At 60.6% G+C, this 53,144-nt stretch carries 60 protein-coding genes, 2 tRNA genes and 1 riboswitch (1 of these 63 running past the window's edge); of the genes, 27 read left to right on the top strand and 35 right to left on the bottom strand.

All coding sequences use genetic code 11. The features are described 5' to 3' along the window. Window positions 1-93: the final stretch of a hypothetical protein gene (locus Q0478_RS03845; protein WP_298676384.1), read on the top strand. Its footprint begins 273 nt before the window's first position; 93 of the gene's 366 nt are visible here — the last part of the coding sequence; its start codon lies off the left edge, out of view; its stop codon occupies window positions 91-93. Here Q0478_RS03845 and Q0478_RS03840 read toward each other — a convergent pair. Beyond that, window positions 90-761 carry a COQ9 family protein gene (locus Q0478_RS03840; RefSeq protein ID WP_298676382.1) on the bottom strand — a complete coding sequence of 224 codons (672 nt, stop codon included), beginning with the start codon at window positions 759-761 and terminating at the stop codon, window positions 90-92. The two genes, Q0478_RS03845 and Q0478_RS03840, sit on opposite strands and share 4 nt — an antisense overlap. Window positions 762-864: 103 nt before the next feature. Between Q0478_RS03840 and rpsU the strand changes: the two genes are divergently transcribed. Next, on the top strand, window positions 865-1,071 hold the full coding sequence (gene rpsU / locus Q0478_RS03835) for a 30S ribosomal protein S21 (RefSeq protein WP_214567769.1): 207 nt from the start codon (window positions 865-867) through the stop codon (window positions 1,069-1,071). Between the two features lie 183 nt (window positions 1,072-1,254). Next, window positions 1,255-2,127 carry a glutathione-dependent disulfide-bond oxidoreductase gene (gene yghU, locus Q0478_RS03830; protein ID WP_298676377.1) on the top strand — a complete coding sequence of 291 codons (873 nt, stop codon included), beginning with the start codon at window positions 1,255-1,257 and terminating at the stop codon, window positions 2,125-2,127. A 181-nt stretch (window positions 2,128-2,308) separates the two neighbouring features. Here the strand turns inward: yghU and Q0478_RS03825 are convergent, their stop codons facing one another. The 3 genes from Q0478_RS03825 to Q0478_RS03815 all read right to left on the bottom strand — a co-directional run bounded on the left by Q0478_RS03825 (window position 2,309) and on the right by Q0478_RS03815 (window position 5,131). Further along, entirely contained in the window at window positions 2,309-3,889 is a 1,581-nt protein-coding gene (locus tag Q0478_RS03825; protein ID WP_298676376.1) for a GMC family oxidoreductase, read from the bottom strand. 44 nt (window positions 3,890-3,933) lie between these two features. Further along, on the bottom strand, window positions 3,934-4,548 hold the full coding sequence (locus Q0478_RS03820) for a Hint domain-containing protein (protein ID WP_298676374.1): 615 nt from the start codon (window positions 4,546-4,548) through the stop codon (window positions 3,934-3,936). 124 nt (window positions 4,549-4,672) lie between these two features. Beyond that, window positions 4,673-5,131, bottom strand: coding sequence for an Lrp/AsnC family transcriptional regulator (locus Q0478_RS03815; protein ID WP_298676373.1), 459 nt, complete (start codon window positions 5,129-5,131; stop codon window positions 4,673-4,675). 146 nt (window positions 5,132-5,277) lie between these two features. On the opposite strand from Q0478_RS03815, the gene ald reads away from it, so the two are divergent. After that, window positions 5,278-6,393 (top strand): alanine dehydrogenase, encoded by a 1,116-nt coding sequence (ald, locus tag Q0478_RS03810; RefSeq protein ID WP_298676371.1) that lies wholly within the window; start codon window positions 5,278-5,280, stop codon window positions 6,391-6,393. A 275-nt stretch (window positions 6,394-6,668) separates the two neighbouring features. Then, window positions 6,669-7,268, top strand: coding sequence for a ferric reductase-like transmembrane domain-containing protein (locus tag Q0478_RS03805; protein WP_298676369.1), 600 nt, complete (start codon window positions 6,669-6,671; stop codon window positions 7,266-7,268). A 120-nt stretch (window positions 7,269-7,388) separates the two neighbouring features. Here the strand turns inward: Q0478_RS03805 and Q0478_RS03800 are convergent. The 6 genes from Q0478_RS03800 to pheS form a co-directional block, all read right to left on the bottom strand. Further along, a tRNA-Met gene (locus tag Q0478_RS03800) sits at window positions 7,389-7,465 on the bottom strand. Between the two features lie 132 nt (window positions 7,466-7,597). Continuing rightward, window positions 7,598-8,032, bottom strand: coding sequence for a large conductance mechanosensitive channel protein MscL (gene mscL / locus Q0478_RS03795; protein WP_298676367.1), 435 nt, complete (start codon window positions 8,030-8,032; stop codon window positions 7,598-7,600). Window positions 8,033-8,145: 113 nt separating this feature from the next. Beyond that, window positions 8,146-8,589, bottom strand: a complete 444-nt coding sequence (locus tag Q0478_RS03790; RefSeq protein ID WP_298676365.1) for a YtoQ family protein — start codon at window positions 8,587-8,589, stop codon at window positions 8,146-8,148. Between the two features lie 10 nt (window positions 8,590-8,599). Beyond that, window positions 8,600-9,235 carry a class I SAM-dependent methyltransferase gene (locus tag Q0478_RS03785; protein ID WP_298676363.1) on the bottom strand — a complete coding sequence of 212 codons (636 nt, stop codon included), beginning with the start codon at window positions 9,233-9,235 and terminating at the stop codon, window positions 8,600-8,602. A 22-nt stretch (window positions 9,236-9,257) separates the two neighbouring features. After that, complete coding sequence (gene pheT / locus Q0478_RS03780; RefSeq protein ID WP_298676361.1) at window positions 9,258-11,657, bottom strand: phenylalanine--tRNA ligase subunit beta; 2,400 nt, start codon at window positions 11,655-11,657, stop codon at window positions 9,258-9,260. Window positions 11,658-11,799: 142 nt separating this feature from the next. Continuing rightward, complete coding sequence (gene pheS / locus Q0478_RS03775; protein ID WP_298676359.1) at window positions 11,800-12,873, bottom strand: phenylalanine--tRNA ligase subunit alpha; 1,074 nt, start codon at window positions 12,871-12,873, stop codon at window positions 11,800-11,802. A gap of 175 nt (window positions 12,874-13,048) precedes the next feature. Between pheS and Q0478_RS03770 the strand changes: the two genes are divergently transcribed. Then, a complete protein-coding gene (locus Q0478_RS03770) occupies window positions 13,049-13,288 on the top strand; it encodes a hypothetical protein (protein ID WP_298676357.1) in 240 nt (79 codons plus the stop codon). Between the two features lie 119 nt (window positions 13,289-13,407). Further along, window positions 13,408-13,854, top strand: a complete 447-nt coding sequence (locus Q0478_RS03765) for a VOC family protein (protein WP_298676355.1) — start codon at window positions 13,408-13,410, stop codon at window positions 13,852-13,854. A 189-nt stretch (window positions 13,855-14,043) separates the two neighbouring features. On the opposite strand, the gene rplT is transcribed toward Q0478_RS03765, so the two are convergent. From rplT to pyk, 4 genes are all read right to left on the bottom strand, one after another. After that, window positions 14,044-14,409: a 50S ribosomal protein L20 gene (gene rplT, locus Q0478_RS03760; protein ID WP_298676353.1), complete on the bottom strand. Its 366-nt coding sequence runs from the start codon at window positions 14,407-14,409 to the stop codon at window positions 14,044-14,046. Between the two features lie 12 nt (window positions 14,410-14,421). Further along, window positions 14,422-14,622, bottom strand: a complete 201-nt coding sequence (rpmI, locus tag Q0478_RS03755) for a 50S ribosomal protein L35 (RefSeq protein ID WP_298676351.1) — start codon at window positions 14,620-14,622, stop codon at window positions 14,422-14,424. Window positions 14,623-14,737: 115 nt separating this feature from the next. Beyond that, entirely contained in the window at window positions 14,738-14,962 is a 225-nt protein-coding gene (locus tag Q0478_RS03750) for a hypothetical protein (RefSeq protein ID WP_298676349.1), read from the bottom strand. Window positions 14,963-15,000: 38 nt separating this feature from the next. Further along, window positions 15,001-16,446, bottom strand: coding sequence for a pyruvate kinase (gene pyk / locus Q0478_RS03745; RefSeq protein ID WP_298676347.1), 1,446 nt, complete (start codon window positions 16,444-16,446; stop codon window positions 15,001-15,003). A gap of 107 nt (window positions 16,447-16,553) precedes the next feature. Between pyk and Q0478_RS03740 the strand changes: the two genes are divergently transcribed. Together Q0478_RS03740 and Q0478_RS03735 are read left to right on the top strand one after the other, a co-directional pair. Beyond that, a complete protein-coding gene (locus Q0478_RS03740) occupies window positions 16,554-17,303 on the top strand; it encodes an N-formylglutamate amidohydrolase (RefSeq protein ID WP_298676346.1) in 750 nt (249 codons plus the stop codon). 2 nt (window positions 17,304-17,305) lie between these two features. Beyond that, complete coding sequence (locus tag Q0478_RS03735) at window positions 17,306-17,626, top strand: DUF1244 domain-containing protein (RefSeq protein WP_298676344.1); 321 nt, start codon at window positions 17,306-17,308, stop codon at window positions 17,624-17,626. Window positions 17,627-17,744: 118 nt separating this feature from the next. On the opposite strand, the gene Q0478_RS03730 is transcribed toward Q0478_RS03735, so the two are convergent. From Q0478_RS03730 to dgcN, 3 genes are read right to left on the bottom strand one after another with little or no spacing between them, the layout of a single operon-like run. Further along, window positions 17,745-18,608 (bottom strand): D-amino-acid transaminase, encoded by an 864-nt coding sequence (locus Q0478_RS03730; protein WP_298676342.1) that lies wholly within the window; start codon window positions 18,606-18,608, stop codon window positions 17,745-17,747. Window positions 18,609-18,616: 8 nt separating this feature from the next. Then, entirely contained in the window at window positions 18,617-19,582 is a 966-nt protein-coding gene (gene dgcA, locus Q0478_RS03725) for an N-acetyl-D-Glu racemase DgcA (protein WP_298676340.1), read from the bottom strand. Window positions 19,583-19,591: 9 nt separating this feature from the next. Continuing rightward, window positions 19,592-20,596 (bottom strand): N-acetyltransferase DgcN, encoded by a 1,005-nt coding sequence (gene dgcN / locus Q0478_RS03720; RefSeq protein ID WP_298676338.1) that lies wholly within the window; start codon window positions 20,594-20,596, stop codon window positions 19,592-19,594. Window positions 20,597-20,867: 271 nt separating this feature from the next. On the opposite strand from dgcN, the gene Q0478_RS03715 reads away from it, so the two are divergent. Beyond that, window positions 20,868-21,827 (top strand): L-malyl-CoA/beta-methylmalyl-CoA lyase, encoded by a 960-nt coding sequence (locus tag Q0478_RS03715; protein ID WP_298676336.1) that lies wholly within the window; start codon window positions 20,868-20,870, stop codon window positions 21,825-21,827. Between the two features lie 282 nt (window positions 21,828-22,109). Beyond that, the gene (locus Q0478_RS03710; RefSeq protein ID WP_298676334.1) at window positions 22,110-22,505 is read left to right on the top strand and encodes a hypothetical protein; all 396 of its coding nucleotides are present in this window, start codon (window positions 22,110-22,112) and stop codon (window positions 22,503-22,505) included. On the opposite strand, the gene Q0478_RS03705 is transcribed toward Q0478_RS03710, so the two are convergent. The 4 genes from Q0478_RS03705 to Q0478_RS03690 all read right to left on the bottom strand — a co-directional run bounded on the left by Q0478_RS03705 (window position 22,476) and on the right by Q0478_RS03690 (window position 25,255). Beyond that, window positions 22,476-22,778, bottom strand: a complete 303-nt coding sequence (locus tag Q0478_RS03705) for a Rieske 2Fe-2S domain-containing protein (protein ID WP_298676474.1) — start codon at window positions 22,776-22,778, stop codon at window positions 22,476-22,478. The genes Q0478_RS03710 and Q0478_RS03705 overlap by 30 nt on opposite strands. Further along, the gene (locus Q0478_RS03700) at window positions 22,738-22,932 is read right to left on the bottom strand and encodes a hypothetical protein (protein WP_298676332.1); all 195 of its coding nucleotides are present in this window, start codon (window positions 22,930-22,932) and stop codon (window positions 22,738-22,740) included. The genes Q0478_RS03705 and Q0478_RS03700 overlap by 41 nt, the downstream gene beginning before the upstream one ends. A gap of 93 nt (window positions 22,933-23,025) precedes the next feature. After that, window positions 23,026-24,711 (bottom strand): urocanate hydratase, encoded by a 1,686-nt coding sequence (gene hutU, locus Q0478_RS03695; protein WP_298676330.1) that lies wholly within the window; start codon window positions 24,709-24,711, stop codon window positions 23,026-23,028. 91 nt (window positions 24,712-24,802) lie between these two features. Beyond that, window positions 24,803-25,255: an Lrp/AsnC family transcriptional regulator gene (locus tag Q0478_RS03690; protein WP_298676328.1), complete on the bottom strand. Its 453-nt coding sequence runs from the start codon at window positions 25,253-25,255 to the stop codon at window positions 24,803-24,805. 73 nt (window positions 25,256-25,328) lie between these two features. On the opposite strand from Q0478_RS03690, the gene Q0478_RS03685 reads away from it, so the two are divergent. The 3 genes from Q0478_RS03685 (at window position 25,329) to Q0478_RS03675 (ending at window position 27,488) form a co-directional block, all read left to right on the top strand. Further along, window positions 25,329-25,922, top strand: coding sequence for a LysE family translocator (locus Q0478_RS03685; protein ID WP_298676326.1), 594 nt, complete (start codon window positions 25,329-25,331; stop codon window positions 25,920-25,922). An 87-nt stretch (window positions 25,923-26,009) separates the two neighbouring features. Next, complete coding sequence (locus Q0478_RS03680) at window positions 26,010-26,417, top strand: hypothetical protein (RefSeq protein WP_298676325.1); 408 nt, start codon at window positions 26,010-26,012, stop codon at window positions 26,415-26,417. A gap of 108 nt (window positions 26,418-26,525) precedes the next feature. Further along, window positions 26,526-27,488: an acetyl-CoA carboxylase carboxyltransferase subunit alpha gene (locus Q0478_RS03675; RefSeq protein ID WP_298676323.1), complete on the top strand. Its 963-nt coding sequence runs from the start codon at window positions 26,526-26,528 to the stop codon at window positions 27,486-27,488. Window positions 27,489-27,704: 216 nt separating this feature from the next. Here Q0478_RS03675 and Q0478_RS03670 read toward each other — a convergent pair whose 3' ends face one another. After that, entirely contained in the window at window positions 27,705-28,358 is a 654-nt protein-coding gene (locus Q0478_RS03670; protein ID WP_298676321.1) for a GntR family transcriptional regulator, read from the bottom strand. Window positions 28,359-28,446: 88 nt separating this feature from the next. After that, window positions 28,447-29,151, bottom strand: a complete 705-nt coding sequence (locus tag Q0478_RS03665) for a M48 family metallopeptidase (RefSeq protein WP_298676319.1) — start codon at window positions 29,149-29,151, stop codon at window positions 28,447-28,449. 124 nt (window positions 29,152-29,275) lie between these two features. Here Q0478_RS03665 and Q0478_RS03660 point away from each other — a divergent pair, with 124 nt between their 5' ends. Continuing rightward, a complete protein-coding gene (locus tag Q0478_RS03660; protein ID WP_298676318.1) occupies window positions 29,276-29,605 on the top strand; it encodes a TIGR02300 family protein in 330 nt (109 codons plus the stop codon). Window positions 29,606-29,703: 98 nt separating this feature from the next. Further along, window positions 29,704-29,779: transfer RNA gene (locus Q0478_RS03655), tRNA-Ala, on the top strand. 133 nt (window positions 29,780-29,912) lie between these two features. Here the strand turns inward: Q0478_RS03655 and Q0478_RS03650 are convergent. Together Q0478_RS03650 and Q0478_RS03645 are read right to left on the bottom strand one after the other, a co-directional pair. Beyond that, window positions 29,913-31,427 carry a malonyl-CoA synthase gene (locus tag Q0478_RS03650; protein ID WP_298676316.1) on the bottom strand — a complete coding sequence of 505 codons (1,515 nt, stop codon included), beginning with the start codon at window positions 31,425-31,427 and terminating at the stop codon, window positions 29,913-29,915. Window positions 31,428-31,545: 118 nt separating this feature from the next. Continuing rightward, a complete protein-coding gene (locus Q0478_RS03645) occupies window positions 31,546-32,379 on the bottom strand; it encodes a tryptophan 2,3-dioxygenase family protein (protein WP_298676314.1) in 834 nt (277 codons plus the stop codon). A gap of 132 nt (window positions 32,380-32,511) precedes the next feature. On the opposite strand from Q0478_RS03645, the gene Q0478_RS03640 reads away from it, so the two are divergent. From Q0478_RS03640 to Q0478_RS03605, 8 genes are all read left to right on the top strand, one after another. Then, a complete protein-coding gene (locus Q0478_RS03640; RefSeq protein ID WP_298676312.1) occupies window positions 32,512-34,809 on the top strand; it encodes a bifunctional salicylyl-CoA 5-hydroxylase/oxidoreductase in 2,298 nt (765 codons plus the stop codon). Beyond that, window positions 34,806-35,525: an SDR family NAD(P)-dependent oxidoreductase gene (locus tag Q0478_RS03635; protein WP_298676310.1), complete on the top strand. Its 720-nt coding sequence runs from the start codon at window positions 34,806-34,808 to the stop codon at window positions 35,523-35,525. Before Q0478_RS03640 ends, Q0478_RS03635 begins: the two co-directional genes overlap by 4 nt. Further along, window positions 35,522-35,971, top strand: coding sequence for a MarR family transcriptional regulator (locus Q0478_RS03630; RefSeq protein ID WP_298676308.1), 450 nt, complete (start codon window positions 35,522-35,524; stop codon window positions 35,969-35,971). The genes Q0478_RS03635 and Q0478_RS03630 overlap by 4 nt, the downstream gene beginning before the upstream one ends. After that, on the top strand, window positions 35,968-36,768 hold the full coding sequence (locus Q0478_RS03625) for an enoyl-CoA hydratase family protein (protein WP_298676306.1): 801 nt from the start codon (window positions 35,968-35,970) through the stop codon (window positions 36,766-36,768). Before Q0478_RS03630 ends, Q0478_RS03625 begins: the two co-directional genes overlap by 4 nt. Window positions 36,769-36,834: 66 nt before the next feature. Further along, window positions 36,835-37,995: an acyl-CoA dehydrogenase family protein gene (locus Q0478_RS03620; RefSeq protein ID WP_298676304.1), complete on the top strand. Its 1,161-nt coding sequence runs from the start codon at window positions 36,835-36,837 to the stop codon at window positions 37,993-37,995. Then, the gene (locus Q0478_RS03615; protein WP_298676303.1) at window positions 37,995-39,623 is read left to right on the top strand and encodes a benzoate-CoA ligase family protein; all 1,629 of its coding nucleotides are present in this window, start codon (window positions 37,995-37,997) and stop codon (window positions 39,621-39,623) included. The genes Q0478_RS03620 and Q0478_RS03615 overlap by 1 nt, the downstream gene beginning before the upstream one ends. Then, window positions 39,616-40,017 carry a thioesterase family protein gene (locus Q0478_RS03610; RefSeq protein WP_298676301.1) on the top strand — a complete coding sequence of 134 codons (402 nt, stop codon included), beginning with the start codon at window positions 39,616-39,618 and terminating at the stop codon, window positions 40,015-40,017. The genes Q0478_RS03615 and Q0478_RS03610 overlap by 8 nt, the downstream gene beginning before the upstream one ends. After that, on the top strand, window positions 40,014-40,412 hold the full coding sequence (locus Q0478_RS03605; RefSeq protein WP_298676299.1) for a RidA family protein: 399 nt from the start codon (window positions 40,014-40,016) through the stop codon (window positions 40,410-40,412). The genes Q0478_RS03610 and Q0478_RS03605 overlap by 4 nt, the downstream gene beginning before the upstream one ends. On the opposite strand, the gene Q0478_RS03600 is transcribed toward Q0478_RS03605, so the two are convergent. Continuing rightward, on the bottom strand, window positions 40,402-41,016 hold the full coding sequence (locus Q0478_RS03600; RefSeq protein ID WP_298676297.1) for a TetR/AcrR family transcriptional regulator: 615 nt from the start codon (window positions 41,014-41,016) through the stop codon (window positions 40,402-40,404). The genes Q0478_RS03605 and Q0478_RS03600 overlap by 11 nt on opposite strands. A gap of 76 nt (window positions 41,017-41,092) precedes the next feature. Between Q0478_RS03600 and Q0478_RS03595 the strand changes: the two genes are divergently transcribed. The 3 genes from Q0478_RS03595 to Q0478_RS03585 are packed head-to-tail and all read left to right on the top strand — an operon-like array spanning window position 41,093 to window position 44,171. Beyond that, window positions 41,093-42,310 carry an HlyD family efflux transporter periplasmic adaptor subunit gene (locus tag Q0478_RS03595; RefSeq protein ID WP_298676295.1) on the top strand — a complete coding sequence of 406 codons (1,218 nt, stop codon included), beginning with the start codon at window positions 41,093-41,095 and terminating at the stop codon, window positions 42,308-42,310. Then, complete coding sequence (gene devC / locus Q0478_RS03590; RefSeq protein WP_298676293.1) at window positions 42,307-43,482, top strand: ABC transporter permease DevC; 1,176 nt, start codon at window positions 42,307-42,309, stop codon at window positions 43,480-43,482. Before Q0478_RS03595 ends, devC begins: the two co-directional genes overlap by 4 nt. Then, on the top strand, window positions 43,482-44,171 hold the full coding sequence (locus Q0478_RS03585) for an ATP-binding cassette domain-containing protein (protein ID WP_298676291.1): 690 nt from the start codon (window positions 43,482-43,484) through the stop codon (window positions 44,169-44,171). Before devC ends, Q0478_RS03585 begins: the two co-directional genes overlap by 1 nt. Here Q0478_RS03585 and Q0478_RS03580 read toward each other — a convergent pair. From Q0478_RS03580 to Q0478_RS03540, 9 genes are all read right to left on the bottom strand, one after another. Continuing rightward, the gene (locus Q0478_RS03580; protein WP_298676289.1) at window positions 44,168-45,022 is read right to left on the bottom strand and encodes a DUF6544 family protein; all 855 of its coding nucleotides are present in this window, start codon (window positions 45,020-45,022) and stop codon (window positions 44,168-44,170) included. The two genes, Q0478_RS03585 and Q0478_RS03580, sit on opposite strands and share 4 nt — an antisense overlap. 24 nt (window positions 45,023-45,046) lie before the next feature. Continuing rightward, window positions 45,047-45,541, bottom strand: a complete 495-nt coding sequence (locus tag Q0478_RS03575) for a cupin domain-containing protein (protein WP_298676287.1) — start codon at window positions 45,539-45,541, stop codon at window positions 45,047-45,049. Next, on the bottom strand, window positions 45,538-46,851 hold the full coding sequence (locus tag Q0478_RS03570) for a TRAP transporter large permease (RefSeq protein WP_298676285.1): 1,314 nt from the start codon (window positions 46,849-46,851) through the stop codon (window positions 45,538-45,540). Before Q0478_RS03570 ends, Q0478_RS03575 begins: the two co-directional genes overlap by 4 nt. Then, window positions 46,848-47,420: a TRAP transporter small permease gene (locus Q0478_RS03565; RefSeq protein ID WP_298676283.1), complete on the bottom strand. Its 573-nt coding sequence runs from the start codon at window positions 47,418-47,420 to the stop codon at window positions 46,848-46,850. The genes Q0478_RS03570 and Q0478_RS03565 overlap by 4 nt, the downstream gene beginning before the upstream one ends. 128 nt (window positions 47,421-47,548) lie before the next feature. Beyond that, the gene (locus tag Q0478_RS03560) at window positions 47,549-48,313 is read right to left on the bottom strand and encodes an ABC transporter ATP-binding protein (protein WP_298676281.1); all 765 of its coding nucleotides are present in this window, start codon (window positions 48,311-48,313) and stop codon (window positions 47,549-47,551) included. Next, a complete protein-coding gene (locus tag Q0478_RS03555; protein ID WP_298676280.1) occupies window positions 48,310-49,293 on the bottom strand; it encodes an iron ABC transporter permease in 984 nt (327 codons plus the stop codon). The genes Q0478_RS03560 and Q0478_RS03555 overlap by 4 nt, the downstream gene beginning before the upstream one ends. After that, window positions 49,290-50,159: an ABC transporter substrate-binding protein gene (locus tag Q0478_RS03550; RefSeq protein ID WP_298676278.1), complete on the bottom strand. Its 870-nt coding sequence runs from the start codon at window positions 50,157-50,159 to the stop codon at window positions 49,290-49,292. Before Q0478_RS03550 ends, Q0478_RS03555 begins: the two co-directional genes overlap by 4 nt. After that, the gene (locus tag Q0478_RS03545; protein WP_298676276.1) at window positions 50,110-51,918 is read right to left on the bottom strand and encodes a TonB-dependent siderophore receptor; all 1,809 of its coding nucleotides are present in this window, start codon (window positions 51,916-51,918) and stop codon (window positions 50,110-50,112) included. Before Q0478_RS03545 ends, Q0478_RS03550 begins: the two co-directional genes overlap by 50 nt. A 121-nt stretch (window positions 51,919-52,039) precedes the next feature. After that, a riboswitch (cobalamin riboswitch) is annotated at window positions 52,040-52,238 on the bottom strand. Window positions 52,239-52,401: 163 nt separating this feature from the next. Continuing rightward, window positions 52,402-53,097, bottom strand: coding sequence for an RraA family protein (locus tag Q0478_RS03540; RefSeq protein ID WP_298676275.1), 696 nt, complete (start codon window positions 53,095-53,097; stop codon window positions 52,402-52,404). Window positions 53,098-53,144: the final 47 nt, after the last annotated feature.

Raw genomic sequence — 53,144 nt, 5'->3', positions numbered from 1 at the left:
GGCAGCAGCGTTGTTGTGACAAATGGAGTTGTCGTTTTGGTTCATTCGACCACTTTGCTCACGCTCTACCTAAGCCGTCACACCGTGGCCTAAGCTTCGCGGCGCACACGCCCGCCCGGCATATCGCCCGCAGCTTTCGGTGCGCGCACGGCCCCTGTCACACGGCCCAGAATATCGCCAAATAGCTTGGTCTGCCCCAAAGCATGCTTGGCCTTCTCGATCTTCATCACATCATTGATTCGGCGGTCTAAAAAGGCCCAGGTCGCCTCATGGCCCTCGCTGCCATCACCCAGCCAATAAAGCACTGTAGAGGCATAAACCCCCGAAAGCGTCGCGCGCTTGCTATACCAATTGAGATCCTCGGATGTGTCGCCCAGAGCCTCCCAGACCGCATCACAGGTCTCCCAGATCAGCCGCGCACCATCGGGCGCATAGGCGGGCAGCGCAAAAAGCGTGCTGCCACGGCGCACCAGCTCCTTGTCCTCCACCGCTTCCAGACGGTAGCGCAGCGCAGCCGCAACACGCGCGGAGTAGCGCATCTCCCCCAGCTCTGCCTGCGCCAGTCGCGCGCGCATCCGCGCATCGCCGCGCTTGTGATAGGCCACGGCCAAATCCACCGCGCCGCGCGGGCAAAGCCCTTGCGCCAGCGCCGGCTCGAGTCCACTGTCCGCCACAGCGGCCTCAAAGCTCGCCGCGCTCCAGCCGTCAAAGGGCACATGCGGCAGCACCGCGTCCAGCAATCTGTCTTTCAAATCGGCCATATCCGCCTCCTCTCGCCAGTCTAGACAAAAGCAAGAGCCTTTGCTATACGCGAGCTTCCTGCAAATCCTTGCAACTTCAAACTAGAAAGGTGGTGAAAACCACATGCAGGTTAGTGTTCGCGACAACAATGTCGATCAGGCGCTCCGCGCCCTGAAGAAAAAGCTCCAGCGTGAGGGTGTTTTTCGCGAGATGAAGCTCAAGCAGCATTTCGAGAAACCGTCCGAGAAAAAAGCACGCGAGAAAGCTGAAGCGATCCGCCGTCAGCGCAAGCTGGCACGCAAAAAGCTCCAGCGCGAAGGTATGATGTAAATCATACATTCAGAGCTCTCTGACACGACAAAGACAATGCCCCCGTAGCCAACGCTGCGGGGGTTTTTGCTTTCTGCGCACCTCAAGGGTGCGGTCACGCACAGTCACCCGACAACTTTTACGCTGTTATTCCTGCGTCAAACGGCTACCTTCCCAGCCAAGCAAACAGCAAAGGCCAATGACATGAGCGACACATATGTTCCCCCGAAAGTCTGGACATGGGAAAAGGAAAGCGGCGGCACCTTTGCCGCCATCAACCGCCCCATCGCCGGCGCGACCCACGACAAAGAGCTGCCCGTGGGCAAGCACCCGCTCCAGCTCTATTCGCTGGCCACCCCCAACGGCGTGAAGGTCACGGTGCTGCTGGAAGAGCTGCTCGCCGCGGGCCACACAGATGCGGAGTATGACGCCTGGCTGATCAACATCGGCGAGGGCGACCAGTTCGGCTCCGGCTTTGTGGAGATCAACCCCAACTCCAAAATCCCCGCGCTGATGGATCACTCCGAATCGCCCCCCCGTCGCATGTTTGAAAGCGGCAGCATCCTTCTGCAACTGGCCGAAAAGTTTGATGCCTTCATTCCAAAAGACCCGGCCCTGCGCGGCGAATGCCTCAACTGGCTCTTCTGGCAGATGGGCAGCGCGCCTTACCTCGGCGGCGGCTTCGGCCACTTCTACGCCTATGCGCCCGAAAAATGGGAATACCCGATCAACCGCTTCGCCATGGAAGTCAAACGCCAGCTCGATGTGCTCGACCGCCGCCTGGCCAACAACACCTACCTCACGGGCGAAGACTACACGATCGCCGATATGGCCAACTGGGCGTGGTATGGCCAGCTCGTCTTGGGCCGGCAGTATAACGCCGCCGAGTTCCTCGATGTGACCTCCTACAAAAACGTGCTCCGCTGGGCCGAGGCGATTGATGCGCGCGCGCCGGTCAAGCGCGGCCGTATGGTCAACCGCGCCATGGGCGAGCTCTCAAGCCAGCTGCGCGAGCGCCACGACGCGTCTGATTTCGACACCAAAACCCAAGACAAAATCGAAGCGGCACAAAGCTAAACACACAAAAGACAGACGCATCACCTGTCTTTCTTATTGCCAAAAATATCCCAGGGGGTCTGGGGGACTGGTCCCCCAGTTAAAACCGTGGTCTGGGGGACTGGTCCCCCAGTTAAAACCGTGGTCTGGGGGACTGGTCCCCCAGGCGGTCGGATTGCACGCAGTGCAATTCGAAACCCGATCACCCCCTTAGCATCATCTCCGCCACCTTCTCGGCAATCATGATGGTCGGCGCATTGGTGTTCCCGCTCACAATCTTCGGCATCACGCTCGCGTCCACCACTCTGAGGTTGCCCATCGCCTTCATGCGGCAGGCGGCGTCGAGCGGGGCCGCATCTTCCGTGCCCATCCGCACCGTGCAGGTCGGATGAAAAATCGTCGTGCCAATCTCCCCCGCCGCCGCCACAAGCTCGCCGTCGCTACTGAGGTGTGCGCCGGGCTTCATCTCTTCGGGCTGATAACGCGCCATTGCGGGGGCCGCCATAATCGCGCGCGCCTGGCGGATTGCGGCCACAGCCACCGCGCGGTCACCCTCTGTGCTCAGGTAATTGGGCGCAATCTTCGGCGCGGCTTTCGCATCCGCACTGGCAATCTGCACGCTGCCGCGACTCTCCGGGCGCAGGTTGCACACGCTCGCCGTCATCGCCGGAAAGCTGTGCAAAGGCTGCCCGAAAGCCTCAAGGCTCAAAGGCTGCACATGATACTCAAGGTCCGCCGTCGCCAGATCGGGACGGCTCTTGGCAAAAGCACCCAGCTGGCTCGGGGCCATGCTCATCGGCCCGGAGCGTTTCAGCGCATATTCAAGGCCAATCTTGGCCTTCCCCCAGAGCGAATTGGCCAGCGTATTGAGCGTCTTCGCCCCCGTCAGCTTCCAGGCGCATCTGAGCTGCAAATGGTCTTGCAGGTTCGCGCCCACTTCGGGCAGATCAGCCAATACCTCAACGCCATGTTCCCGCAACAGCGCCGCTGGCCCCAGCCCCGAAAGCTGCAAGATCTGCGGGCTGCCAATCGCCCCCGCGCTCAGCACAACCTCGCCACCGCAACGCGCCACCTCGGTCACACCACCGCGCTCATATTCCACGCCCACACAGCAGCCCTCCTCCACAAGCAGCCGCCGCACATGTGCGCCCGTCACGGTCGCAATCCGCCCCTTGGGTGCGCCGCGCAAAAAGGCCTTGGCGGTGTTCATCCGCCAGCCGCCGCGCTGGTTCACCCGAAAATAGCCAACCCCCTCGTTGTCACCACGGTTGAAGTCCTCCACAGCGGGCAAGCCACGGCTCACCGCCGCATCGCGCCAGTGATCCAGCACCTCCCAGTGCAGCCGTTGCTCCTCCACCCTCCAGGGTCCGCCTGCACCGTGCATCTCGTCAGCCCCTGCGTAATGGTCTTCGGAGCGCTTGAAATAGGGCAAGACATCGTCCCAGCCCCAACCCGTGAGGCCCATCTGCCGCCAGCCGTCATAATCCGCCGCCTGCCCGCGCAGATAGAGCATCCCGTTGATCGAGGAACAGCCGCCCAACACCTTGCCGCGCGGGTAAAGCAGGCTGCGCCCGTTCAGCCCTGCCTCGGCCTCGGTGCGAAAGCACCAGTCCGTGCGCGGGTTGTTGATGCAATAGAGGTAGCCCATCGGGATATGCACCCAATGATAGGTGTCGCGCCCGCCCGCTTCGAGCAGCAAGACCTTGCGCCCCGCATCGGCCAGACGCCGCGCCATGACACAACCCGCGCTCCCCGCACCGATAACGATATGATCAAACTCCACCTGCCGCTGCTCCCCGCCTGCCTCTTGGGCCAGAGGCTAGCGCGTCACCCCGGCCGTGGCAAACCCGCGTTTGCAACCGCTCCGACCTTGCGCAGGTCAGCCATCAACAACACTGCGGCGGCATAGTCCAGCGCCAGATAGCTCCGCCGCTCCCGGGCCACGCGCGCGCCCCGGGCCGCACAGCGCGCGCCCTCGGCAAAAACAACAGCCTCACGCTGCAAGGTAAGCCTGATGTAACTCAAGTGCTTGCAAGGGCGCAGGCAGATGTCCTCGCCGTTCACAAGCGCCAGCGCCGGAACCATCAGGCAGGCCTGGCCACAATAGCTCTGCCCCGCAGGCAACTTCAAAAGCACAGGCTGGCTCTGCGCCACACGCAGCGGCTGCACATTGCCCAGCGCACCGGGGCTGAAAACAACTGGTGCCGCCGCACCGCGCCCCACGCCTTGCCACACATCAAACCCCAGGAGCAGCACAGCGCCCTCAGGGGTCAGAAGCCTGTCGTGGGGCCAAAGCGCATCAACCCGCACATCGCCCATCGCCGTGGCCACACGGGTGCCCGCCTCAAGCCAAGTTGCGCTCGCACCCTCTGGTGCGGGCGCGCGGCCTTGCGTCCAATGCCCGGCGCCCCAGCGCTTAGGCCTCTCAAGGCAAGTGATCATGGGGGCAGTCATAGGGCTTACAGCGCTCGCTTCAGGTGTCTTCGCCCAAGGCTACCGCCACGGCCCTAACAGCGCGTGAAGCCACCACCGCATTCTCATTCAAATTTTAGGCGCCGCGCGCGCTTCAGACAGGCAGGGCTGTTGTCTTGAAAACCGTGCGCAGTGCAAAGCTGCTCTGCATCTGCGCCACACCGGGCAGCCGGGCCAGATGCTGACGGTGAATGCGCGCAAAATCATCGGTGTTTTCCGCCACCACCTTGAGCAGGTAATCTGCCGTTCCCGCCATGAGGTGGCATTCCAGCACATCCGGAATACGCCCCACGGCCTTTTCAAAAGCGTCCAGCACCTCATCTGCCTGTGCCTGTAGGGTAATTTCAACAAAAACCGTGGTCGGAACCCCCATCTTGCGCGCATTGAGCAGCGCCACATAATCGCGTATGTAGCCCTCTTTTTCGAGCCTCTGCACCCGCCTGTGGCAGGCACTGGGGCTCAGGTTTGCGGCTTCGCTCAGGTCTGCATTGCTGATCCGCCCCTTGCGCTGAAGCACTTTCAGAATACGGCGATCGGTCTCATCAAGTGACATTTGTGCAAGTCTCTTCGAATATTTTTGCGTTTATCCGAAGTTTCTCCCGTTTTGTCCACAACAGACGCCTCATTTCTCAAAGCACTTGCGCACAACCTGCGACATTCTGACACAAAGACCTTCATAGCTCAGGGAGAAAGACGCTTATGAAAATCGGTTGCCCCACAGAAATCAAACCCCAAGAGTTCCGCGTCGGCATGACGCCCAACGCCGCAGGCGAAGCCGTCGCGCGCGGCCACGCCGTCGTGGTCCAGGCCGGCGCAGGCCTTGGCGCAGGGTTTTCTGATGAAGACTACACCGCCGCAGGCGCTGTCATCATCGACACAGCCGAAGAGATCTTCGCCACCGCCGATATGATCGTGAAGGTAAAAGAGCCTCAGGCAGGCGAGCGCAAAATGCTGCGCGAGGGCCAGCTGCTCTTTACCTATCTGCACCTCGCCCCCGACCCCGAGCAAACCCATGACTTGCTCGCCTCCGGCTGCACGGCCATCGCCTATGAAACCGTCACCGATGAGCGTGGCGGCCTGCCCCTGCTTGCGCCCATGTCCGAAGTGGCCGGTCGCCTCGCGCCGCAGGTTGGCGCCTGGACATTGCAAAAGGCCAATGGCGGCCGTGGTGTGCTCATGGGGGGCGTGCCCGGTGTTGGCCCGGCCAAGGTTGTCGTCATGGGGGGCGGCGTTGTCGGAACCCACGCCGCCAAGATCGCCGCAGGGATGGGCGCAGATGTCACCGTGCTTGACCGCTCCCTGCCGCGCCTCAAGTATCTTGATGATGTCTTCGGCGGCACGTTCAAAAACCAGTATTCTACCGCCGGTTCCACAGCCGAGCTGATCCGCGATGCCGATATGGTCATCGGCGCAGTGCTCATCCCCGGCGCTGCCGCGCCCAAGCTCATCAGCCGCGCCCAGCTTGGCGATATGAAGCCGGGTGCCGTGCTTGTCGATGTGGCGATCGATCAGGGCGGCTGCTTTGAAACCTCGCGCGCCACAACCCACGCCGACCCGATCTATGACGTGGACGGCATCATGCACTACTGCGTCGCCAACATGCCGGGTGCCGTGGCGCGCACCTCCACAATCGCCCTTGGCAACGCCACCATGCCCTTCATGCTGGCGCTGGCCGACAAGGGCTGGAAGCAGGCCTGCGCCGATGATGCGCATCTGCTCGCCGGCCTCAATGTGCACGCCGGCAAGCTCACCTACTACGCCGTTGGCGAAGCCCTCGGCCTGGATGTGATGTCCCCCCAGCTCGCCATCAAATGACCCTTTGGTGCGCATTCATTGCGCACCTCAATCTCCGTAGGGTGCGCATTCATTGCGCACCTTAGTCCCCGTAGGGTGCGCATTCACTGCGCACCTTAGTCCCCGTAGGGTGCGCATTCACTGCGCACCGCCCCCAACACCCAAGAGCCCGCCCCAGGGCTGTTGGGCGCGTTTCGCCTAAATGGAGTGCCGCACCCTTGCAGCCACCCTTTTAGTGCGACGGAAAGGCGGGAGCGCCCCGTATCAGTCTCGAAACTCAGACTGTGAGGTCCTCCATGTTCTCCCGCCTTTCCCCCTACTGGCTCTGGCTCCTGCTGAGCCTCCCTGCTCTCGCCATCCTCAACAATGTGCTCACCTCGGTTGATCCCAAAGCACTCCAACACGCATTGCACCCATCAGGCGAGTTTTCCGCGCGCTTCATGATTGTCTCGATGATGGCCACACCGCTGGCCATGCTGTTCAAAGGCAAAAGCTTCCCCAGCTGGCTCAAGAAAAACCGCCGCTCTTTCGGTGTGGCGGCTTTCGCCTATGCGGCCTTGCACCTGGGGGTCTATCTCGTCTCGCGTGGCAGCCTTGAGAAAATCCTCAGCCAGGCCACCCATTTCAACATCCTCACAGGCTGGCTTGCCTTTCTCATCTTCCTGCCGCTTGCGGCCACATCTTTTGACGCCGCCGTGCGCGCGCTCGGCCCCCGCTGGAAGACCATGCAGCGCGCCGTCTATGCTGCCGCAGTGCTCACACTGCTGCACTGGGCCGCCAAAGACGGCTGGGAAGGTCTGCCGCCCGCGCTGGTGAATTTCACACCGCTCATCCTGCTGGAAGGCTACCGGATCTGGTATTGGTATATCCGCCCGCGCCCGGCGCGCACGGCCTGAAACACCCAAAGCGCGCACCACGGGTCCAACACCCCGTAGGGTGCGCATTCACTGCGCACCACCCCATCACCAAACCAAAAAACCCCGCGCAATCGCACGGGGCTTTTTAAGGTCAGATTGTGGTAGCGTGAGGTGGACTTGAACCACCGACCCCAGCATTATGAGTGCTGTGCTCTAACCAACTGAGCTATCACGCCAGTCACAACCGGTGCAGGCGAATTAGCCAAGCCTTGCAGCGGAGTCAAACACAAAACTTCCCCAAATGTTCAAATTGCAAGGGGCCTGCTGCAAAAAGCCACCCCTTGCCGTTTGGACAGGCTCCTGTGCGCCTACTTCTTGGCGAGCGCATCGCGGATTTCCGCGAGCAGATCCAGCTCTGTCGGGCCCGCCGGAGCCGCCTCTGCGGGCGCCTCTTCTTCTGCCTTGGCCGCGTCTTTCACCTTGTTCACAGAACGAACCAGCATGAAGACCACAAAGGCAATGATCAGGAAATTGATCACCGCCATAATGAAGCTACCATAGGCAAAGACCGCCGCACCGCTTTCGCGCGCAGCCTCAAGCGAAGCGCCCTCAGCCACAGCGCCAGACAGCACCGCATACATGTTGCTAAAGTCGACACCACCCAAGGCAAGGCCGATAATCGGGTTGATAAGATCGGCCACCAAAGAGCTGACAATCGCCGTGAAGGCGGCGCCGATGATGATCCCGACGGCCATGTCCATCACATTGCCCTTGGCAATAAAGTCCTTAAATTCGTTTAGCATAGGTTTCACTCGTCCCTGATTTACTCTGTTCTCACGCTCATGGCGCAGCACATGTTAACACATTGTGCAAAAAACAGGCAGAATTTTATGGGAAAACAAGGGCCGGCTTCCCCTTAGCCCGGCAACGTGCCAGTGAGCACATAGCGCAGGATCTGCGCCACCTCTTCAGGCTTGCGCGCCACGGCCAGCGCGGCGGCGTCAACCTCTTTCAAGGCGTGGTCATGCTCAGGCTGCTGCAAGATGATCAGGCTCTTGCCCAGCGCGCTCGCATAGCCCGCATCAAAGGCCGCGTTCCACTGCTTGTATTGCGCCCCAAAGCGCACAACCACAACATCCGCCTCACCAATCGCCTTGCGCGTGCGGATGGCGTTCACACTTGCCCCCTTGCGGTCATGCCAAAACTTGTCTGCCTCCGCGCCCAGAATGGCCACACCACAATCGTCAGAGGCCGCATGGTCGGTCACAGGCGCGCTGAAGCGCACATCCAGCCCCTCACAGGCCGCAATGACCTGCTCGCGCCAATCGGTGTGAATTTCGCCGCTCAAATAAACTTTCATTTCGCTATCCTCACTCTAGTTTGCGCGCCACAACATAGCGCGAAATGGCGGGCCAGTTGCCGGCCTCAACCGTCTCAAAGCCCGCGCCGTCGATCAGCCGGTCCACATCCGCAATCCGCCACAGCCCCACCTGTGGCGCTTTGCCGATCCGCTTGAGCAAAGGCAAAATGGCCCGCACCAGAAACCGCTTCCAGCCAAAGGCGCGGTCCGCCAAGCAAGGCGTCTTGCTGATCATCAGCCCACCCGGCGCGAGCAGGGCAAAAATATCGCGCATTAGCCCCTCAGGGTCGGGGGTGAGGTGAAACAGGTTAAACCCCATCACCACATCAAAGCGCTCGTCCCGCTGGGTGCTTTCCTGCGCACTCAGAGCCAGAAAACTCAGGTTGGAAAGCCCCGCCTCTTCCGCCTTCTCGCGCGCAATACGGATCATCTCGCCCGACTGGTCCGTGCCGATATACTGCCCCACCAGCGGCGCAAGGCTCAGCGCGGTTGTCCCCGTGCCGCAGCCCAGCTCCAGCACCCGCATGTCGGGCGCAAGATAGCTCTTGGTGATGGCCAGCGTGTGCTCGTAGTCCTTGACACTGCGCATGGGGCTCTCGGCGTATTTCGGCGCCATCCGGTCCCAGAACTTTTTACTATCCACCATCACTTGCCCCTTCAGGCTTGGCCTAGCCGCGCAGGTTCCCGCCCGTCGCCTTGGTCACTTTCTCGACAATCTTGGCCGCGACAGCCTCGATGTCCTCGTCCTTCAGCGTCTTGTCGATGGGCTGCATCCGCACGGTGATGGCAAGGCTCTTCTTGCCCTCGCCAAGGCTGCCGCCGATAAACTCGTCAAAGACACGCACAGTCTCGATCAGCGCCTTGTCAGCACCAGCCGCCGCGTTGATCAGCGTCAGCGCCTCGACATTGGCATCCACAACAAAGGCAAAGTCCCGCTCCACCGCCTGCAAATCAGAAGCTTGCAGCGCGGGCCGCGTGGCGGACTTGTTGCGCGCTTCGGGCACTTCCTCTGGCCAGATGGTAAAGGCCACGGCTGGCCCCTTCACGCCCATCTCTTTCAGCACCTTGGGGTGCAGCTCGCCAAAAATACCCAAGACTTTCTTTGGCCCGAGGCAAATCTTGCCGTGACGTCCCGGATGCCACCACTGAGGACCATCGCGCAGGATCTGCACCTTGGCAGGCGCGCCGATCGCGCTCAAAACAGCCTCGGCATCGGCCTTGGCGTCAAACACATCCACGTTGCGGCTCTCGCCAAGCACATCCTTTGGCCCCGTCTTGCCCACCAGAAGGCCCGAGACCTGCAAAGCCTGCTCGCCCGGCTCACCGCCGTGGAACACGGGGCCAACCTCAAACAAGGCAAGGTCGGCAAAGCCGCGCGCCTGGTTGCGTGCTGCGGCCTGCAAGAGGCCCACAAGCAGATCGGGCCGCATATGGCTCATCTCGCTTGAAATCGGGTTCTCCAGCCGCGTGGCGTCTTCGCCGCCGCCAAACAATGCCGCGCTTTTCTGGTCCACAAACGAGTAAGTCACACATTCGTTGTAGCCCAGCCCCGCCGCCATACGCCGCGCCGCCTGCTCGCGCTTTTGCAGCGGCAAAAGGATCTGCTTGGGCACACCCGCATCGACCCGCTTCAAAGGCTTGCCGACAAGTTTGGTGAGGCTGGCAATCCGCGCCACCTCTTCCACCAAGTCCGCCTCGCCCAGAACATCAGGCCGCCAGCTCGGAACCTGCGCCATATTGCCCTCAAGCTTGAAGCCCAGCGCCGTCAGCGTCTGGCGCTGCTCGGTCTCGGGAATATCCATGCCCACAAGGCTCTGCACCCGCTTCGCATCAAGCTTGTAAGCGCGGCTCACATCAGGAACCTTGCCCGCAACGGTCACATTGCTCGGCTCGCCACCACAGAGCTCAAGGATCATTGCGGTGGCATCTTCGATCGCTTGCATGTTGTAACCCGGATCAATCCCGCGCTCGTTGCGATAGCGCGCATCCGAGTTGATCTTGAGCGCGCGCCCCGTCATCGCAATCTGCACATGGTCCCAGTAAGCGGCCTCAAGAAACACATCTGTCGTCTCCTCGGTGCAACCCGTTTCCAAGCCGCCCATCACACCGGCAATGCTCTCTATCCCCTTGTCATCCGAAATAACAACCTGCCCGCCGCTGAAGGTATATTCCTTCTCGTCCAAGCCAACGAGCGTGTCACCCGCCTTGGCACGATGCACCCGCAGGTTGCCGCTCACCTTGCCTGCGTCAAACACATGCAAGGGGCGGTTGCGGTCATAGGTGAAATAGTTGGTCACATCGACAAGCTTTGAAATCGGGCGCAGGCCAACCGCCTTCAGCCGCTTTTGCAGCCACTCGGGGCTGGGGCCGTTCTTCACCCCGCGAATGAGACGGCCCGCAAAGACAAAACAGCCGTTGTCCTTAGCATCTTCCTCAATCGTCACGGTGATGGGGCACGGGAACTGCCCGTCAAGGCTCGGGGTGTCCACAGGCTTGAGCTTGCCCAGCCCTCGCGCCGCAAGGTCGCGCGCAATCCCGCGCACGCCCAGCGCATCGGGGCGGTTCGGTGTGATGGCAATCTCGATCACAGGGTCCACCTTCTCAGGCGCGTTCTTCGCCAGCCAGTCGACAAACTTCTCGCCAATCTCGCCGCTGGGCAGCTCGATGATCCCGTCATGCTCGTCGCTAAGCTCAAGCTCGCGCTCGCTCGCCATCATCCCGTGGCTCTCCACCCCGCGGATCTTGCCCACGCTCAGCGTCACATCAATCCCCGGCACATAATCCCCCGGCTTGCACAGCACCACGGTGATGCCCGTGCGCGCATTGGGCGCACCACAAACGATCTGCTTGCTGCCCTCATCGGTCTGCACAGTGCAGACACGCAAACGGTCCGCATCAGGGTGCTGCTCGGCATGAGTCACCTTGGCGAGCGTAAACGCCTTGAGCCGCTCGGCAGGGTTCTCAACCCCTTCCACCTCAAGCCCAAGGTCGGTGAGCGCGTCGCAAATCTCCTCAACGCTGGCCTGCGTGTCGAGATGGTCTTTCAGCCAAGAGAGTGTGAATTTCATTTTTCCGTCCCTTTCGGGGTTATGTTTTTGTCAGGCCGTCTACGGCCAATTTTGCGGCGCGCCCGACACGGGGTGGGTGCGGAACGCGCCCGCCCATGGGGCGGGTCGGGCGCGGCGCGGAGTTGGCACTCCGCGCAATAGCCTAGCGGCTCAACCCCCCATGCAGCGTGGGCTGATCAAGGCTCGCAAAGCCGTAGTGCCTCAGCCAGCGCAGGTCAGAATCAAAGAACGCCCGCAAATCGGGGATGCCGTATTTCAACATGGCGATCCGGTCGATGCCCATGCCAAAGGCAAAGCCCTGCCACTCGTTGGGGTCAATCCCGCCCGCTTGCAGCACCTTGGGGTGCACCATGCCGGAGCCCAGAATCTCCAGCCAGTCGTCGCCTTCACCAACCTTCAAAGTGCCGCCTTCCCATGAGCAGCGAATGTCAACTTCCGCCGATGGCTCCGTGAACGGGAAATGTGACGCACGGAAGCGCAGCTCCACATCGTCCACCTCGAAAAACGCTTTCACAAACTCTTCCAGAACCCACTTGAGGTTGGCCATGGAGATGTCCTTGTCAATCGCCAGCCCCTCAACCTGATGGAACATCGGCGTATGCGTCTGGTCATAATCCGCGCGATACACACCGCCAGGGCAGATCACACGAATAGGCGCGCCGTGCTTTTCCATGGAGCGTATCTGCACAGGAGACGTATGCGTGCGCAACACATGCGGCGGGCGTTCGTCGCCTTCTGCGCGGTGCATATAAAACGTGTCCATCTCCGCACGCGCGGGGTGATGGCTCGGAATGTTCAGCGCATCAAAGTTATACCAATCGGTGTCAATCCGCGGCCCCTCGGCCACGGCAAAGCCCATATCGGCAAAAATCGCGGTGACTTCCTCGGTGACCTGCGAAATCGGGTGAATGCTGCCCTGCCCGCGCAAACGGCTCGGCAGCGTCACATCCAGCCACTCGCTGCGCAAACGCTCATTCAGCGCTGCGTCTTCCAGCCCGGCTTTCTTGGCTGCCAGCGCACTGTTGATCTCGTCTTTCAGCGCGTTGAGCTTGGGGCCGGCCACCTGCCGCTCCTCAGCAGTCATCTTGCCCAGCTCGCGCATCTGAAGGCTCACTTCGCCCTTCTTGCCCACAGCCGCAAGGCGCAGCTCTTCAAGCGTGGCCTCATCCTTGGCGGCGGCAATCGCGCCGATGTATTTGTCTCTCAAATCGTCCATATCATCTACCTGTCTGGCGTCGCGTCTGACCTAGCGCGCCCCGCGCCGTTTCGCAAGGCGCAAGCAATTTCACTCAAAGGGTTAACAAAGGGCACAGAGCTGCCCGATTTGCGCCAAGGCTTTGCCCCGCGACACGCCCAGCTTTTGGGCCTGTTCATCACTGGAGGATCACGCGATGACCAATGCAACCAAACTTCTCGCAGCCACCGCCCTTTTTGTGGCGTCTGGCAGCAGCTTTGCAGAGGCGCAAATGCGCCCCTCTGCCGACTTCAAAGGCCAATGGTTCACCACACATGACGGCTGCTCCTATTCGCGCACCCATGCGCCCGGTTACGGAGTCACCTGGGTTCTCATTCAGAACCCCCATCACATCAACCAACCCGATGTCAGCCGTCACTGCGTAAACATGCTCTAGACGTCCACGCTGTCCAAAGCACCATACGGCCAAAGGCCCGTCTGCGCCCCGCCGCAGGCGGGCAGATTCTTGCTTGCGCGCGCTGGCTGGCATAGGCTCGGCGCAGAAAGGGCCACTTCATGATTGCTTACGTCACCGTCGGGGCCGATGATATCATCCGCGCCAAACAGTTTTACAGCGCGTTTCTGCCAGCGCTCGGCTACGAGCTGACCCAAGGCGCAGAGGGGCTCAGCTATGCGCTGCCCGTTGCCACAGGCGCGCAGCCTGTCTTTCCCGACTTTTATGTAAAACCTACATTTGATGGCCGCCCCGCTACAGCCGGCAACGGCGCCATGGTCGCCTTTGAGGCCAGCACACAGGCGCAGGTCCGTGCGCTGCACGCCGCCGCACTGGGCGCAGGCGGCACAGACGAGGGCCAGCCCGGCTTTCGCGCCGCTTACGGCCCCCGGTTTTATGTGAGCTACCTGCGCGACCCGCAGGGCAACAAACTCGCCATCTTCTCCAGCAACCCCGATGAGCCCGAGCGCGACAGCGAGAGCACGGCTGCGCACGCTGCATTAAGTTAATTTGCCTTAACCTTTGGGGTGTTTGGGCGGTGCACGCAGGGTGCACGCATGGTGCACGCTTTTCACCCCCCCTGTTTTGGGCCTCCCTACCGCCGTTAACCCCAGCGCGCGCTGCCCCTTTGGGCCCAATGAAAAACGCCGCGCTCCTCTCGGAGCACGGCGTCAATTCGTGAGCTTTTCCAGCTTGGCTTAGGCTGCCAGCGCGCTCTGCGCCTGTGCCACGATCGCGCCAAAGGCTTCTGGCTCATGCACAGCAAGATCGGCGAGGACTTTGCGGTCCACTTCAATGCCTGCAAGCGTCAAGCCATTGATAAAGCGCGAATATGTCAGCGCTTCGTCATGTGAGCGCACAGCCGCGTTGATCCGCTGGATCCACAACGCGCGGAAATTGCGCTTACGGTTCTTGCGATCACGGGTTGCATATTGGTTGGCCTTGTCGACCGCCTGGCGCGCCACCTTAAAGGTATTTTTACGGCGGCCATAATATCCTTTGGCTGCCTTGATAACCTTCTTGTGACGTGCGTGTGTTGTGGTTCCGCCTTTTACTCTGGACATATCAAATCCTCCTTAGCGTGCGTATGGCATCATGGACTTGATGATTTTCGCATCAGGTTCAGACAGGATTGTTGTGCCGCGAGCGTCGCGAATGAATTTATTTGTGCGCTTGATCATACCATGCTGCTTGCCGGCCTGCGCAGCTCTGACTTTGCCAGAGGCAGTCATCTTGAACCGCTTTTTGCAGCTCGACTTGGTCTTCATCTTGGGCATTTCCGTCTCCTTGGTTTGGGTCGGTCTATAATGCGCGACTCGGCATGCCACTTCTGGCCGGTCCCGCAGACGAAGGCACCGTTTAGGACGGCTTTGCCCCTATTGCAAGAGGTATTCAGCCCAAATAGCGGGCAAAAACACTGACAATCACATCCGGGATCTCATCCAGAGAATATCCGCCTGCCTTGGAGGTCACCGCCCAGACAACCAGCCCACCCCCAAGCATCACAACAAGCGCAGCGATTCTGGGTGTCCTGTTTTCGGACAGCGCCGAAACCACCGAAGGCACCGCGAAGACACTCAGCACCAAACCCACCACAAGATACAAATCATAGTCCACCGCACGCACCCTTTAATAAACATTTTACAACTTAAAGTTTACTCCGGATCAGATGCAAAAATCAAACGCTGGTCACAGGGTGCAACGCGCAAAATATTGGTCGTCCCAGGAACATTGAAAGGAACGCCCGCTGTCACAACAATCTGGTCTGCCGCGCCAGCATAGCCCGCGTCTTGCGCAGCCCGCGCCGCATTGACAACCGCCTGCTTGAAGCGCTCAAGCTCGCCGGTCATGATACAATGGGTGCCCCAGCTCAGCGCCAGCCGCCGCGCGGTTTCGCGCAGGCTGGTCATCGCAATGATCGGCACCCGAGGCCGCTCGCGCGCCGTCAGCAGTGCCGTTGTGCCGGATTGGGTAAAACAGCAGATCGCTTTGATATCGGTCGTTTCGGCAATTTCACGCGCCGCCGCCACGATCCCATCGGCAACCGACTCGCGTTTGGCCACCCGCGAGGCTTCTATGATGTCGCGGTAAGTCGGATCTGATTCAACCTCAATCGCCACGTTGTTCATGGTGGTCACCGCCTCGACCGGATAGCTGCCCGCAGCTGATTCGGCAGACAACATAATGGCATCGGCCCCCTCGTAGATCGCCGTCGCCACATCGCTCACCTCGGCGCGCGTCGGCATGGGGCTCTCGATCATGCTCTCCAGCATTTGCGTCGCGACAATCACGGGTTTGGCCGCCGCCCGACAACGCCGCACAAGCCGTTTCTGAATCGGCGGAACATTCTGCACAGGCAACTCCACACCAAGATCTCCGCGCGCCACCATGATTCCGTCCGATACGGCCAGGATCTCCTCAAAATGGCTCACGGCTGTCGGCTTCTCGATCTTGGACAGCACAGCCGCCCGCCCGCGGATCAAAGCCTTGGCCTCCTCAACATCCGCCGCGCGCTGCACAAAAGACAGCGCAACCCAGTCCACACCAAGCTCGCAGACAAACTCCAAATCCTTGCGGTCTTTGTCGGAAAGCGCTGCAAGCGGCAGCACCACATCCGGCACATTCACCCCCTTACGGTTGGAAATAATGCCCCCAGTTGTCACAACACAGTTGGCAAAATCCGCGCCACATTCCTCAACCCTCAGGCGTATTTTGCCATCATTGACCAAGAGTGACGTGCCATCCTCTAGCGCCTTGAAAATCTCTGGGTGCGGCAAGCAAACGCGCGCGCTGCTGCCCTCACGGGCCTCCAGATCAAACCGGAAGCGCTGCCCCTCAACCAACTCCTCTTCCCCATTGGCAAACACACCAACCCGCAGCTTTGGCCCCTGCAAATCGGCGAGAATAGCAATCGGGCTATCAAGGTCGCGCTCAATCTCGCGGATAATCTTGTGGCGCGCCCGAATTTCACCATGGTCTCCGTGTGACATGTTCAAGCGAAACACATCCGCTCCGGCCTCATGCAACCCTTTGATCATCTCGTAATCACTCGAGGCTGGCCCCAGTGTGGCCACGATCTTTACATTTCTGAGCCGTCTCATATGGTCTGCCTTTGATGTGTCTATCTGCGCTTAACCGCTTCTCTGTATCGCGCGTCTGTAACGCAGGCACAACAGGGTGCGCAAAGCTAACGAGGAAATTCCGGAAAATGAATTACCAGCCCTACGAGCTGACTGGAGAACACCGCGACGGTCCCTGGGTGATCGCCTGCGACCATGCCACAAACACGGTCCCGCCATTTATCAACGGGGGCAGCTTGGATTTGCCCGCGGGCGACATGACCCGTCATATTGCTTATGACGTGGGGGCCAAGGGTGTTGCACTCAAGCTGGGCGCATTGCTCAACGCCCCCGTGATCTGCACCAACTTCTCCCGCCTGGTGATTGATCCCAACCGCGGAGAGCAAGATCCAACCTTGCTGATGAAGCTGTATGACGGCACGATCATTCCCGCCAACCGCCATGCAGACGCAGCCGAGAAAGAGCGCCGCCTTGAGGCCTGCCACCGGCCCTACCACGCCGCGCTGGCCGCGCTGCTCGACGCCCGCAAAGCGCCCGTGCTCCTCACGCTGCACAGCTTCACACCACAGCTCGCGGGCCGCCCCAAGCGCCCCTGGCATATTGGCGTGCTCCACGCCGATGACACACGCCTGTGTGATCCGCTTCTCGCGCTCTTGCAACAAGACCCATCACTTTGCGTTGGCCGCAACGAGCCCTACGGCGGCCACCTTCCGGGCGACACAATCGACACCCACGCCATCGCCCATGGCCGCCACAACACGCTGGTTGAAATCCGCAATGATCTTATCCAGACTGAAGAGCAACAAAGCGAATGGGCCAAACGCCTTGCGCCCATCTTGCAGGACGCCCTGCGCATCACCTTGAACAACGAGGCATAGTCATGGATGACCAAACACAGATCGAGCTCGAAGCCGCCGCCTTCCGCGCCCTGCGCAAGCACCTGATGGAAGACCGCACCGATGTGCAAAACATCGATATGATGAACCTCGCCGGCTTCTGCCGCAACTGCCTGTCCCGCTGGTATCAGGAGGCCGCAAACGCGCGCGGCATCGATATGTCAAAAGAAGAGGCCCGCGAAATCTACTACGGCATGACAATGGCTGCGTGGAAAGCCAACTATCAGACCGAGGCTAGCCCTGAAAAGCAGGCCGACTTTGAAACCGCCTTTAAAGAAAACGTCACCGATAAGCTTGGGAAATAGGGCGCAATAACCAAAAAGCCCACCCTTCTTTCTTATTGCCCGAAATATCCCGGGGGCCTGGGGGCAGCGCCCCCAGCGGATCGGATTTTGCGAAGCAAAATTCGATCCTTAAAAGCTCTCAGATCGCTTTCTTCAGGCTCTCGTCGAGATAAATTTCCCGAAGCCGCTTCGCCACTGGCCCAGGCGTGCCATTGCCCATCTGAACGCCGTCAATTTCCACAACCGGCATCACAAAAGCACTGGCCGAGGTCGTGAAAGCCTCATCCGCTTCCTTGGCTTCCTCGATGGTAAAGCTGCGTTCTTCCACATCCATCTGTGCCTCTCGCGCCATCCGCAAGATAGCGGCGCGGGTGATCCCGTGCAGGATGTCGTTTGACAAAGCGCGCGTGATAATCTTGTTGCCTTTCACGATATAGGCGTTGTTCGAGGTGCCCTCGGTGACAAACCCGTCCTCGATCATCCAGGCATCATCACAGCCCGCTTTCTTGGCCATCATCTTACCCATCGAGGGGTAAAGCAGCTGCACTGTCTTGATGTCGCGGCGGCCCCAGCGGATGTCCTCGATCGAGATAATCTTGGCACCCTTTTTTGACGCCTCGCTGTGCGCCAGCCCCGGTTTGTTCTGGGTAAACAGCACAAGCGTCGGCTTGGTCGTTTCCGGATCGGGGAAGGCAAAGTCGCGGTCGCCGTCGCTGCCACGGGTGATCTGCAAATAGACCAACCCTTCATCAATTTCGTTCACACGCACAAGCTCGCGGTGAATTTCCAAAAGCTCTTCGCTCGTGCAAGGCGCGCGCATATCCAACTCGCGCAAAGAGCGTTCCAGCCGCACGGCATGCCCTTCAAAGTCGATCAGCTTGCCACCCAGAACGGAGGTCACTTCATAAACCCCGTCAGCCATCAAAAAACCGCGATCAAAGATCGAGATTTGCGCTTCTGTCTCGGGCACATAGGCCCCGTTTACATAAACCGTGCGTGTCATGGCGTGTTCTATCCCCAAAGCTCAGGTGCGGGCGCGTGAACGCCCAATTCGTCAAAATGAAGTGGCGTGGCGCGGTCTTCGGCCAGAAGCAGCGGCCCGTCAAGATCGGTCACTGTCGCACCTTGGGCCACCAGCGTGGCAGGGGCCATGGCGAGCGATGTGCCGACCATACAGCCCACCATCACGCCGTATCCTTGCGCCAGTGCGGCCTCTTTCAGCCGCAAGGCCTCGGTCAGCCCGCCGGTCTTGTCAAGCTTGATGTTCACAATGTCATACTTGCCTTTCAGCTGCGGCAGGCTCGCACAATCATGCGCGCTTTCATCTGCACAAACAGGAACGGGGCGCTCAAGGCCGATCAGCCCTTCGTCGTCGCGCGCCGGCAAGGGCTGCTCCACCAGCGAAACACCAAGGCGCTGCAAATGCGGCACGAGGTCAAGATACACCGCACGGCTCCAGCCCTCGTTGGCGTCGATGATGATCCGCGATTTCGGCGCGCCTTTGCGCACTGCCTCAAGGCGCGGCATATCGTCAGGCGTGCCCAGCTTGATCTTCAGAAGCGGGCGAAAGGCATTCTTCGCCGCCTGCGCCTGCATGTTCTCGGGGGTATCAAGCGAGAGGGTGTAAGCGGTGATCTCGGGTTTGGGCGCGGGCAGACCTGCCAGCTCCCAGGCGCGTTTTCCGGCGGCCTTGGCCTCCATGTCCCACAGAGCACAGTCCACAGCGTTGCGCGCAGCCCCCGCAGGCAACAGATCATAAAGCGCCTCGCGGTCAAACTGCTCTGGCAGCGCCTCGATCTCGGCGGTGACTGACTCCAGCGTTTCGCCATAGCGGGCGTAGGGCACACATTCGCCCCGGCCCTCTTTTGCCCCGGCCTTGATACGCACGGTCAGCACCTTGGCCTCGGTGCGCGAGCCGCGGGAAATGGTGAAGACCTGCGCGAGCTTGAAGCTCTCGGGCGTAACGGAAATTTGCATGGGCTTGGCTTAGCTCATGGCCGCGAGGGCATCAACCAGCTTGCCTGCGCCGTAGCGGTAAGGGTCGGTGGCGGGGAGGCCAAGACTTGTTTCAATATCAGCCAGATAGGCGCGCGCTGCATCATCATCCATGTTTTGGGTGTTGATGGCATAGCCGATCACGTCGCAGGCAGGGTTGCCAACACGGGCAAGTTGCAAAGCCATGTCACGCACGGCTTCGAGGCTTGGCAGCGCATACCCGGGCAAACCGCGCATGTGCTCCCGGGTTGGCTCATGGCACACAACAAGTGCGTCAGGCTGTCCGCCGTGCACAAGCGCCATGGTCACGCCGGAATAGGAAACATGAAAAAGGCTGCCCTGCCCCTCGATAATATCCCAATGCTCCTCGTCGTTGTCAGGTGTGAGCCACTCGATTGATCCGGCCATAAAGTCGGCAATCACGGCATCCAGAGGGACACCGTTTCCAGTGATCAGGATACCTGTTTGCCCGGTGGCGCGGAAAGTTGATTTCATCCCGCGCGCCTGCATTTCCTTATCGATGCAAAGCGCTGTATACATTTTACCAACCGAACAATCGGTGCCCACTGCCAACAAGCGCTTACCAGCGCGCTTCACACCATTGGCAATAGGATATTGCACCTCGGGAACCCGCACGTCATGCAAGCTCTGGCCCGTGGCCTCAGCAACCGCCGCGAGATCGGGCTCATCTCGCAAAAGATTGTGCAGGCCCGAGGCAAGATCAAACCCCTCTTCGAGCGCCATCACCAGTATTTTTTTCCATTCCTGACTGATGATTCCCCCGCGGTTGGCAACACCAATCACCAAAGTTTTTGCTCCGGCAGCTTTTGCTTCTGCCAGAGTCATATCGGCCAAGCCCATATCGGCTTTGCACCCGTCCATGCGAAACTGGCCCACGGCGTTGTCCGGCCGCCAATCTTTGATCCCCTGCGCTACTTTCGCTGCAAGCTGGTCCGGCGCGTCGCCGAGAAAGAGAAGATAAGGTGTCTTGATCATGGAAGTGCCCCCGGTTGCTTTGCGTAAAGTCTAACGCAACAGGGTGAAAGCACTTCTCATTTCATGCCCAAAGCGGCTATTTTTTTCAAAATTCTCCCGGCTTTTACGAAAATTTTCGAAGATTCTTTCGCAATATGGACAAAGCCAGCCCCTCTTACCCCCAACTTGAAGCGCCGCTCGCTCCAAGAAAGAGCCCTTGCAGCCAACGCGGCAATTTTATATCGAAAGGCTCACAAATAACGTAATTTCATTACCTGAAAGGCTCCCGAACATGAGTTTTCGTATTCAACCGCAGGCGGCTGAGCGGCCTAATCGGTGTCAGCTGTTTGGGCCGGGCTCGAACACCAAGCTTTTTGCCAAAATGGCCGCCAGTGCCGCAGATGTGATCAATCTTGATCTCGAAGATTCCGTTGCCCCTTCGGACAAGGATGTCGCGCGGGCGAATGTGATCGAAGCGATCAACACCATCGACTGGGGCAAGAAGTATATCTCCGTGCGGATCAACAGCCTAGACACGCCCTATTGGTATCGTGATGTCGTGGACCTTCTGGAGCAGGCCGGTGAGCGGCTTGACCAGATCATGATCCCGAAGGTGGGCTGCGCCGAAGACGTTTATGCGGTCGATGCGCTTGTCACGGCGATTGAGCGGGCAAAGGGGCGCACAAAGCCCGTTTCCTTCGAAGTGATCATCGAGAGCGCGGCCGGTATCGCCCATGTCGAAGCCATTGCCGCCTCCAGCCCGCGCTTGCAGGCGATGAGCCTTGGTGCTGCCGACTTTGCGGCCTCTATGGGTATGCAAACAACGGGAATCGGCGGCACGCAGGAAAATTACTACATGCTGCGCGAAGGCGAAAAACACTGGTCTGATCCCTGGCATTGGGCACAGGCTGCCATCGTCGCGGCCTGCCGCACCCATGGGGTCTTGCCCGTCGACGGCCCCTTTGGCGATTTCTCTGATGATGAGGGTTATATCGCGCAGGCCAAGCGCTCGGCGACGCTGGGCATGGTCGGGAAATGGGCCATTCACCCCAAGCAGATCGCGCTGGCGAACGCGGTGTTCACCCCCTCGCAGGAGGCTGTGAACGAAGCCCGTGAGATCCTCGCGGCCATGGAACAAGCCAAGGCCAATGGCGAGGGCGCGACGGTCTATAAAGGCCGTCTGGTGGATATTGCCAGCATCAAACAGGCCGAAGTGATTGTGGCTCAAGCAGAGTTGATTGCGGGGCAGTAACGGCGCTCAAGTCGGCTTTTTCGGGCGCCTTCGGGCGCCCGTTAACATTTTCGGACAGACCGATTCGGGGGGGGTGACATGCGTGCACATCCCGTGCACCATGCGTGCACCGCCTGATGCAGTTTTTGAGACATCGCAAAAAACGGCTGTTTGTTAACGCAGCGCGCGTTGTGCAGGTGCAGAACCGGCGGACAAACGCCCATTGATACGAGTCAAGGCAAGCAGCGCTCGGATGATATAGACTCTGTTCATCATTCAGGACTGACAGGAGGGAGGTTCGCTATGACGAAATCCAAAGCCAAGATCAGCCGCAAAAGCGACAGCCAAGCCAAAACGCCGGGCGCTGATGGCACATTGCCCTTCGGGCATATGCTGACCGCTCAGGACGTGATGCTGGAGGCTGCGCAGGAGTTTGCCGCGCGCTGGCTTGCCAGACGGCAGGAGGCGGGCAAGGCACTGGCAACGCTAAGTGCTGCCAAGAGCCCGCTGGAGGCCGTGAGCCTATGGGAGGCAGGTGCCTGGGAAAGGCTCACAGAGGATATCCACGATTGGAGCATTTTCTGCGCCAGATGCACCAACGCTGTGATGCAGGAAGAGGCCGTTGCGGCCGTAACGGTGGCAAACGCCTCCAAACCCGCGCGCCAGCAGCTATACGAGCGCCACGCGACGCCCGTATGAGCCGCCTATTGCTGCGCCGCGGTCGATGCCCCAGTCGGGACTGTCGTAGTTTTCGATCTCGAAAATTACGCTGGCATCGGCGATGGCCGGGTTGCCCATCCATATCCAGACAAGGCCATATTTTTCGTGCACGGGGTAGGCGTGGACATTGGCATTGGAGGGGATACGGCCCGTGCCCGGCGCCCAGACGCATTTGCCTGCGCAATCAAACGTAAGGCCATGGTAGCCGCATTCAACAGTGTCGCCCTTGCGGCGGCCCTTCGAGAGCGGCAGCTTGCGGTGTGAACAGGCATCTTCGATGCGCGATCACCTCGCCGCTTTCGTTGCGGAAGATGGAGATCTTCTCGTCAAGGACCATGATTTGCTTGAGGTCTTGCGCCACCTCGTGATCCCAAGCGGCGACAAACCAGGCGTTTTTCAGAAACATTCTTGAGGTCTTTCGTTAGATCCCAAGGGCTATGCCCTGGCAGGGATGGTGCGCAATGAATGCGCACCCTACGGCAGTTTGACGCCGGGGGGCTTAGTTGCCCAAGATGCCCGGCAGGCGGAGGTTATTTTCACGCGCGCAGGCGAGCGCCTCTTCATAACCTGCATCAGCGTGACGCCAAACACCAGAGGCGGGGTCATTCCACAAGACACGCTCCAGCCGCTTGGCGGACTCGGGTGTGCCATCGGCGCAGATGACCACGCCGGAATGCTGGCTAAAGCCCATGCCGACACCGCCACCATGGTGCAGCGAGACCCATGTTGCGCCGGAGGCGGTGTTGACGAGTGCGTTGAGAAGCGGCCAATCTGAGACCGCATCAGAGCCGTCTTTCATCGCCTCGGTTTCGCGGTTGGGGCTTGCCACAGACCCAGAATCAAGATGATCGCGGCCAATAACGATGGGCGCTTTCAGCTCGCCATTGGCGACCATTTCGTTGAACGCCAGCCCGGCTTTGTGACGGTCGCCAAGACCGATCCAGCAGATGCGCGCGGGCAGGCCCTGAAAGGCGATACGCTCGCGGGCCATATCGAGCCAGTTGTGCAGGTGCGCGTTCTCGGGGAAGAGCTCTTTCATCTTCTGATCGGTTTTGTAGATGTCTTCAGGATCACCCGAGAGGGCCACCCAGCGGAACGGGCCAACGCCACGGCAGAAGAGCGGGCGGATATAGGCGGGCACGAAGCCGGGGAAGGCAAAGGCGTTTTCCAGCCCCTCGTCTTGGGCGACCTGACGGATGTTGTTGCCATAATCGAGCGTCGGGACACCATCGTTCCAGAAATCAACCATTGCCTTGACGTGGACCTTCATAGAGGCGCGGGCGGCTTTTTCGACGGCCTTCGGATCGCTCTCGCGCTTTTCGCGCCACTGGGCCATGCTCCAGCCCTGCGGCAGGTAGCCGTTGAGCGGATCATGCGCACTTGTTTGATCGGTGACGATATCGGGGCGGATGCCGCCCTGTTTCATGCGCGCGTGAATCTCGGCGAAGATATCGGCGGCGTTGCCCAGAAGGCCGACGGACTTGGCCTCGCCTGCGGCGGTCCAGCGGGTGATCATCTCTAGGGCGTCATCGAGCGTTTCGGCTTTCTCATCGAGGTATTTGGTGCGCAGGCGGAAATCGATGCTGTCAGGATTGCACTCCACCGCGAGGCAGCAGGCGCCCGCAAAGACAGCGGCGAGGGGCTGTGCACCGCCCATGCCGCCGAGACCGCCTGTGAGAATCCATTTGCCCTTGAGCGAGCCGCCATAGTGCTGGCGGCCGGCTTCGGCGAAGGTCTCGTAGGTGCCTTGCACGATGCCTTGTGTGCCGATGTAGATCCAGCTGCCAGCCGTCATCTGGCCATACATGGCGAGGCCCTTTTTATCGAGCTCGTTGAAGTGATCCCAATTGGCCCAATGGGGCACGAGATTGGAGTTGGCGATGAGGACGCGGGGGGCGTCCGCATGGGTTTTGACCACGGCAACGGGCTTGCCGGACTGGACGATCAGCGTTTCATCCTCTTCGAGCTGCTTGAGGCTCTCCACGATAATGTCAAAGTCGCGCCATGTGCGCGCGGCGCGGCCGATGCCGCCGTAGACCACCAGCTCATGCGGGTTTTCCGCCACATCGGGGTGCAGGTTGTTCATCAGCATCCGCAGGGGGGCTTCGGTCATCCAGCTTTTGGCTGTGAGCTTGGGGCCCGTGGGCGGGAAGATGTCACGGGCGTTTTTGCGCGGATCGCTCATGGGAGGGCTCCTTTGGGGCTTGGCTTGGAGCTTTGATATTATGTAGCTACATAATAAGTCAACGGAGTTTTCGCCACCCGGGCAGCGCCTGTCAGGCGCGCTCGTCTTTGGGAGAGCCCATAACAACATAGGAGGTGATGGCGCTGACCTGCGGCAGCGTGCCCAGAACGTCTGTGTGAAACGTCTTGTAAGCTGCCAGGCTCGCAGCCTCGACCCGCAGGATATATTCCACTGCGCCGGTAATATTATGACATTCTCGCACCTCGGGCGCATGGCTGATGGCGCGCTCAAACGCCTCCTGCGCAGCCTTGGTGTGCAGGTTCAGCCCAACCAAGACATAGGCTGTAAAGCCTGCGCCCATGGCCTGCGGATCAAGCACGGCACGGTAGCCCTTGATCACGCCGATCCGCTCCAACGTCGCCACGCGGCGCAAGCACGCCGATGGCGAAAGCCCGATGCGCTCGGCAAGCTCCAGATTGCTGATGCGGCCATTGCGGGTAAGCTCGCGCAATATCTTGCGGTCTGTCAGGTCAACTTGTGTCATAAGTTGCAAACTTATCCGCATATTGCTGTATTTTGCAATTTCAAACCGGGATACTTCGGCAATTATTGTGTTCATGTCTTATGATCTTCTCACAGCCCTTGTGCTCTTTGCCTTTGTCTCCTCGGCCACGCCGGGGCCAAACAACATGATGTTGCTCGCATCAGGCGCAAATTTCGGGTTTGTGCGCACCATCCCGCATATGCTGGGAATAGGGCTGGGCTTTGGCTTTATGATCTTTCTTGTCGGGCTGGGGCTCATGCAGGTTTTTGAGAGCCACCCTGCAAGCCGCACTGTCCTGACCGTGGTTTCGGTGATCTATATGGTTTGGCTGGCCTGGAAAATCGCGCATTCCGCTGCGCCCGAGGGCCACAAAGACAGCGGTGCCCCCCTCACCTTCCTTCAGGCCGCGGGATTTCAATGGGTAAACCCGAAAGCCTGGAGCATGGCACTGACAGCCATCACGCTCTACGCGGGCGACCGATCAGTTTGGGCTGTGGGCATTGTCGCGCTGGTGTTTGCGGCGGTGAATATTCCGTCCGTGAGCCTCTGGACTGTTCTGGGCCGCGAAATGCGCCGTTTTCTGACCTCGCCCCAAAGGCTGCGCAGCTTCAACTGGAGCATGGCGGGCCTGTTGCTGCTCTCGCTCTACCCGGTGCTGGCAGGGTAAATCCCAGAGGGTCGGGTTGATCTGCCTCAAGAAACACATTCCAATATCCACATACAATGCAAGGCCTGTATAAAATTGGAGAGTGATATGAGACCCTTGCTGATCGGATCCACCCTGGCGCTGATGCTGGCCCTTCCTGCTGCTGCCCAAGAGGCGCGCGAACTGTCTGCGCCGATCGTCGCGTTTACGCCCGTTATCAAGGCCAATGCTGATGCGCTTGAGCTCAGCACGGCCCAAAGGGCCGACCTGGCCAATTGGCTCGCGACAATGCCCGCAAAACGCAAAGCTCTGGAAGCCGAAGCCCTCGGGGCACGAGCCGCCCTGCGCGCCGCTATCGTGGCTGGCGCGCCGCAGGACGCGCGCAGAGCGCTCGCCGAGAAGATCGGCGCGCTGGAGGCGAAGCTTGTCATGGCCCGCTCAGGTTGCACCGACCATTGGCGCGAGACCCTCACCGAGGCGCAATTTGCCAAAATGCTGGAACTGGCCGCAATGTGATCTCTCAGAGCAAGCGGCGCCCAAGGCGCAAAGCCAGCGCCGCTTGCAGAGATTGCATTTACCCGGCAGAGCCGCCATATACTCGGCCAGACCTGTGCGGAGTGAGACATGACCAATTACCTCGATTTTGAAAAGCCCCTGGCCGAAATTGAAGGCAAAGCCGAAGAGCTGCGCGCCTTGGCCCGCCAGAGCGAGGGAATGGACGTTGAAACTGAAGCAAAGGCGCTGGATAAAAAGGCCGCCGATATGCTGGTCGCCATGTATAAAGACCTGACACCCTGGCGCAAATGCCAGGTCGCGCGCCACCCCGACCGGCCCCACTGCTCAGATTATATCCAGGCGCTCTTTACCGAATATACGCCGCTGGCCGGTGACCGAAACTTCGCAGATGATGCCGCCGTCATGGGCGGTCTGGCTCGATTTCAGGGTCAACCCGTCATGGTGATCGGCCATGAAAAAGGCAACGACACGAAAGGCCGCATCAAGCATAATTTCGGCATGGCGCGCCCCGAGGGCTACCGCAAGGCCGTCAGGCTGATCGAAATGGCGGGCAAGTTCGGCTTGCCTGTGGTGACACTGATCGACACGGCTGGCGCCTACCCCGGCAAAGGCGCAGAAGAACGCGGACAAAGCGAAGCCATTGCCCGCTCTACCGAGGCCTGCTTGCAAGCCTGCGTGCCGCTGATTTCAGTGATCATCGGCGAAGGCGGATCTGGCGGCGCGGTGGCCTTTGCCACGGGCGACAGGGTCGCCATGCTTGAACATTCCATCTACTCGGTGATCACCCCGGAAGGCTGTGCCTCGATCCTTTGGAAAGACGCGGAAAAAATGCGCGAAGCCGCAGAAGCCCTGCGCCTGACAGCGAGTGACCTCACGCAGCTTGGTGTGGTGGACCGGGTGATCAAAGAACCGCTGGGCGGCGCGCACCGCGACAAGGCGGCCACCATTAAGGCCGTGAAAGCCGCGCTGGCAGAGATGCTCAAGGAGCTGACCGGCAAAAGCGGAAAGAAGCTGATCGCCGAGCGGCGCAAGAAATATATCGACCTCGGCTCCAAGGGCCTTGCCGCCTGATCGCTGCACAGGCTGGGCCCGCCTCTTTTTCTTGCCAGAAATATCCCAGGGGGTTTGGGGGACTGGTCCCCCAAGGGATCGGATGGCCCGCAGGGCCATTCGAAATCGGCGAAAGATAGCTCGAATTTGCTGCGCAAATCCGATCCGGCGGGGGCCAGCCCCCGCACCCCCGAGGTATTTTTGACCAGAAGAAGCAGGGCGCGCACCGGGCTTGAGTCAGCTTGCCAGCAGCTTGAGGCCTTGGGTCACATCCGAGCGCACGGCAAGACGCAGGCCCGGTTCATCGCCCGCGCGCAGGGCCGCAACGATCGCGCGGTGAAATTGTGGCAGCTCGGTGCGTTGAAGGCGGCCATAAAGTGCTCGCATGGTAGGGCCAAGCTGAAGCCAGACCGTTTCGCACATGGCCAGCATCGCCGGAGCTTGGGCGCGCAAGTAGAGTGTGCGGTGGAATTCAAGATTGGTGCGGATATAGGCCACAGCGTCTTTATGGGCGATCGCTTCGGCGATGGTCCCATTGATGGTTTGCAGGCGCTCGATCAGCGCCATATGCGCACGCGGCAGCGCACGGCTGGCCAGCTCCACTTCAAGGAGCGCGCGCAGGGCGGCGAGCTCTTCGATGCGCTCGTTGGAGAGCTCAGGCGTGGCGACCCGGCCTGAGGAGGACATGAACAGCGCGCCCTCGGCCACGAGGCGCTGCACAGCCTCGCGCGCGGGGGTCATGGAGACATCAAATTCCCGCCCGATGCCGCGCAGGGTGAGCGCATGGGCGGGGGGCAGCTCGCCGTGCATGATACGGGTGCGCAACCCGCGATAGACTTTATCATGGGCTGAGGAGACATTCTCGCTGCGCGGGCTGACGAGCGGCGGCACAGGTTTGTGCGCGGGGGGGGGAGATTGGTCTTGCATCGGTTTTTGTGATCACAAAAACAGCTCTCTGTCAATGCTAGCGTTTTCCTGTTCAGCCTGCGAAGCGGTATTTGTGCAGCTCAGCGCCGTGGTGGCGCAGCCATTCGCGCGCGGAGCGGTAGGGGCCATAGAGCTCTTGCACACGGGCCCAAAAGGCTGCGGAATGGTTCATCTCGGCCAGGTGGGCAACTTCATGGGCGGCGACATAGCGCAGGATGTCAGGCGGGGCCATGACGAGCCTCCAGGAATACATCAGCGCACCTTTTGAGCTGCACGACCCCCAGCGTGAGCGGGTGTCGCGCAGGCTGAGGCTTGTGAAGGGGCGCCCGAGGAGGGCTGCATAATGATCGGAGGCGGCAGTCAGCCGATCGCGGGCGGCCTCCTTGAGAAACGCGGCCACCCGCGCGCCAGCGGCCTCGGGCCTGCCCGGCACCTCCAAGCCCTCTGCGACGAGACGGGGGCGGCGGCCCTGCCCCGGCAAAATGCGAATCATCTGGTCTTCTAGTGGCAAGAGGCTGCCAAGGCCTACGGGTTTCTCGGCATCAAAGCGGGCCACATGGCTGCGCAGCCAGGTGGCTTTTTCACGGATAAACCCGGTGGCTTCGGCCTCTGAGGCATGGTGCGGCAGGGTCAGGGTCACGCGCCCGTCAAGTTGAGAGACCCGCAAAGACAGCCGTTTGGCCTGTGCAGACCGCTTGAGATGCACTTCCACGCGCGTGACCCCGGGCGCATCGCTCTCCAGAACAAATTTGTTCATTCGGTTTTTCCTCGCTCTACACGCCTATGGCGGGGGGGCTTTGGGCGAAAGGCTTTGACACCCTGCCCGCGTTATGGCAGTTGGCGCGGATCACCGACAAGACCTGAATTGAAAGAGGTAATCCATGCCAAAGGAAGAATGGGGCATCAAACGGCTATGCCCAACCACTGGCAAGCGGTTTTACGACCTGAACAAGACCCCTTGTATCAGCCCTTACACGGGCGAGGTTGTCGAGTTTGACAACAACAAGAAGAGCCTTATTGCGGCGGATCAGGAAGATGCCGTGACGCTGAAGGCCAAAGAAGCGGAAGACGATCTTGAAGTCGATGTGCTTGAAGATGATGTTGACGTGGATCTCGACGACGATGATGTGCTGGAAGACGACGAGGATGATGACAACGTCTCGCTCGACGATCTGGCCGATGTTGCCGCCGAAGGCACAGACGACGACTGATTTTTCAGTCCGGAAGGCACGTTGGGGCGGATTTGGGCTTGATCCTGCCCGCCCCATTGAATAAGACCCGCGCAGTCACTGTTGTGACCCTTGGTTTTGGGGCATTAGCTCAGCTGGGAGAGCGCCTGCATGGCATGCAGGAGGTCAGCGGTTCGATCCCGCTATGCTCCACCAAAACCCTTTGTCTTCCAAAGAACTCCCAGCACCTGATGGCACGCGCAGGCGCTGACTTTACGCACCCAAGGGTGACGAGAAGTCAGAGCTTTGATCCGGCTATCTGCCGAGCATGGCTCTTGGCGGCTGTGGCCTAGGAGGTGAAAAGCCCGGCGTAGTCTTCGCGTAGGGTTTTCTTTTGAACTTTGCCCATGGTGTTGCGCGGGAGCTCGGGCAGAAGAATCAACTTCTGGGGATGTTTGAAGCGGGCCAGCGCTTGGGCGATATTGGCCTTGATGGCCTCGACATCGGGGGTGGTGCCCGGTTGCGGCACCAGAATCCCCACAACGGTTTCGCCAAAATCGGGGTGGGGCACGCCGATCACGGCGCTTTCCAGAACATCGTCCTGTGCATCGAGCAGAAGTTCGATCTCTTTGGGGTAAATGTTGTAGCCCCCTGAAATGATCAGGTCTTTGTTGCGCCCGACAATGCTGACATAGCCGTCGGCATCTATCTGGCCCAGGTCACCGGTGATGAAAAAACCGTCATCGCGCAGCTCTTCGGCGGTTTTCTCCGGCATCTTCCAGTAGCCTTTGAAGACATTCGGGCCGCGCACTTCGATCTGGCCGATCTCGCCCTGTGGCAGGCTCTCACCTGTGGTGCTGTCGGTGATTTTCAGCTCAACGCCTGCAAGCGGCAGGCCGACTGTTCCGGCGCGGCGGGGGCCGTCGTAGGGGTTGGAGGTGTTCATGTTGGTTTCGGTCATCCCGTAGCGTTCCAGAATGCCGTGGCCCGTGCGCGCTTCAAACTGAACATGGGTTTCGGCCAGCAACGGCGCGCTACCAGACACAAAAAGCCGCATATGCGCCACCAGATCCCGATCAAAGCGGGCATCCTCCAAAAGGCGGGTGTAGAAGGTGGGGACACCCATCAAGGTGCTGGCACGGGGCAAATTCTCGATCATGGCATCAAGGTTGAACGCGGGCAGGAATATCATCTGGCCGCCGGCCAACAGGGTAATGTTTGTGGCCACAAAAAGCCCGTGCGTGTGAAAGATCGGCAAGGCGTGCAAGAGCACATCCGCAGCTGTGAAGCGCCAGGCGTCTTTCAGCACCTCTGCGTTGGACAAGAGGTTGCCTTGTGTGAGCATGGCCCCCTTTGAGCGCCCGGTTGTGCCCGATGTATAGAGAAAGGCTGCCAGGTCATCCTCCTGGCGCGCCACCGTGGCAAAGCTGCGCGGCTGGCTGCGGGCCTTATCGGCAAAAGAGCCTGTGCCCTGTGCGCTCAGGCTTTCCAGCTGTGCGCCAGCCATGGCCGCAACGGGCGCAAGGACCTCGGTTTTCGTCGGATCGCAGAGCAGGATCTCGGCGCCGCTGTTTTGCACAAAATAGGCCAGCTCATCGGCGGTGTAAGCGGTGTTGAGTGGCAGAAAAATGAGCCCTGCCTGCGCGCAGGCGGCATAGACAGCCAGCGCCTCGGGGGATTTGGCGAGCTGCACCGCGACGCGGCTGCCCGGGGTCAGGCCCAGCTCGGTGAGCAAACCGGCATATTGCGCCGCTTGCTCCAGAAACGCTGCATAGGTGACAACCCCACCATCGGGAAGCTGCAAGAACACCGCCGCACTTTGCGCGTGCTTGCCAAAAAGGGTGTCATAGAGCGGGTTGGCCATGGTGCTGATCCTCGGGCTTGGGCGGTGCTATGTGCTGTGGCACCGCGATTTGCAGCTTGTTGTCTACAGCCACGCCGCCCCTGTCAACAGCCACGACCCGCACCTAAGGGTCCTTGCGCTAGAGCGCGCCGCGCAGGTTCCAGAGCTCGGGGAAAAGCTCGACCTCCAGCATCTTACGCAGGTATTGGACACCACTTGTGCCGCCTGTGCCGCGCTTGAAGCCTATGATCCGCTCAACGGTTGTGACGTGGTTAAAGCGCCAGCGGCGGAAGTAATCCTCCAGATCGACCAGCTTTTCAGCCAGCTCGTAGAGCGACCAATACTTTGATGGGTCTTGGTAGACCTTGAGCCACGCAGCCTCCACGGCCGCGTCGGCCTTGTGCGGCGCGCGCAGGCGGAAGACCTCGGGGGCGAAGCTTGCGCCTGTTTCGGCGGCGAGATTGTGCAATGCAACATGATAAAGCGAGGGGCGGGCCAGCTCTTTTTCCAAGAGCTGGTGCAGCTCCGGGCGGTGCTCGTGCACTTTCATCAAGTTTTCGTTGCGGTTGCCGAGCACATATTCGACGAGCCGGTATTGGTGCGACTGAAAGCCCGAAGAGCGGCCCAGCGTTTCGCGGAATGTGGTGTAGTCAGACGGGGTCATGGTGCGCAGAACGTCCCATGCGGAGTTGAGCTGGTCAAAGATACGGCTGAGGCGCGCGCACATTTTGAATGCGGGGTCATAACTCCCCTTCTCCAGCAGCGCGCGGGCAGCGGAGGCCTCGTGCAGCGCGAGCTTCATCCAGAGTTCGCTTGTCTGATGCTGGATGATGAAGAGCATCTCGTCATGGGCCGTCGAGAGCGGCGTTTGCGCACTCAGGATCGCGTCCATGTGCAGGTAATCGCCATAGCTCATGTCGCGGGCGAAAGACATTTGCGCACCGTCTGTCTCGGGGTTGTAGCTGTCGCTCATGTTCTGGCTCTCCGGGTTTGAGGCAAGCGTATTTCTGCGGCGCAACAATTTCAAGCTTAAAGGTTTAGGCTTGAAATATATAGACACCTGCGCGAAGCTTGGTCGGAACGGACACGGAATCGGGGAGATGTCATGCGTGTAGCCTGTTTGGGAGGCGGCCCTGCGGGGCTTTACTTCGCGATCTCCATGAAGCTGCGCGACCCCGCGCATGAGGTTGTCGTCTTCGAGCGCAACAAGGCGGATGACACTTTTGGCTGGGGCGTTGTCCTCTCAGATGATGCGCTGTCAAACATGCAAGAAAATGACCCGCAATCGGCCGAGGCGATCCGCGCGAATTTTGCCTATTGGGACGATATCGCCGTGGTGCAGGACGGCGTGCGCACGGTTTCGGGCGGACATGGCTTTGCCGGGATCGGCCGCAAGAAAATGCTGCTTTTGCTCCAGGAGCGCGCGCGGGAGCTGGGCGTGGACATGCGCTTTGAAAGCGTGGTCGGCCCTGTGGAGGACTACAAGGACGACTATGATATTGTGGTGGCTTGCGATGGCATCAACTCGGCGGTGCGCACGGCCTGGGCCGCGCATTTCAAGCCCGATATTGACATCCGCCAGTGCAAGTTTGTCTGGCTGGGCACGCATCAGAAGTTTGACGATGCCTTCACCTTCATTTTCGAGAAGACAGAGCACGGCTGGGTCTGGGTCCATGCCTATCAGTTTGATGAAGATACGGCGACTATGATTGTCGAGTGTCAGCAGGACACATGGGACAAGTTCAGCTTTGAAGGCATGAGCAAGGAAGAGATCATCGCCACTTGCGAGACGATTTTTGCGGCGCATCTGGGCGGGCACAAGCTTATGTCCAACGCCGACCATTTGCGCGGCTCGGCTGTGTTTATGAACTTCCCACGGGTGCTGTGTGAAAAGTGGCATCACGAGAATGTCGTGCTTTTGGGCGATGCTTCGGCGACGGCGCATTTCTCCATCGGCTCCGGCTCGCGGCTGGCGTTTGACTCAGCGATTGCGCTGGCACAACTGCTCCATGAAGAGGACGATATGGAGCGCGCCTTTGCGCGCTATCAGAGCGAGCGGCGGCTGGAGGTTTTGAAGCTGCAATCGGCGGCGCGCAACTCGCTGGAGTGGTTTGAGGAAGTCGAGCGCTACCTTGATATGCACCCGGTGCAGTTCAACTACTCCTTGCTCACCCGCAGCCAGCGGATCAGCCACGAAAACCTGCGCCTGCGCGACCCTGACTGGCTGGCGAGCGCGGAAAAATGGTTTCAGACTCAGGCGGGCGCGCCGGCGGATGCGCCTGCGCGCGCGCCGATGTTTGCGCCCTTTCAGTTGCGTGACATGCGGCTTGCGAACCGGATCGTGGTGAGCCCGATGGCGCAGTATAAGGCAGAAGACGGCTGCCCGACCGACTGGCATTTTGTGCATTACGCCGAGCGCGCCAAGGGCGGTGCGGGGTTGGTCTTTACCGAGATGACCTGTGTGAGCGCTGAAGGGCGGATTACCCCCGGCTGCCCCGGGCTTTATGCGCCCGAGCATGAGGCCGCTTGGAAGCGGCTCGTGGAGTTTGTGCACGCGGAGACGGAGGCAAAGATCTGCTGCCAGATCGGCCATTCGGGGCGCAAGGGCTCCACACGGATCGGCTGGGAGGGGATGGATGCACCGCTGACAAGCGGCAACTGGGAGACGATGAGCGCCTCAGCTGTGGCTTGGTCCGCCCAGAACGCTGTGCCCCGCGAGATCAGCCGCGCTGAGATGGACAGGGTGCGGGACGAGTTTGTGCGCGCCGCGGAAATGGCTGCGCGCGCCGGGTTTGACATGATCGAGCTGCACGCGGCGCATGGGTATCTGCTGTCGTCGTTCATTTCACCCGCTTCGAACTTGCGGACAGATGCGTATGGCGGCAGCCTTGAGAACAGGATGCGCTATCCTTTGGAAGTCTTTGCGGCAATGCGGGCTGTTTGGCCTGCGGGCAAGCCAATGTCGGCGCGGATTTCGGCCAATGACTGGCTGGGCGAAGACGGCGTGACGCCTGACGAGGCGGTCAAGATTGCGGCCATGTTCGGCGCGGCCGGAGCGGATTTGATTGATGTCTCGGCAGGGCAAACGAGCGTTGCGGCGCGGCCTGTTTACGGGCGCATGTTTCAGACACCGTTTTCCGACCGTATCCGCAACGAAGCGGGACTAAAGACCATGGCTGTGGGCAATATCTATGAGGCGGACCATGCCAATTCGATCCTCATGGCGGGGCGGGCTGACCTTGTCGCCCTTGGGCGCCCGCATCTGGCAGACCCCTACTGGGCGCTGCATGAGGCGGCCAAGATCGGCGACCGCGCCGCAAACTGGCCCCTGCCCTATGATGCGGGGCGCGAACAGCTTTGGCGGCTGGCAGACAGGGAGGCCGAAAAGGTGGGCAAGATATGAGACGGGTTCTGGTGACAGGGGGCGGATCGGGGATCGGCCGTGCGATTGCGCAAGCCTTTGCCAAGGCGGGCGAGGATGTGACCATCACCGGCCGGCGAGAAGACGCGCTGAAGGAGACGGACGGTGGCCGGGGGATGCGCTGTGTAACGGCGGATATCACGGATGAGAGCGCTGTTAAGGCGTTGTTTGAGACACCCTTTGATGTGGTTGTGGCCAATGCGGGGATGGGGCGCGCCGCGCCGCTGACCGAGGTGAGCCTTGAGGAGTGGAACGAGACGCTGGCTGTGAACCTGACAGGCACGTTTCTGACCTTTCGCGAGGCGCTGCGGCAGATGCCAGAAGGCGGGCGGCTGATTGCGATTGCCTCGACGCAAGCGTTGCGCGGAGGCGCGAGGGTTTCGGCTTATTCTGCGTCAAAGCATGGCGTTTTGGGGCTGGTGCGCTCGGTGGCGCAGGAGGTGGCGAAGAAGGGCATCACCTGCAACGCAATATGCCCCGGGTTTGTTGACACGCCAATGGCGGAAGGCGCTGTGCAGAGTGTGATGGCGGCGCGCGGGATTGAAAGGGCTGCGGCGCAAAAACTGATCGTTGCGAGCAACCCTATCGGACGGATGATCGCCACCGAGGAGGTGGCGAGCGCGGCGCTGTATCTGGCCTCTGAAGGCGCGGCCATGGTGAACGGCCATGCGCTGAGTGTTTCGGGGGGCGAGATATGAGTGCGGCGAGCAAAGCGCGCCTTCGGCTCTGGCTGCGGCTTTTGAAGGCGTCCAAGCTGATAGAAAGCGAATTGCGCGAGCGGATGCGGCGCGATCTGGACACGACCCTGCCACGCTTTGATGTGATGGCTGCGCTGAGCCGCAACCCTGAGGGGCTGAAGATGTCGCAGCTCTCGGGTGTGCTCAGGGTTTCAAACGGGAATGTCACCGGGATTGTCGAGCGGCTTGTCGAAGACGGGATCGTGCAGCGCGAGGCTGTGGCGGGCGACAGGCGGGCGTTTCTTGTGAAACTCACCGAGGCGGGGCGGGGCGAATTTGGCCGCCAAGCGGACGCACATGAAGGCTGGATTGACGGGCTTTTGAGCGATGTAGAGACTGAGCGCGCCGAGCGACTGGCCACGCTTCTGGCCGAGGTGGCGGCGCATTTGGAAGAGGAAAAGCGATGAGAACCGATGTGAAGCACTTTCGCTGTGATGTGAAAGACGGGGTGGCGACCGTGGCGCTTGACCGCCCCGAGCGCAAGAACCCGCTGACCTTTGAGAGCTATGCCGAGCTGCGCGACTGGTTTCGCGACCTTGTTTATGACGAGGAGGTGAAGGCTGTTGTCTTTGCCTCCAATGGCGGCAATTTCTCCTCTGGTGGCGATGTGCATGACATCATCGGGCCGCTCACGAAGATGAGCATGAAGGAGCTTTTGAACTTCACCCGTATGACGGGCGATCTTGTGAAGGCGATTGTGAATTGTGGGCGGCCTGTAATTGCGGCGATTGACGGGGTCTGTGTGGGCGCGGGAGCGATTATTGCGATGGCGTCGGACCTGCGTATTGCCACGCCTGAGGCCAAGGTTGCCTTTCTCTTCACCCGCGTGGGGCTTGCGGGATGTGACATGGGCGCTTGTGCGATACTCCCGAGGATTATCGGCCAGGGGCGCGCGGCAGAGTTATTGTATACGGGGCGCAGCATGAGCGCCGAGGAGGGCCACGCCTGGGGCTTTCACAACAAGCTCGTTGCGGCGGAGGCGCTCGCGACAGAGGCGCAAGACTGGGCCGCGCGGCTCGCCGCCGGGCCGGGCTTTGGCCACATGATGACCAAGACGATGTTGGCGCAGGAATGGTCCATGTCGATCGAGCAGGCAATTGAGGCGGAGGCGCAGGCACAGGCGATATGTATGCAGACGGGTGATTTTGAGCGGGCATATAAGGCGTTTGTGGCCAAGGAACGCCCTGTATTTGAAGGGGATTGAGCGTGGCAACTGTGGGAGCCTGCGGCGCAGGTATTTTTGACCAGAAGAAGCAGGGGGCGCGCGCAGATGGCAGACCGTAGCTTTCTGGACTGGCCGTTTTTTGAAGCCTGCCACAAAAAGCTTGTCGAGGCGCTTGACGATTGGGCAAGCTCCGAGCTTGGCGGGATTGACCATGGCGATGTGGATGTGGCCTGCCGGGAGCTTGTGCGCCGCCTTGGCGAGGGCGGCTGGCTGAAGCACTCTGGCGCAGAGGGCGAAGAACGGCTCGATGTGCGCTCGCTCTGCCTTATCCGTGAGACGCTGGCGCGCCATGATGGCTTGGCGGACTTTGCCTTTGCGATGCAGGGGCTTGGCACGGGGGCGATCAGCCTCTTTGGCAGTGCCGCGCAGCAGGCCGAATGGCTGTCGCTCACGCGCAATGGCAAGGCGATAGCGGCCTTTGCCTTGACAGAGCCACAGTCGGGCTCGGATGTGGCCAACGCGACGATGACGGCTGTGGAAGATGGCGACAGCTTTGTCTTGAACGGCGAGAAAACCTGGATTTCAAACGGCGGGATCGCCGATGTTTACACGCTCTTTGCCCGCACCGGCGAGGCGGAGGGCGCGAAGGGGCTGAGCGCCTTTGTCGTGCCTGCGGGGATTGCCGGATTTGATGTCACCGAGCGGTTGCAGGTGATGGCACCGCATCCGCTGGCGACACTTCGTTTTAATGATTGTCGCATTCCCAAGAGCGCGTTGATTGGCGCGCGCGGGGCGGGCTTCAAGATTGCCATGTCGGTGCTGGATGTGTTCCGCGCAACCGTTGCGGCTGCCGCGCTCGGCTTTGCGCGCAGGGCTTTGGACGAGGCTCTGGCACGGGTAGGCACGCGGCAGGTGCAAGGCGCGCCGCTGTTTGATTTGCAGATGGTGCAGGGACATATCGCGGATATGGCCGTGGATATAGACGCAAGTGCGCTGCTGATTTACCGCGCGGCCTGGGCCAAGGACAGCGGCGCGGCGCGGGTGACCCGCGAAGCGGCGATGGCCAAGCTTTTCTCCACCGATCAGGCGCAGCTGGTGATTGACCGTTCGGTGCAGCTGCACGGCGGCGACGGTGTGCGCCACGGCCAGAAGGTGGAAGAGCTTTACCGCGATATCCGCGCCCTCAGGATTTATGAAGGCGCGAGCGATGTGCAGCGCGTTGTGATTGCGCGGCAAACGATGGGAGACTTTCTGGGAGGGACGTGATGTTATCAGTTTCGGCACATGAGGATACATTCGCGCGCGACAACCTGCCCGCGCCCGAGCTTTGGCCCGATTTCAAGCTGACAAGGTTTGACTACCCGGAGCGGCTCAATGCGGGCTATGAGCTGACCGATGCGATGGTGGCCAAGGGCTTTGGCGACCATACCGCGCTGATCGGCAACGGGCGGCAGCGCACTTACAAGGAGCTGACGGACTGGACCAACCGACTCGCTCATGTGCTTGTGGAGGAGCTGGGGGTGCGGCCCGGCAACCGCGTGCTCATCCGCTCGGCCAACAACCCCGCGATGGTGGCCTGCTGGCTGGCGGCCACGAAGGCGGGGGCGGTTGTGATCAACACCATGCCGATGCTGCGTGCGGGGGAGCTGAGCCAGATTGTCGATAAGGCCGAGGTGCAATTTGCGCTCTGTGACATGCGGCTGATGGAGGAGATGGAGGCCTGTGCGGCCACAAATCCGCATCTCAAGCGTGTCGTCGGGTTTGACGGGACATCCAACCACGAGGCCGAGCTTGACCGTATGGCGTTGGAGAAGCCTGTGCGCTTTGAGAGCGTGCAGACGGGGCGGGACGATGTCGCTTTGCTGGGCTTTACCTCGGGCACAACGGGCGAGCCGAAGGCGACGATGCATTTTCATCGCGACTTGCTGATCATCGCGGATGGCTACGCCAAGGAGGTGCTGGGCGTTGTGCCTGAGGATGTGTTCATCGGCTCGCCGCCTTTGGCCTTTACCTTCGGGCTTGGCGGGCTGGCTGTGTTTCCGCTGCGCTTTGGGGCGACGGCGACGTTGCTGGAGAATGCCTCGCCGCCCAACCTCATCGAGATTATCCAGAAATACAAAGCGACCGTATGCTTTACCGCACCCACCGCTTACCGCGCGATGCTGCGGGCGATGGAGGACGGGGCCGACCTGAGCAGCCTGCGCGCCGCAGTTTCGGCGGGAGAGACGCTGCCTGCACCTGTCTATGAGGAGTGGATCAAGAAAACCGGCAAGCCGATGCTTGACGGAATCGGGGCGACCGAGCTTTTGCACATTTTCATCAGCAACCGCTTTGACGACCACAAGCCCGCCTGCACGGGTAAGCCGGTCACTGGCTATGAGGTCAGGATCATGGACGCAGAGGGCAAGGATGTGCCGCGCGGCGAGGTCGGGCGGCTGGCGGTGCGCGGGCCAACGGGCTGCCGCTATCTGGCCGACGAGCGCCAGCGCGCCTATGTGCAGGACGGCTGGAACATAACGGGTGACAGCTTCATGATGGACGCAGAGGGCTATCTGCATTTTGCCGCGCGCAACGATGATATGATCGTCTCCTCGGGCTACAATATTGCTGGCCCCGAGGTAGAGGCGGCGCTTTTGAGCCACGCGGCGGTTGTGGAATGCGGGGTGATCGGCGCGCCGGACGAGGCGCGCGGCGCGATTGTGGAAGCGCATGTGGTTTTGGCCGAGGGCTGGGCGGCGGATGAGGCAACGAAAACGGCCCTACAGGAGCATGTGAAGGCGAAGATTGCGCCTTACAAATACCCCCGCTCGGTTGTCTTTATCGAGGTGCTGCCAAAGACGCAGACAGGCAAAATCCAGCGCTTTCGTTTGCGGGCGGGGGGCTGTGGTGTTTGAATTTGAACAAAAGGTGCTGTTCAAGCATTGCGACCCTGCGGGGATCGTCTTTTATCCGCGATACTTCGAGATCATCAATGACTGTGTCGAAGCGTTTTTTGACGCGGTGCTCGGCTGGCCCTTTGAGGTTTTGCTTAAGGAGGGCGGCGTGCCGACGGCGCAGATAGAGACACGGTTTGTCGCGCCGAACCAGCATGGCGACAGGCTTTTGCTGCGCCTCAAGGTTGTGAGGCTGGGGCGCACGAGTATGACACTCAAAATAGGCGCGACCACAGAGGGCGCGGCGCGATTTGAGGTGAAACAGACACTGGTCTGTATTGACAGCGCGGGCAAGCCGAGGGCCTGGCCAGAGGCAGTGCGCGAGGTGCTGCAAGAAAAAGGAATGACAGGATGAGCCACAAGATGATCCAGCCCGCAGGATGGGCCCCCGCCAAAGGCTATGCCAACGGGGTGCTCACGAAAGATGGCACGCTTTATGTGGGCGGGCAGATTGGCTGGACGGCGGAGCAGCGCTTTGAGAGCCATGATTTCATTGGCCAGATGGAGCAATGTTTGCGCAATATTCTTGCCGTGGTCGAAGCTGCCGGAGGCAAGGCCGAACACATCACGCGGCTGACATGGTATGTGACGGACAAGGCCGAATACCTGGCGCGGCAGAGCGAGATCGGCGCGGTGTATCGTGCGGTGCTGGGGCGGCATTTCCCAGCGATGACCATGGTGGTTGTTGCAGGGCTGGTGGAAGACGATGCGCTTCTGGAGATCGAGGCGACGGCTGTGATCAGCGCGTGAGGATGCCATCACAGATGAAGCTGACGTGGCCTTCGATATAGTGCGCAAGGTCAATCGGCTCCAGCTCCTGAAAGGTGAGATGCCAGATGGCGGCGAGCATGATGGGAGACATCACCAGCTTGATATCATAGCCCATCACATCGGGGCGCAGCTCGCCACGGGCCAGACCTTGTTTGAGCAGGCCCGTGAGCATTGTCATCGCCGCGTTGAGCGCGGTGTCGTGGTAGCGCGTGAGCAGCTGGGGGAACTGGCGGCCCTCTGCCACCAGCACCTTGAGCAGCACGAGCGCGTCGGATTTGACAATGCGGGTGTAAAGCAGCGTGAGCATTTCGTGGAAGACCTCGCGAAACGGGCCTGAGGAAAGCGCGACCCCCTGCCCTGCGGCCGCAAAGGCCTGGCCCAGGCGCAGATCAAAGGCAGCGGAAATGAGCGCCTCTTTGTCAGCATAGTAGAGATAGATGGTGGAGCGGGCGATGCCCGCGCGCGCGGCGATCTGCGCCATGGAGGCGGCGGAATAGCCGACGGCGGCGAACTCGGCCAGAGCCGCGTCGATGATCTCTTCGGGGCGGGCCTCTTTGCGGCGGCTGCGCTTGGCCTGCGGCATTTGGTGTCTCGTCTCTTGCGGCTAAGTAAGTTAATGACATATATGTCAGTAAGTTATTTTTGCCAAGGCCGATAAAATGAGTGACCCCAAGAACGACGCCACCAAACTGCCACTGACGGACAATGGCCTTGGGGCCAATGGCGCGGCGGGCAAGCCTGCCAAGGGCGGGCTGGGTTGGAAGCTTTTCCCGCTGTTGCTTGTTACGTTTTTTGCAGGTGGCGTGGCGGGGCTGTATTTTCAGCCGCCGGGAATGAAGGCGTTTTTTGGTCTCACGGGGCTTGAGCCAGGTGGCGGGACAGACACACCCATTGCCGTTGCGATGGCACAGGTGCAGGCGCAGGAACAGGTGGCTGTGGTGAGCGAAGGCGATATCTTTGCGCTCGGGCGCGTGCTGCCTGACGGCGATGTGCTGGCCGTGGCGACGCCTTTTGGCGCAAGCGATGCGCGCTTGCAGGCGATTGAGGTGCGCGAAGGCGACAGCGTGCAGCGCGGCGATGTGCTCGCTGTGCTCGACAACAAGAGCCAGCTTGATAACGCGCTCGCCACTGCCGAAGCAAACCTGCGTGTGAAGGAAGCCGCGCTTTTGCAGACGCAGGAAACCATACGCGCCAGCCGCGCAGAGGCACAGGCCAACCTTGAGCGCGCGATTGCCACCGCAGACCAAGCGCAGAGCGAGCTTGACCGCCTTGCCCCTCTGGCCGAGCGCGGTGTGGCCACGCAGGCCGCTCTCGACACCGCCGCGGCGCGGGCCGATGAAGCCAAACGCGATGTAGAGCGCAACCGCGCCACGCTTTCGCGCTATAAGGCCACTTCAGGCGCTGTGCAGGCGGATATTGCTGTGGCCGAGGCCAATTTGGAGGCGGCGCGCGTGGACGTGCAGCGCGCGCGCAGCGACACGGAGCGCGCGCTGGTGCGCGCGCCGATAGACGGCATGGTGCTGAAGGTGAACAGCCAGATTGGCGAGAAGCCTGCCACGGGCGGAATCATCGAGCTGGGCGACACCCGCCAGATGATGGTGGAAGCGGAAGTCTATCAGACCATGATCGGACGGGTCGCGATTGGCGACCCTGTGACAGTCACAGCGGAGGCGCTAGACGGCCCGCTCACCGGCGTTGTGAGCGCGATCGGGCTAGAGATCGGGCGGCAGTCGATCACCTCGGATGACCCTGCGGCGAACACAGATGCGCGGGTGGTGGATGTGATTGTGCGGCTGGATGCGGCCTCGTCAGAAAAGGCTAAGCGGCTGACCAACCTTGAGACGATTGTGCGGATTGATGCGGGGCGCGGCGAATGAGCCAGCTTCTGGAGCGTCTTCTGGGGCGGCTGCCTGTAGGCTGGTTGCAGCTCACGCATTCGCGCACGCGCTTTGCCGCGGCGGTGGCGGGGGTGTCTTTTGCCACGCTGCTGGTTTTTATGCAGCTCGGCATTCAGGGCGCGATGAGCACGGCAACACTTGCGCCCTATGATTTTCTCGATGGCGATATCATCCTCTCGGCGGAAGATGCGAACACGCTCACCGACGGGAGCAATGTGGCGCGCGCGCGGCTGTTTCAGGCGCTGGCTGTGCCGGGTGTGGAGCGCGGTTCGCCCCTGTTTGTGGGCATTCTGGAGTTCAAGCTGCCTGATAGCACCAACTCGACCTTGCAGGCCTTTGCCACCACGGTGGCAGAGCGCGACTTTCTCAGCGCAGAGATTGCCAGCCAGTTTGAGCGGCTCACGCAGGAGAACACCGCACTGATCGACACCGAAACGCGGGGGGTTGCGCCCGAAGTCTTTGCAGAGCTGAAGGCGGGCCAGCCTTTTGCCTTTGAGGTGAACGGGCAGACGCTTACCGCGATTGGCACGCTGGAGCTTGGCGGCGGGTTTTCGGCGGATGGCACTTTGTTTGTCTCCGATCAGACTTTTTTGCGCTTCTTTGGCAAGCGCACGAGCAGCGCGCCCAACCATATCTTGCTAAAGGTGGCGGACGGTGTTTCGCCACAGGTTGTCGTCGAGCGGCTGCGCGCGGCTTTGCCGGAAGCCTCGGTGCAGGTGAACACACTGGAGGCCTACAAGGCGGCAGACCTTGCCTATCAGTCTTTGGAGCGGCCCACGGGGATCATCTTCGGGTTTGGGGTGATCATCGGGATTATTGTGGGGATCGTGATTGTCTATCAGGTGCTCTCGACCGATGTGGCCGACCACCTCAAGGAATACGCCACCTTCAAAGCAATGGGCTATGAGCACAGGTTTTTCCTTGGGATTGTGCTGGAGGAAGCGGCCATTCTGGCGGTGTTCGGGTTCTTCCCCGGTTTTGTTGTGTCGATGGGGCTTTATGCGGCGCTTTCGGCTGTGACGAGCTTGCCGGTCTATATGGATGTGGCGCGGGTGTTTATGGTGTTTTTCGGCACGCTGGCGGCCTGTGCCCTTTCAGGGGCGATTGCCACGCGGCGGCTTGCGGCGGCTGACCCGGCGGATTTGTTCTGATGAAGGAAGTTGCGATCAAAACCGAGGGGCTCAACCATTTCTTTGGCGAAGGCGAGGCGCGCAAGCAGGCGATTTTTGATGTGAACCTTGAGATTGCGCGCGGCAAGCTGACGATTTTGATGGGTCCGTCCGGCTCGGGCAAGACAACCCTGCTCACGCTGATGGGCTGTTTGCGCCATGTGGAGGACGGCAGCGTAAACCTGCTGGGCACAGAGCTGAACGGCGCGCACGAGGCCGACATGGTGCGGCTCAGGCGGCGGCTCGGATTTATCTTTCAGGCGCATAACCTGCACGAGAGCCTGAGTGCCACGCAGAATGTGCTCATGGGGCTTCAGGTGCATGGGGCAGGCGACAAGGCCAAACAGAACCGCGCGGCACACCATATGCTTAAGCTTGTAGGGCTGAGGGACAGGCTTGATTATCTGCCTGCCAAGCTGTCAGGCGGGCAGAAGCAGCGGGTGGCTGTGGCCCGCGCGCTGGTGTCAAACCCCGATGTAATCTTTGCCGATGAGCCGACTGCGGCGCTTGATAAAGTGTCGGGGCGCAATGTGGTGGATATGCTCAAGGCGATGGGGCGCGAGCGCGGCACAACTACCGTGATGGTGACGCATGACAACCGCATTCTGGAGCTGGCGGACAGGATTATCACGCTGGAAGAAGGGCGCGTTGTGAAAGACGTGACGCCTTAGATGCGAACCTCACTGACCGTGATGTCAAAGAAGATGTGGTAGGCCTCTGTGCCGTAGTGATTGCCCGCTGTAAGCGCAGTGGGCAGGGTGAAGCCTGCGAAGGTTTCGTGAGCGGTGATGTCGCCGCCGAAGGGCTGGCGGGTGTAGGTTTTCTCGGGGTTCTCGTTGCTCCAGCGCGCAAAACGGACGCTGACGAGGCGGCCCTCTTCGTCCACCACGATATCGGCGCTTTGGCTGAGCGTGCCGAGGGTGACTGTAACGGTCGCCGTGTCGGGCGCGGCGCTCTGCCATGTCAGGCTGTCCCAGCCCGTGTTGGTGGCGGGCAGGAAGGCGGCAGGTGTCCAGAGCAAGGCATCGCCGACGAGGCGGCCGAAGGACGACAGCAGATGATCGGGATTGCCTCCTGCACGCGCGACGGGGAAGAGACCCGCGAGGCGGAAACGGCTCCAGCTTCTGCCATCACAAAGGCCATCGCTGCCCGTGATAGCAAGCTTCTTTCCGATGCGGGTTGTCCACAAGAAGCCGCGTGGCGGCGCGAGCACCTGCCGCGCCTGCATGGGCTGCGGATTGGGCGCATCTTTTGAGCCGAGATCAAAGCGGCCCTGCATGGTGACCTCCGCGACCGTTGTGAGCGGCGTGCCCTCGGCGATGGTAAAGCGGAAAAACCGCTGCGCAGGTGCGGGGAGAGCCGCGAGCATATCATGCGAGAAGGCAGGCGGCGCGGCAGGCTTGCGGACGAACAGACGGGTCAGGATATGCGCCTCGGCGCTCGCCTCGCGGCGGGCCATGACGGCGAGAAAGAGCATAGCAAACGCAAGAATGGCAAAGGTTAGGAGCAAGACATCGAGCATCTGCGCGTCCTTCGATGGCGGATTTTATTTTTTGCCTGCATCGGGGTGGGAGGTCTGGATATGCGGATGATCGACGATATCCCAAGCCATGCCTTCGTTGCGATAGATGCGTTTGTCAAGGCGGGTGTAGTCGCCCACATCATGCGCGAGGCGCTGCCCCACGACAATACAGCGGAAAAGCTCTGTGCCGGTATTTGTGATGCTGTGCGCAAGGCCGCCTGCACGATAGCCGATAAAGTCACCTGCCTTGATGGGGTGCGCCTCTTCACCGATGTAAGCGGTGGCTGTGCCGCTGAGCACATAGATGCACTCGTCTTCATAGTGGTGCATATGATGCTCGGTCGTGTCGCGGCCCGGCGCGACTTCGATGATGTGAAAGCCAAGGCCTGTGAGGCCCGTCACATCGCCCAGCGACTTGTTGATCCGTTTGGCATTGTCATTGAGAAAATGCGTCTTGGCTGTGCCTTCCATCGCCGCGATTTCTTCGCCGGTGACGATGTATTTGTCAGCATCGCTCACGGGATCAGAAACAGCGTGATTGCCGGGAAGAGCACGAGAATGACAACGCGGATGAGATCGGAAGAGACGAACCACATCACGGCACGGTAGGTCTCGGCCATGGGGGTTTCCTTGTCCATCGCGTTGATGATGAAGAGGTTCATGCCCACCGGAGGGGTGATCAGCCCGACCTCCACCACGATCAGCACGAGGATGCCAAACCAGATCGCCACATGTTCAGGGGACATGCCGAAATCAAGCTGGCTGATCACCGGAAAGAAGATCGGTATGGTGAGCAGGATCATCGAGAGGCTGTCCATCAGGCAGCCGAAGACGAGGTAGAAGGCCAGCACGATGATGAGCACGGTCCAGGCGCTGTAGCCCTGCCCGACGACCCAAGAGCTGAGTTCTTGCGGAACCTGGGTGAGCGCAAGGAAGCCATTGTAGAGCGCTGCCCCGAGGACAATGAAGAAAATCATGCCTGTGGCTGTCGCCGTGGCGATGATGCTTTCCTTGAACACCGTCCAGTTCATATTGCCGGAGGCAAGCGCGATGAGGCCTGTGCCCGCCGCGCCAACGGCTGCGCCTTCTGTCGGCGTGAACCAGCCGGCATAGATCCCGCCGACAACGAGGCTGAAAACCAAGAGCACCGGCCAGACATCAACCAGAGCTTTCATGCGCTCGGCCATCGGGGTGGGCTCACGCGTGCCTGCGGCATCGGGGTGCGCGCGGACATAGACCGAGATGGTGAGCATATAGCCAATGGCGGCAAGGATGCCGGGGATGAAAGCGGCAAGGAAAAGCTTGGCGATGTTCTGCTCTGTCAGGATCGCGTAGATGACGAGGATAACGGAAGGTGGAATGAGAATGCCCAGCGTGCCACCGGCGGCCAGCGTGGCGGTGGAAAAGCCGCCCGAGTAGCCGTAGCGGCGCAGCTCTGGCAGGGCCACACGGCTCATGGTGGCCGCTGTGGCCAGTGACGAGCCGCAGATCGCGCCAAAGCCTGCGCAGGCCCCGACCGATGCCATGGCCACACCGCCCTTGCGGTGGCCCAAAAAGCTTTCCGCCGCTCTGAACAAGGCTTGGGACATGCCAGACAAGGTGGCAAACTGGCCCATGAGCAAAAACATAGGAATGATCGTCAGGGAATAAGACGAGAATGTGCCATAGGTCTCGGTTTTGAGCCGCGACAGGAACATATTGCTGTCCCCCGTGGCAAGCCAGAGCCCGCCGATCCCGGCAAGCAGCATAGCCAGCCCGATGGGCGCGCGCAGAAAGATCATCAGCAACAGGGCGGGAAAGGAGAAAAATCCGAGTTCAAGCAGGCTCAATGGGAAGATCCTTCGGAGTGGGGCATGAAAGCGCGGCCTGTGACCAGCTCGGCAAGGCGCGCAAAGCTGCAAAACAGGGCTACGCAGCAAGCGGCAAGCGCCGCAGCCAAGCTGGCGGCATAGGCCCACCAGATTGGAAATTGCAGTAGGAAAGTTGTTTCGCCATATTGCATCTTGCTCAGCATCCCCTCGTAAAGGCGCGCTGTGATCAGCAAGATCGCGGCCGTCAGCACCAGCTCCCAAAAGGCCATAAGACCGCGGTTGGCCCGGCGCGGCAGGGCAGAGGTGAAAATATCGACAGTGGCATGGGCACCATAGAGCTGGGTGATGGGCAAAAAGGCAAAGATGGCAAACGCCACGCCGGCCTCAAGCAGCTCGAAATCTCCTGTAACCGGGCCGACACCTGTGCTGATAAGCCAGTCCCCCAACGCGCCGATATGTCCGGCGTGGCCCAGCGTGTTAAGCCCACGCCCCAGAACGCTGACAAAGGTAAGCACCACCAGCGCAGACAGCACAAGCCCGCCCAGCACCGCCATGGCGCGCGCGAGCAGTGTAATCGGTTTCAGCATTGGCTCCCCCCATGCGGCGCTATCCCCGACCAATCGGTCGAAAATAAATCTGCCGTATATCTACACAGAAGCCTAGAGCGATCAACCCTTTGTTTCCACTTATTTCACCAGCTTCACAGGGTGTCAGATCACCCCGAACTGATCTCAGTGGGTTGAAAAACCGGGCCTTGCGGCGTGTCTTCGTAATAGACCCGGATGCCAAAGACCTCGCGCAGAAGCGCTGGCGTGAGCACCTCGGTGGGCGGGCCATCCGCAACAAGACGGCCTTGGGAGAGCATAAGGATGCGGGTGCAGTGGCGCGCGGCAAGGCCGAGATCGTGTAACGACACAATCACCGATTTCCCCCGCCCCGCCAACCGTGCGAAACTTTGCATGGCCGCGATCTGATGGGCCGGATCGAGCCCGGCCGTGGGCTCATCCACCAAAAGCAGCGGCGTTTCCTGTGCAAGCGCTCGGGCCAACAGCACACGCGCCTGCTCACCACCGGAAAGTTGGGTGGCCAAACGTTGCGCAAAGCCGCTCAGGCCCGTCTCGGCCAAAGCCGCATCAACGGCAGCCCGGTCGTCAGGGCGCAGTTTGCTGCCCTGCGCAAGATAGGGAATGCGCCCAAGGGCCACCACCGTTTCAACCGTCATTGGCCAGGCAATGTCGCGCGCCTGCGGCAACCAGGCCACGGCCCGCGCCCGCTGTGCTGCGCCCAATGAGGCCAGCGAGCTGCGCCCCTCGGCAGGCAGAAGCCCGAGAGCAGCACGCATCAGGCTGGTCTTGCCAGCTCCGTTGGGGCCAATAAGCCCGACACACTCACCAGCCTCCACTGTCAGGCTGACAGAATCCACGACCGGACATTCGCCGCGCCGCGCTGTGAGCTTTTCCAGCGATAAGAGACGGTTCATGCCAGCTCCTTGCGGGTTTTATAGATCAGATGCAAAAAGAGCGGCGCCCCGATCAACGCCATAACCACCCCGATCTTGAGATCGCGCGTTGGCAGGATCAGCCGCACCGCGATATCGGCGGCCAGCACCAGCGGCGCGCCGCCCAGCGCAGAGGCCCAAAGCAACCGCGACGGCCGCCCCCCCACAAAGGGGCGCAGAATATGTGGCACAACCAGCCCCACAAATCCGATCGCACCAGCCACCGCCGTGGCTGCGCCCACCACGCATGAGGTGCCCACGACCAAAGACAGGCGCAACCGGCCCAGGTTGATACCCAGCGACTTGGCCGCATCTTCTCCGAGCGTCAGCGCATCAAAGCCCCGCCCCAGAGCCCCCAGCAAGATCCAGCCAACGGCCATGATCGGCAGGGCCAAGGCCACATGCAGCATGGAGCGATCAGCCAAAGAGCCCATCATCCAGAAGACAATTTCGTTGGCGGCATAGGGATTGGGCGAAAGGTTCAACACCAGCGAGGTTAGGGCACCCGCCATCGCGGAAATCGCAATCCCTGCGAGGATCAATGTCATGGAGGCCCCCCGCGGCCCGGCCAGTGCAAGCACCAGCAAGACACCCAGCAGCGCCGCTGCCAGCGCCGAAAGCGGAAGCGCCAAGGCGAAAGCCGCCGCAAAGCCGGTTTGCAGCGACAAGACAGCTCCAAGCGCTGCGGAGGAGCTGACCCCGATCAAACCGGGCTCGGCCAGCGGGTTGCGCAAATACCCCTGCATAGCAGCCCCCGCAAGCCCAAGTGACGCACCGATCATCACAGCCAACAGCGCCCGCGGCAGGCGGATCTCGCGCATGACCAGCGTAAGCGGCGTGCCGTCATCCTGCCAAAGCGCCCCAAGGCTTTGCGCCAGACCGACATCCGCAGGGCCGATGGCGAGAGACACCCCAAACAGGACCAGCGTCAACGTGGCCAATAAGGACATAAGCCGGATCATTCTAGGGTGAGAGCCTCTCGTTGCTGCGCCAGATCTCTGATAGCACGAAGCACCAGAGGCGTGCCACACATCCAGTCACGGCTGTCAAGCTGAAGCGGCACCTGCCCTGCGGTCACTGCGGCCACGACCGGATGCAGCTTGATCTCTTCAGAGCGTGAGGCCCCGGGATAGAGCGGGCTGGTCATCACAACATCCGGCGCGCTGAGCGCGAGCAACTCAAGCGGCATGGGCGCGCCAAACCGGATGCCGAATTCGGCCGCAACATTTGCAAAGCCTGCCGCTTCCATCATTTCGCTGGTCAGGGTTTCTGTCCCTGCGGTGTAGCCATTGGCCGCATAGCTGACGGCGCGTTGCCTTGTGGCAGGCGCGCGCGCGCGCAAGGCCTCAAGCCCTGCCTGAAGCTCCTGCACAAGCGCCTGGGCCTGCTTGGGTCGGCCCAGAACCGCCCCCATTTTTGTGAGGTTGCCTGAAATATCCGCCAGCGAAGAACTGGGCGCAAAACGCTCTACCCGCAGCCCGAGTCGCTCCAGCATCTCAACAGAGCTGCGCGCCGTATAGGTCCCCGCCAAGACAAGGTCAGGCTTCATCAGATAAATCTCTTCTGCCCGTGCGCTGTTGATGTGATAAGCCTCTGCGGCACGATACATGGCCGATGTGCGCGGATCGGTGGCCAGCGGCGAAAGCGAATAAAGCTGCCCCTCGCGCGCGACCATCATGGCAAGCTGATCCGTGCATACATTAAGCGAGACCACCCGCGCGGGGGCCTCGGCAAAAGCCGCCGTGCCAGCAAACGCCAGCACGGCACCCGTTATGAGCCTAGAAAGACGCACGAACACCAAAGTAAAGCGCGCGGTCGGATGTGCCATAGCCTGCTGAAGTCTGATATTCTTTGTCAAACAGGTTCTCCACTCGCAGATACAGCTCTGTGGTTTCGCTCACAGCACGGCTCAAAGTGGCATGTGCGACGGTATAATCGTCCATCGCCCGCGCCGGAAACCCATCATCTGCGCGCCCCGCCACATGGGTGAGATTGACCTCCAGACGCACGGCTGGGCGCAATGTGGCCTGCACACCAATCGCCAAAGCGTGCTTAGGCACACGCACAAGCTGGTTGCCGGAGGCATCCGCACTGTCGGTATAGGTATAAGCACCCGTGAGGTCGAGGCTTTCTGAAAGCGCCTTCACAGCAGACAGCTCAAGGCCCTTCATGACGCTCTTGCCAGCTACCTGACTGTAGCTCCCCCCTGAAAATCCAATCAGGTTATCAATTTCGTTATAGAACAGAGCCGCCTTTACCTTTGAGCCCGCCGCATACCGATGCTCCACACCCAAATCAAAACTGATCGAGCGCTCCTCTGTCAGGCTGGTGCTCCCGTAGGGCCCAAACAGTTCATAGAGCGAGGGCGCGCGGAAACCGTTGCCAAGAGAAGCCCGCACAACGGTGCCCTCAGACAAGCGCCAGGCAGCCGCCGCCCGGCCTGTCACGGCATCGCCAAAATCAGAGCTGTTTTCATAGCGCGCCGCCAGTGAGAAATCGACGGTGTCGGAAAGAGCCCAGGCATATTCGCCAAAAGCGGCCGTGCTGTCATAGGCTGCCTTACTCCCCGAGAAGACCGCTTCTTCGCGGCTTTGCGCCAGTCCGAAAGACAGCGTGCCACCCGCAACCGTTGCATCTCCCGCATAGTCAAATTCCGTGCGGCTGCCGTCAAATTCGGTTGTCCAGCCGAGCGGATCCAGGCTGTGGTTCGCTGATCGCGAAATCGCGAGGCTATGGTTGATACGCGCACCCTGGTACAGGGCATACAGGCGCGCAGCCCGGCGCGTGTTTGAGAAAGGCCGGTCTGCATCCCCCCCGGCGCCCCCGAACCCGTCAATATTTGACTCCGACGTCTTGTAAAGCAAAGTGCCCCCCAGAGTGAGCCTGTCTGTGGCGGCAAAATCAGTGCTCAAAACAACAGTTGTGCCCTCGTAACCATCGGCCTCGGCATTGCCTTCATTTTCATCCGCCGAAGAAAACCCGTCGCTTTTCACGCGGGAGAGGCTCAGGGAAATATCAGCCCGATCGGTCTTCTGCTGATAGCCCAAAGACGCGCTTGCAGTGTTAAACGCGCCATATTCTGCGCCGAAACTGTAGCGTTGGCCCTCTTGCTCAAGCCGGGCTGAAGACAGATTGATAACCCCACCAATCGCCTCAGAGCCATATAGCGCCGACTGCGACCCTTTTAGAAGCTCTACTCTGCCGACACCGGAGTTCATAATGCCACCCCAGTTGAAAAGGTTCTGCGGGCTTGTGGTATCAGTCATGTCAATCCCGTCAAAATAGACCGGCACATAGCGCGCCGGCAAGCCGCGCACCGAAACTGTCTGCACAGCCCCGACAGGCCCGTTGCCGGCATAGCTCAGGCCCGGCAAGGCTCCAAGCACAGTGACAAGCTGCTGGGTGCCGCCGGCTTGCACCTCTTCTGCTGTGATCACCTCCGTGGTGGTGCCTGTCTTGTTCAGCTCGGTTGGCACTGAACTTGAAAACAAGGTGATCTCGCCAAGATCAAAGACCTCTTGTGAATAGGCCGGCGTATAGGCGGCAATTAGGGCCAATGCGGCCGAGGTTTTCAGGGCAGTTTTCATGGTCTGTCTTTCTCCTGCGCAAAGCGCATGTGTCTATAAACGGAGAAAGGCAAGCCTCCCCCGTGGTTACATGAAGTGCCACCACGACGGAGTGTCCGTTACCCATGCGCCCCTCGCACACCGGTAGGGTGATCATCCTGGCAGGTCTCCTGACTTGCGGGTCTTCGCTTGGCTGAGCCTTCCCGCCCGTATGGGGGCAGTGGCCTGTGTCAGCTTCGCTCGCCGCTTACAGTTGCGGGGGCAGTTGTGGATTTGGCTTGAAGGCCGCACCACATTCCCTATTCACCGGCAGATGCCGGACCAGAATGAAAAAGCGTTAAACCGACTCACGCTTGCGCGTCAAGCGCCGAACCGCTTGATGCCGATTTTGTCTTTTTTATTGCCAAAAATATCCTGGGGGATGTTTCAAACGCCTTTGGCGTTTGAAACAAGGGGGCAAAGCCCCCACCAAACAATCCTGTGCGCCGCAGGCGCGCCTTTGGGTCAGGTGCGTGCAGCTTCAAAGGCGGCCCAGGCGGCTTCAAAGGCATCAAAGTCAAAGCCTTCGCTGCGGGCCGGGTCGAGGACCAGTTTCTCTGTGTCCAGAAGCTTCAGGATCGCCGCTTCGAGTTGGTCGATCACCTCGGGCGGGATCACCAGCGCGCCGTGGCGGTCGGCGTGGACAAGGTCGCCCTCCTCCACGCGCAACCCCATGATATCGGCCCCCGTGCCAACCTCGCGCACATGCACAAAAGCATGGCTCGGCCCGATGGAGCCCGCCACAACGGGGAAGCCAGCAGGCAAGTCACCCAAGTCGCGCATCACCCCGTTGGTGAGCGCGCCTGAGAGGCCGAAGCCTTTGTGCACCGTCGTGTTGATCTCGCCCCAGTAGGCGCCGACAGCGTTTGGGTGGTCGAGATCTTCCACCACGGCAAGCGCGGGGCGCGGGCCTGTCGCCATGTGGCGATAATACTCCATGCGCCGCGCCTTGATCTGCTCGGGCGGCTCTGTCGGTGGGGCGAGTGCCGCGATTTTGGCGGTGCGGGCATAGCCGACCATCGCGCCCTCTTCGGGCGCGGAGGCCAGCATGGTGCCACGGGTGAATCGCGCAAAGCCGCGTTTGCCCTGGGCCACTTCTATGGCGTTGCAGACTGTGGGCGTGTCGACTTTTTTCAAGAGGGTGAGCAGAGAGTCGTTCATGTGACGCGCGCAGCCCCCTCTGACAGGGCTTCCAGTTTGGCATAGGC

The organism is uncultured Lentibacter sp. (assembly GCF_937123735.1).
GTDB lineage: Bacteria > Pseudomonadota > Alphaproteobacteria > Rhodobacterales > Rhodobacteraceae > Lentibacter.
Note: the sequence above shows the minus strand (reverse complement) of the source record. Positions and strands in the feature narration are given on the sequence as shown.

Coding starts and splice junctions, on each gene's coding strand:
- Q0478_RS03840 (WP_298676382.1), bottom strand. CDS start 761: ATGGCCGATTTGAAAGACAGATTGCTGGACGCGGTGCTGCCGCATGTG.
- rpsU (WP_214567769.1), top strand. CDS start 865: ATGCAGGTTAGTGTTCGCGACAACAATGTCGATCAGGCGCTCCGCGCC.
- yghU (WP_298676377.1), top strand. CDS start 1,255: ATGAGCGACACATATGTTCCCCCGAAAGTCTGGACATGGGAAAAGGAA.
- Q0478_RS03820 (WP_298676374.1), bottom strand. CDS start 4,548: ATGATCACTTGCCTTGAGAGGCCTAAGCGCTGGGGCGCCGGGCATTGG.
- Q0478_RS03815 (WP_298676373.1), bottom strand. CDS start 5,131: ATGTCACTTGATGAGACCGATCGCCGTATTCTGAAAGTGCTTCAGCGC.
- ald (WP_298676371.1), top strand. CDS start 5,278: ATGAAAATCGGTTGCCCCACAGAAATCAAACCCCAAGAGTTCCGCGTC.
- Q0478_RS03805 (WP_298676369.1), top strand. CDS start 6,669: ATGTTCTCCCGCCTTTCCCCCTACTGGCTCTGGCTCCTGCTGAGCCTC.
- mscL (WP_298676367.1), bottom strand. CDS start 8,032: ATGCTAAACGAATTTAAGGACTTTATTGCCAAGGGCAATGTGATGGAC.
- Q0478_RS03790 (WP_298676365.1), bottom strand. CDS start 8,589: ATGAAAGTTTATTTGAGCGGCGAAATTCACACCGATTGGCGCGAGCAG.
- Q0478_RS03785 (WP_298676363.1), bottom strand. CDS start 9,235: ATGGTGGATAGTAAAAAGTTCTGGGACCGGATGGCGCCGAAATACGCC.
- pheT (WP_298676361.1), bottom strand. CDS start 11,657: ATGAAATTCACACTCTCTTGGCTGAAAGACCATCTCGACACGCAGGCC.
- pheS (WP_298676359.1), bottom strand. CDS start 12,873: ATGGACGATTTGAGAGACAAATACATCGGCGCGATTGCCGCCGCCAAG.
- Q0478_RS03770 (WP_298676357.1), top strand. CDS start 13,049: ATGACCAATGCAACCAAACTTCTCGCAGCCACCGCCCTTTTTGTGGCG.
- Q0478_RS03765 (WP_298676355.1), top strand. CDS start 13,408: ATGATTGCTTACGTCACCGTCGGGGCCGATGATATCATCCGCGCCAAA.
- rplT (WP_298676353.1), bottom strand. CDS start 14,409: ATGTCCAGAGTAAAAGGCGGAACCACAACACACGCACGTCACAAGAAG.
- rpmI (WP_298676351.1), bottom strand. CDS start 14,622: ATGCCCAAGATGAAGACCAAGTCGAGCTGCAAAAAGCGGTTCAAGATG.
- pyk (WP_298676347.1), bottom strand. CDS start 16,446: ATGAGACGGCTCAGAAATGTAAAGATCGTGGCCACACTGGGGCCAGCC.
- Q0478_RS03740 (WP_298676346.1), top strand. CDS start 16,554: ATGAATTACCAGCCCTACGAGCTGACTGGAGAACACCGCGACGGTCCC.
- Q0478_RS03735 (WP_298676344.1), top strand. CDS start 17,306: ATGGATGACCAAACACAGATCGAGCTCGAAGCCGCCGCCTTCCGCGCC.
- Q0478_RS03730 (WP_298676342.1), bottom strand. CDS start 18,608: ATGACACGCACGGTTTATGTAAACGGGGCCTATGTGCCCGAGACAGAA.
- dgcA (WP_298676340.1), bottom strand. CDS start 19,582: ATGCAAATTTCCGTTACGCCCGAGAGCTTCAAGCTCGCGCAGGTCTTC.
- dgcN (WP_298676338.1), bottom strand. CDS start 20,596: ATGATCAAGACACCTTATCTTCTCTTTCTCGGCGACGCGCCGGACCAG.
- Q0478_RS03715 (WP_298676336.1), top strand. CDS start 20,868: ATGAGTTTTCGTATTCAACCGCAGGCGGCTGAGCGGCCTAATCGGTGT.
- Q0478_RS03710 (WP_298676334.1), top strand. CDS start 22,110: ATGACGAAATCCAAAGCCAAGATCAGCCGCAAAAGCGACAGCCAAGCC.
- Q0478_RS03700 (WP_298676332.1), bottom strand. CDS start 22,932: ATGTTTCTGAAAAACGCCTGGTTTGTCGCCGCTTGGGATCACGAGGTG.
- hutU (WP_298676330.1), bottom strand. CDS start 24,711: ATGAGCGATCCGCGCAAAAACGCCCGTGACATCTTCCCGCCCACGGGC.
- Q0478_RS03690 (WP_298676328.1), bottom strand. CDS start 25,255: ATGACACAAGTTGACCTGACAGACCGCAAGATATTGCGCGAGCTTACC.
- Q0478_RS03685 (WP_298676326.1), top strand. CDS start 25,329: ATGTCTTATGATCTTCTCACAGCCCTTGTGCTCTTTGCCTTTGTCTCC.
- Q0478_RS03680 (WP_298676325.1), top strand. CDS start 26,010: ATGAGACCCTTGCTGATCGGATCCACCCTGGCGCTGATGCTGGCCCTT.
- Q0478_RS03675 (WP_298676323.1), top strand. CDS start 26,526: ATGACCAATTACCTCGATTTTGAAAAGCCCCTGGCCGAAATTGAAGGC.
- Q0478_RS03665 (WP_298676319.1), bottom strand. CDS start 29,151: ATGAACAAATTTGTTCTGGAGAGCGATGCGCCCGGGGTCACGCGCGTG.
- Q0478_RS03660 (WP_298676318.1), top strand. CDS start 29,276: ATGCCAAAGGAAGAATGGGGCATCAAACGGCTATGCCCAACCACTGGC.
- Q0478_RS03650 (WP_298676316.1), bottom strand. CDS start 31,427: ATGGCCAACCCGCTCTATGACACCCTTTTTGGCAAGCACGCGCAAAGT.
- Q0478_RS03645 (WP_298676314.1), bottom strand. CDS start 32,379: ATGAGCGACAGCTACAACCCCGAGACAGACGGTGCGCAAATGTCTTTC.
- Q0478_RS03640 (WP_298676312.1), top strand. CDS start 32,512: ATGCGTGTAGCCTGTTTGGGAGGCGGCCCTGCGGGGCTTTACTTCGCG.
- Q0478_RS03635 (WP_298676310.1), top strand. CDS start 34,806: ATGAGACGGGTTCTGGTGACAGGGGGCGGATCGGGGATCGGCCGTGCG.
- Q0478_RS03630 (WP_298676308.1), top strand. CDS start 35,522: ATGAGTGCGGCGAGCAAAGCGCGCCTTCGGCTCTGGCTGCGGCTTTTG.
- Q0478_RS03625 (WP_298676306.1), top strand. CDS start 35,968: ATGAGAACCGATGTGAAGCACTTTCGCTGTGATGTGAAAGACGGGGTG.
- Q0478_RS03620 (WP_298676304.1), top strand. CDS start 36,835: ATGGCAGACCGTAGCTTTCTGGACTGGCCGTTTTTTGAAGCCTGCCAC.
- Q0478_RS03615 (WP_298676303.1), top strand. CDS start 37,995: ATGTTATCAGTTTCGGCACATGAGGATACATTCGCGCGCGACAACCTG.
- Q0478_RS03605 (WP_298676299.1), top strand. CDS start 40,014: ATGAGCCACAAGATGATCCAGCCCGCAGGATGGGCCCCCGCCAAAGGC.
- Q0478_RS03600 (WP_298676297.1), bottom strand. CDS start 41,016: ATGCCGCAGGCCAAGCGCAGCCGCCGCAAAGAGGCCCGCCCCGAAGAG.
- Q0478_RS03595 (WP_298676295.1), top strand. CDS start 41,093: ATGAGTGACCCCAAGAACGACGCCACCAAACTGCCACTGACGGACAAT.
- devC (WP_298676293.1), top strand. CDS start 42,307: ATGAGCCAGCTTCTGGAGCGTCTTCTGGGGCGGCTGCCTGTAGGCTGG.
- Q0478_RS03585 (WP_298676291.1), top strand. CDS start 43,482: ATGAAGGAAGTTGCGATCAAAACCGAGGGGCTCAACCATTTCTTTGGC.
- Q0478_RS03580 (WP_298676289.1), bottom strand. CDS start 45,022: ATGCTCGATGTCTTGCTCCTAACCTTTGCCATTCTTGCGTTTGCTATG.
- Q0478_RS03565 (WP_298676283.1), bottom strand. CDS start 47,420: ATGCTGAAACCGATTACACTGCTCGCGCGCGCCATGGCGGTGCTGGGC.
- Q0478_RS03560 (WP_298676281.1), bottom strand. CDS start 48,313: ATGAACCGTCTCTTATCGCTGGAAAAGCTCACAGCGCGGCGCGGCGAA.
- Q0478_RS03555 (WP_298676280.1), bottom strand. CDS start 49,293: ATGATCCGGCTTATGTCCTTATTGGCCACGTTGACGCTGGTCCTGTTT.
- Q0478_RS03550 (WP_298676278.1), bottom strand. CDS start 50,159: ATGGCACATCCGACCGCGCGCTTTACTTTGGTGTTCGTGCGTCTTTCT.
- Q0478_RS03545 (WP_298676276.1), bottom strand. CDS start 51,918: ATGAAAACTGCCCTGAAAACCTCGGCCGCATTGGCCCTAATTGCCGCC.
- Q0478_RS03540 (WP_298676275.1), bottom strand. CDS start 53,097: ATGAACGACTCTCTGCTCACCCTCTTGAAAAAAGTCGACACGCCCACA.